The sequence below is a fragment of the Methyloceanibacter sp. genome (assembly GCF_041573655.1).
In the GTDB taxonomy this organism is placed as follows: domain Bacteria; phylum Pseudomonadota; class Alphaproteobacteria; order Rhizobiales; family Methyloligellaceae; genus Methyloceanibacter.
The window spans coordinates 1-56,967 of sequence record NZ_JBFFQD010000005.1 but is presented as its reverse complement, the minus strand read 5'-3'; the positions used below and the strand labels follow the sequence as shown (position 1 = coordinate 56,967).

Below are 56,967 nucleotides of genomic sequence, written 5' to 3'. Positions count from 1 at the left end.
AAGAATTTCATCGACGGCGCTTTTCAGCACGCAGCAGAGATCACGCCGAACAGCAAAGGCGTCGTGCGCGACGCAGTCGAGGAGGTCCTGAACCTGCTCGACAAGGGCGAGCTGCGCGTGGCCGAGAAGACGAACGGCGAGTGGGCCGTGAACCAATGGGTGAAGAAGGCGATTTTGCTGTCGTTCCGCTTGGAGGATCCGCACCGGATGGAGGGCGGGCCGGACGACTCGTCCTGGTGGGACAAAGTTCCGGTCAAGTTCGAGAAGTGGAAGGCGAAGGACTTTAAGGAAGCAGGCTTCCGCGCCGTGCCGGGCTGCATTGTGCGCCACTCGGCCTATATCTCGCCCGGGGTCGTGCTCATGCCTTGCTTCGTCAATCTCGGGGCGCGCGTGGATAGCGGCGCCATGATCGACACCTGGGCTACGGTCGGCTCTTGCGCGCAGATCGGCAAGAACGTGCACCTGTCGGGCGGCGCCGGCATTGGCGGCGTGCTGGAGCCCTTGCAGGCGAACCCCGTGATCATCGAGGACAATTGCTTCATCGGCGCGCGCGCCGAGGTGGCCGAAGGCGTGATCGTCGGCGAGGGCTCCGTGCTCTCCATGGGCGTCTATATCGGCCAGTCCACCAAGATCGTCGACCGCGCCACGGGCTTCGTGCACCAGGGCCGCGTGCCGCCCTACTCCGTGGTGGTGTCCGGCTCGATGCCGGGCAAACCACTGCCGGACGGCTCGCCTGGCCCCTCGCTCTACTGCGCCGTCATCGTCAAGACGGTGGACGAGCAGACCCGCTCCAAGACCTCCATCAACGAGCTGTTGCGCGACTGAGATATCCCGTTAACCCAGCGCGGGGTTTCACGGCGTTGGGTTCATATCCCTCTTCGCAAGACGGCCGTTCGGCCTTACAAACTCAGAGGCTGAGTCGCGAAAGGCCGTCCAGGGGGGAATGATGGACCTACAATATCTCTTCGCTTCGTTTGACGGACGCCTCAACCGGGCCAAATGGTGGGTCGGCGTGGTCATTCTCGCCATCATCAGCCTGGCTTTCGGGCTGATCATCGAGCTTATTTTCGGCGGGGGCTTTTTCGGCGGTTTTCTGGCAACCCTCGTCGCACTCGTCCTGTTCTTCCCGACCTATGCCTTGTGCGCGAAGCGCTTCCAGGACCGGGACAAGCCGGGCAAGACCGCGCTCTACGGCTTGGTGCCCTCGTTGCTGGCCGGCTTGTTCGACGCCTGGGGCATGACGGGCACACCTGCCGAACTCAATGGGCTTGGCTGGCTTTGCATGCTGGTCAATCTGGGCGTGGGCCTTTGGTTCCTCATCGATTTGGGCATTCTGAAGGGCACGCCGGGGCCGAACAATTATGGCGGCGACCCGCTGACGGCCCTCACCTAGTCCTCAAAAGCTTCGCTGATGCATAAGGCCGAGCAGGCCTCGCCGCTTGCCAGGGGGCCGGGGCCCCGTCATGTTCTCCGGGCGCGGCGCTCCGTCGCGCCGGAACCCAAGGGACCAATCCATGACCACGCCCGGCGAAAGGGCCGTAGCGCTCGCACAACTCTTGATCCGCTGCGCCAGCGTCACGCCAAAGGACGCGGGCGCCTTGGACGTTCTGATCGAGCCGCTGACGAAGGCGCGGTTCGCCTGCGAACGCCTCACCTTCAGCGAAGACGGCACGCCGCCGGTGGACAATCTCCTGGCGCGGATCGGCGAGGGCCCGCCGCATCTGTGCTTCGCCGGCCATACGGACGTGGTGCCGCCGGGGGACGAGGCCCTGTGGAGCCATCCGCCCTTCGCCGCGGAGATCGCCGACGGGGTGCTCTTCGGCCGCGGCGCGTCTGACATGAAGGGCGCAATCGCTTGCTTTGCGTCCGCGGCGCTCGACTACGCCAAGGCGAAGAACCGCGAGATCGACGGCACGATCAGCCTGCTCATCACCGGCGATGAAGAAGGCCCGTCCATCAACGGCACGCGGAAAGTGCTCAAGTGGATGGAGCATAAGGGCCTGAAGCCCGACCACTGCATCGTCGGCGAGCCCTCCAATACCGACAAGCTTGGCGAGACGATTAAGATCGGGCGCCGCGGCAGCCTCAACGGCCGGCTGAAGGTCGCGGGCCAGCAAGGGCACGTGGCGTATCCGCATCTTGCCGCCAATCCGGTGAAAGGCATCATCGCGGCGCTGACCAGGATTTACGACGAACCGCTCGACTACGGTAGCGCGCATTTCTCGCCGTCTAATCTTGAGGTCACCAGCATCGACGTGGATAACCCGGCGACGAACGTGATCCCGGCAAGCGCGGAAGCGAAGTTCAATATCCGCTTCAACGACCGGCATGGACCGGATTCGCTGGAGAAGATGCTGCGGGAGCAAGTGGGGGCGGCCCTCAACGACACCGAACTCACCTTCACGCTGGAGTTCGATCCGCCTGGCGATGTGTTTGTCACCGAGCCGGGTCCGCTCGACGCTCTCTTGAGCGAGTCAGTGCACGAGGTCACGGGACTCACGCCCGCGCTGTCAACGGCCGGCGGCACCTCGGACGCGCGCTTTATCAAGGACTACTGCCCCGTCGTGGAGTTCGGGCTTACTACCCAGACCATCCACAAGACGGACGAGAACGCCAAGGTCAGCGACCTCGAGCAACTGACCGCGATCTATCGGCGCTTCATCGAGCGCTATTTCGAGGCGTTTGCCGGGGGACCCGATGGGCGGTGACGGCCGGCCGATCGGGGTCTTCGACTCCGGCATGGGCGGCTTGACGGTGCTACGGGCCCTTGCCGCACGCCTCCCGCATGAGCGCTTCGTCTATCTCGGCGATACGGCGCGGCTGCCCTACGGCACCAAGAGCGCGGAAACCGTCCAGGCTTACGCGCTGCAAGCCACGCAGCTCCTCGTCGGCGAAGGCGTGAAGATGGTGGTGATCGCCTGCAACACCGCCTCTGCCGTGGCACTTGCCGTGCTGCAGGAGTCATGGGACCCGGTGCCCGTGATCGGGGTGATTGAGCCGGGCGCCGCGGCGGGAGTCGCTGCGACAAAGAACAAGCGCATTGCCGTACTCGCGACCGAAAGCACCGTGCAGGGACGCGCCTATGCGCGGGCCATTCAGCGGCTGATGGCGGACGCGGACGTCGTCCAGCAGCCGTGTCAGGTTTTTGTGGCGCTCGCCGAAGAAGGCTGGGCCGAAACGCCGGCGACACTCGCCACTGCTAAGCATTATCTCGAGCCGCTATTCGATGGGGACGACGCCCCCGACACGCTGGTGCTTGGCTGCACGCACTTTCCCGTGCTGGCGAACGCGATCCGCCGCACCGTGGGGACAAACATCGCGCTCGTGGATTCGGCGGAGACCACGGCGGCGGCCGTCGCAGACGCACTTGAGGACGCAGGTGCGGCTTCCGCAGGGCCCGCGAGCAACGCCTCGATCCGTTTCTTCGCGACGGATTCGCCGGAACGGTTTGCGCGCGTCGGCGCCATCTTCTTGGGCCGTGAGATCGCCGTGGACGATGTCGAGCTTGTGGACTTGCGAAAGGCTTAGCCTTTGGGCGGCGGCTCGGAGTCCGGCAGCGCGGCGGAATCGTCCGTGGGATCAGGCTCGTCGAGTTCGGCGGGCGCATCCGTGTCGGCGGCAGTCGACACATCCTTCAACAGCCCCATGAACCAATTCCGGCCAAGGACCACCGCGACGAGCGCGAAGTAGAGCACGCCGCCGCCGATCACGAGAATGGCCAGCGCCGTCTCGTCGCGGAAATGGGTCATCGAGGCAAGCGCCTGGTGAAGACCGTAAGCGCCGGCAAAGAGCGCGCCGGCAAACACGACGCCAACGATGAGCAACTTCGCGACAGGCCCGCCAATGGCCGTGCCCGAAACGGCGAAGCCTTGGCGCCGCGCGAAATACGCAAGCAAGCTCAAATTTATCCAGGCGCCGATACTGGTGGCGAGGGCAAGGCCGACTTGCGCCAGCGGGCCCATCAGCACCACCTTCAAGCCAATGTTGACGGTCGCGGCGAGCAGCGCCGCTTTCACCGGCGTCAGCGTATCGCGGCGCGCATAGAAGGGCGCGGTGAAACTCCGCAGCAGCACGAAGGGAATGAGTCCAATCGAGTAAGCGGCAAGGGTGTTGCCCGCGGCAAGCGCATCGGCCGCCGTGAACGCGCCGCGCGCAAACAGCGCCCGCATGATGAGGTCGGGAATGGCGACGGCTGCGGCTGCGCACGGCACGGTCAGAAGCAGCGCCAGTTGGATGCCGCGCGCTTGGGCCGACGCCGCGCCCGCCTCGTCCCCCGCCGCCAAGCGCCGCGACATCTCCGGCAACAGCACGACGCCGACGGCGATGCCCACGACGCCGATGGGCAGCTGATTGATGCGGTCGGCGTAGTAGAGCGCTGACAGCGCGCCGGTGGGCAGGAAGGTCGCGATCAGCGTATCGGCGAAGAGCGCGAGCTGCACACCGCCCGCGCCGAGAATGGCCGGGCCTAAGGCCTTAAGGAATTTGCGGGTGGGTTCGTCGAGTTTCGGCATGCGCAAGCGAATGCCGAAACCGTGGGCCTCGGCGTCAAAGCCCAACAGAATGGCTTGCGCCACACCGGCAATGAGGACACCCCAAGCCGCCGCATGGCCGGCATCGGGAAAATAGGGCGTCAGCAGCAGTGTGGCGATCACCGAGAGGTTCAGCAGCACGGGCGCGCTGGCCGCCGCGGCGAAGCGGTTATTGGCGTTGAGCACGCCGGCGAACAGGGTCTCCAACGAGACAAGCGCCAGATAGGGGAAGGTGATGCGCGTGAGCGCGACCGCGAGATCGTAGCGTTCCGGATCGCCGACAAGGCCGGGCGCGAGAAGCCCGACGACTTCCGGTGTGAACAGAAGCGCAATGGCGAGCAGCACCAGATTGATGGTGACCAGCGCCGCGGCGATCTGATCGGCGAAGAGCTTGGCCGCCGGCAGGCCCGCCTCCTCCAGCGTGCGCGCATAGGCCGGCACGAAGGCGGCGGCGAAGGCCCCTTCGGCGAAGATGGCGCGGAAATGGTTCGGCAGGCGGAAGGCGACGAAGAAAGCGTCGGCCATCGGTCCGGCGCCGAGAATGGCAGCCATGACCACATCGCGGATGAAGCCAGTGAGGCGTGAGACGAGCGTGAGCCCGCCGACAGTGGCGATGCGCCTGATCATGCGCTTGGCTGATCCCCCCTTGAAGGTCGCCTTGCTGAAGGTGGACTTGGCTTAATAGTCCACCTTCACCAGGTAAAGGCCTTGGGGCGGCGCCACCGGCCCGCAAGCCGCGCGATCCTTGGTTTCCAAGGCCTTTTTGAGGTCGCCGCTCGTCCAGCGCCCCTCGCCCACGAGCTTCAGCGACCCCACCATGGAGCGCACCTGATTGTGCAGGAAGGAGCGGGCAGACGCCTCGATCCGGACGATCTCGCCGTGGCGGGAGACCTCCAGCCGGTCCAGGGTCTTTTCCGGCGAAGCCGCTTGGCACTCGGTGGAACGGAATGTCGTGAAGTCGTGATGGCCGATGAGGCCTTGCGCGGCGTCGTGCATGGCCTTGGCGTTCAGAGGCTTAAACACGCCCCAGGCACGGCCCCGCTCCAGCGCCAGCGGGCTGCGCCGGTCGACGACGCGATAAAGATAGTGCCGTGCCTTTGCGGAGAAGCGCGCGTCGAAACCGTCCGGCACCTGCTCGCAATCCAGCACCGAGATCGGCTCGGGCCGCAATTGCGCATTGATTGCGTCGCGGATCTTGGCCGGCGCCCAGTCCCGTTCGAGATCGACATGGGCGACTTGGCCGATGGCGTGGACACCGGCGTCGGTGCGCCCGGCACCGCCCGGCATCGCATCCTCGCCGGAGAAATCCTTGATCGCTTGCGCGAGCCGCCCTTGCACCGACATCTGCCCGTCCTGACGCTGCCAGCCGACAAAGGGTGTGCCGTCATATTCCAGGGTGAGCTTGTAGCGGGGCATGGCTAATCGAAAACCGTGCGCGCGGGAAGGTCTATACCGCGCAGGAAGGAATCGGCCGACATCGGCTTTTTGCCGGCGCGCTGAACCTCGGTGAGACGCACCGCGCCTTCCCCGCACGCAACCGTCAGCGCATCATCGAGTAGCATACCTGCAGGCGCATTGCCGTCAGCGAGCTTGGAGTCGAGCACCTTCACACGCTCGCGCTTGCCGCCAAGGTTGATCTCGAACCAAGCGCTCGGGTACGGGCTAAGCCCGCGAATATGGTTGTGCACGACCTTGGCTGCCAACGACCAGTCGATCCGCGTATCCGCGTTCTTGATTTTGGCCGCGTAGGTGGCGTTCGCATCGTCTTGCGCAAGACATTGCAGCGTCCCGCTCTCAAGTGCCGCGAGGGCCTCCACGATCATGCTTGCACCAAGTTCCGAGAGCGCGTCGTGCAGCTGCCCCGCCGTCATGTCCGGCCCAATGGACTCGCGCTCCATGAGACAGACCGGCCCTTCGTCGAGCCCTTCGGTGATGCGCATGATGCACACGCCGGATTCGGCATCGCCCGCCATGATCGCGCGGTTGATGGGCGCGGCGCCCCGCCAGCGCGGCAGGAGCGAGGCGTGGATGTTGAACAGCCCGCGCCGCGTGGCATTGAGAATTGGTTTGGGCAGGATGAGCCCATAGGCGACAACGACGGCCGCCTCCGCATCGAGCGCGGCGAAACGCTTCTGCTCCGCAGGGCTCTTGAGATCGTTCGGCACGCGTATTTCTAGCCCGGCCGCCTCCGCCGCCTCGTGCACGGGCGACTTCCGCAAGGCCATGCCGCGCCCCGCCGCGCGGGGCGGCTGGGTATAGACGGCGACGACCTCGTGACCCCCTTTCAGAAGCGCTTGAAGCGCCGGCACGGCAAAATCGGGCGTGCCCATGAAGATGATGCGCATGGGTCCGGGTCTTAGGCTGGTTGAGGTGCGAAGTGAAGCCTTTGGCGGCTACATCGCCTCGGCGCGCTTCTGCTTGGTGAATTTCTTGACGATCATGTCGCGCTTGAGCCGCGACAAATAGTCGATGAACAGCACGCCGTCGAGATGATCGACCTCATGCTGGACAATGGTGGAGAGGAGGCCTTCGAGCACGCGCTCTTGGCGTTCGCCCTCTCGGTCGAGAAAGGCGACGCGGCTAACGGCCGGGCGCTCGACCTCCGCCGTCACTTCGGGGATGGACAGACAGCCCTCCTCGTGGACGCGCAATTCCTCGGAGCGGTCGAGGATCTTCGGATTGACCATGACGATGGGGTCCTTGGGCTCATCGTCGCCCGTCGCGTCCATGACGATCAGCCGGCGCGAGATTCCGATCTGCGGCGCCGCCAGCCCCACGCCGGGCGCGTCGTACATGGTGGCCAGCATGTCGTCCATGAGCCGGCGCAGATCGTCGTCCACGCGCTCGATGGGCTCTGCCACCTGGCGCAGCACCGGGTCCGGGATGATGATGATGGGGTAGAGATGCGTCATGGGTTCCCGGCTGACATAAGGACCGGGCGCAGCTCGGTCAACATGTTCCTGTTTTGGTCTGAACTCGCGAATCAGCCTATAGCTTGGTCTTATGGCTCTTGAGCCCCTTCAGGTGGGGAGCATCACGCTCGACCCGGTCCATGTGGCCCTCGCGCTCGCAGGGCTTGCTGTCCTTGCGCTGCTTGCGCTCGCGATCATTCTCATCGTGCTCATCGTGCGGCGAAAGCGCGAAGGCGCCGCCAACGACACCCAACTTGGCGAGATGCGCGTCCGGCTTCAGACGCTGGCCGAGGTCAGCGTGACCCGGCACGGGGAGCTGGCGCGCGCCGTGAACGAGCGGCTCGACCGCATGACCCACAAGGTGGGCAGCGACCTCAACGAGACGGCGCGCAAGACGCACGACTCCATCTCCAAGCTCAACGAGCGCCTGGCGGTGATCGACACGGCGCAGAAGAACCTCACGGACCTCTCCTCGAACATGGTGAGCTTGCAGGAGATCCTCGCCAACAAGCAGGCGCGTGGGGCCTTCGGCCAAATGCGCATGGAGACCATCGTCAAGGACGGGCTGCCGGCGGGCGCCTATACGTTCCAGGCGACGCTCTCCAACGGCAAGCGGCCGGACTGTCTCCTGCATATGCCGAACACGCCGGCGGGGATCGTGATCGACGCCAAGTTTCCGCTGGAGGGCTTCGAAGCGTTCCGCACGGCCAAGCGCGAACGGGAAAAGAAAGAGGCCGCACGCCGGGTGCGCACCGACGTCACCCGCCATATCGAGGCGATGGCGGAGCGCTATTTCATCGCCGGGGAAACCCAGGACACGGCCATCCTCTTCGTGCCGTCCGAAGCGATCTACGCGGACCTTGCCGAGCATTTCTCGGACATCATCCAAAAAGCGCACCGGGCGCGCATCGTCATCTGCGCCCCAAATATGATGATGCTCGCAGTGCAAACCATGCAAGCCATCATGAAGGACGTGCAGATGCGCGAGCAGGCCCATCTCATCCAAAAAGAAGTGGCGACGCTGATGACGGACATGGGCCGCTTCCGCGACCGGGTGCTCGACCTGCAACGGCATTTCGGCCAAGCCAACGACGACATCGATAAAATCCTCACCTCGTCGGAGAAGATCACCAAGCGCGGACGCAAGATCGAGACCCTCGACTTCGACGAGCCGGCACCGCAAAGCGAGATCGCCCCGCAGGCGAATGGCGGCCAGCCTCTCAGTCATGCGCCCGTTGCGCCACAGGGGCGGCAAAAGCCGGCGCCGCAGCCGCGCCGCGAGACGCCGCGTGCCCGCGTCATCCGGCAACCCGACTTACTCGCGGGGGAATGATGCTCTCAACGATGGACGGCTCGATGTTCGACCAGGTCATCGTGGGCGGCGGCGCAAGCCTTGCCAATCTCATCATCCACGCCCTTCTGGTGGGCGCCATCGTCGCCACCGTGCACCGGCTGCGGATGGACCAAGGCTCGATCCCGAGCTTCCTGCGCTACACGCTCGTCATCGTGGCCACCGGCACTCTGCTCGTCGCGGGGCATTTCAGCGAGGTGGTACTTTGGGCCTACACCTATGACTGGGTAGGGGCCGCACCCCCAGACACCGACCTGATCTATTTCGCCTTCGGCAACTACACGACGCTCGGCTACGGCGATGTGGTGCCCATACCGCAATGGCACCTACTGGGGCCTATGACGGCGCTGAACGGCGTCATGCTGATCGGCTGGTCGACGGCCTTGATCTTCGAGATTTTGCGGCGCTCGAACCCCCAGACCCAAACGCGCTGAGGCTTGCCCGCGGATTACCGAACAGGCCGTGCGGCGCCGGGGCGCCGCCGCCAGTGGGCGTGGGCGAAGGCAAACCTTTTGGCGCCAAGAGCCCACGTTTCGGCGCGAAGAGGAAGGCGGCGAAGAACGCCATCGCCTGGACCAGCACGATGCACGCGCCCGTCGCACCATCGATATGGAAGCTAATGAACGTGCCGAGGACGGCGGAGGTACACGCCACCACGACGGCGATCACAAGCATGCGCTCAAAACGGTCGGTCAAGAGATAGGCCGTGGCGCCTGGCGCGATCAGCATGGCGATCACCAGAATGATGCCGACGGCTTTGATCGAGCTCACAATGGTGAGCGAGAGCAGAACGAGCAATCCGTAGTGCAGCACCCGCACGGGCAGGCCGATGGCGCGCGCGTGATTCGGATCGAAGCAATAGAGCAACAGATCGCGGCGCTTGGCGAGCACGATCAGCAGCGTGCCGCCGGCGATGATCGCCGTCTCGATAAGATCGGCGGCGGTCACGCCCAACATGTTGCCGAATAGAATGTGGTTCAGGTGCTGGTCCGTCTCGACCTTGGTGAACAGGACGAGGCCAAAGCCGAACATGCCGGAGAACACGATGCCCATCACCGTGTCTTCTTTCACGCGACTGTTGTCCTTGAGGTAACCGGTTGCGAGCGCGCAAGCGAGACCGGCGACAAACGCACCGATCACCAGCGGTATCCCCAGTACAAAGGCGATGACGATGCCCGGCAGGACGGCGTGGCTGATGGCATCGCCCATCAGCGACCAGCCCTTCAGCACCAGATAGCAGGACAGCACGGCGCAGACGGCGGCCACAAGAAGCGATACTCCGACCGCACGTTGCATGAAATCGTAGGCGAAAGGTTCGGTGAAGAATGCGATAGGGTCGATCATGCGGCGGCCTCCGCGACGGCGCGGCGCTTGCGGCGCGCAGCAAGCACGCCATGCTTCGGCGCGAAGTAGAAAGCCGCCAGGAACAACAGCGTTTGCAGCGTCACGATCACGCCGCCTGTCGCGCCATTGACAAAGTAGGAGAGGTAGGCGCCGACGAAACTCGTGACCGCGCCAAACGCGACTGCGATGACAATGAGTCGGCTGAAGCGGTCGGTCAGGAGATAAGCCGTGGCGCCCGGCGTCACCACCATGGCGATGACGAGGCAAGCACCTACGGTCTGAAGCGCCGCTACGGTGCAAGCGCTAAGCACGGTGAAGAAGATCAGTTTCACGCGGCCCGTGTTGATGCCGATGCTCTTCGCGTGCGTCTCGTCGAAGAACGTCACCATCAAGTCCTTCCACATGAAAAGCAGAATGGCGAAGGACACGACGGCGATGATGACCACCTGCAAGGCGTCCTCATCGGCGATGGCAAGGATGTTGCCGAGCACGATGGTCTGGATCGACACCGAGGTCGGATAGAGCGAGGCCATGAGCAGGCCGAGCGCGAACATTGTCGTGAACACGAGGCCGATGATGGCGTCTTCGCGGAGCCTAGAATGCTGCTTGACGAAGGCCATGCCGAGCGCGGCGAGAATGCCGGCGAAGAATGCGCCGAGTGCAAAAGGCGCCCCGATGATATAGGCGGCGGCAACCCCGGGGACGATGGCGTGGCCCAACGCATCGCCCATCAGCGACCAGCCTTTCAGCATCAAATAACAGGACAGGAACGCGCAGACCGCACCGACCAGCGCGCTGACCCACATCGCCTTCCACATATAATCGTAGCCGAACGGAATCAGGAGCTCGGCGAGAACGAGGCTCATTTGCGCTTGTCCTCTTCGCCGCGCTTGCGGGGCTTGCCGCCATAGAACACCAGCGGGCGCTCGTCGTCGGTGAGGACGTTGAGCGTGCGCGAATCCTCGTCCTCGTGCAGGGCGTGGCCGCCCAGCTCGAAATTGCGCAACACGCCGCCGAAGGTGCGCTCCAGGTTCTCTTGCGTGAAGGTTTCCGCGGTCGGTCCCGCAGCGAGCACGGTGCGGTCGAGCAGCACCACCTGGTCGCAAAAGTCTGGCACGCTGCCGAGATTGTGTGTCGAGACCAGCATCAGATGGCCGGCCTCGCGCAACTCCCTCAGGAGATCAATGATCGCCGTCTCGGTGGTGACGTCGATGCCGGTGAAAGGCTCGTCGAGCAGAATGATGCGGCCCTCTTGGGCCAGCGCACGGGCGAGGAACACACGCTTCTTCTGGCCGCCGGACAGCTCGCCGATCTGGCGGTTTCGGTACTCGCTCATGCCGACCCGCTCGAGCGCCTCGTCGACTTTCCGGCGATCCTCCCGCGTCGGAACGCGAAGCATGTTCATGTGGCCATAGCGGCCCATCATCACGACGTCCTCGACCAGCACCGGGAAGTTCCAGTCGACGTCCTCGCTTTGCGGCACATAGGCGACCATGTTCTGCGCGACGGCCTCCTCCACGGGAAGGCCGCTTAGGCGCACCTCGCCGGCCGAGGGCGTCACGAAGCCCATGATGGCCTTGAAGATGGTCGACTTGCCGCTGCCGTTGACGCCGACCAGCGCGCAGATCGTGCCAGGGCAGAGTTCGAACGATGCGTCGTGCACCGCGGTGAAGCCGTTGGGATAGGTGACGCTGATGTCCCGCACCTCGATGCTGGCGGGGGGCGCGGGCGCAGGCTCTTGTTTCAGAAGATCAAGCGCGCTCATCGTCGAAGCCTTTGGCAATGGTCTCGACGGTCACACGTAACAGATCGAGATAGGTCGGTACCGGCCCGCCTTCGGTGCTCAACGAGTCCACGTAGAGCACGCCGCCATAGCGTGCCCCGGACTCCTTGGTGACTTGCCGTGCGGGGCGGTCGGACACCGTGCTCTCGGAGAACACGACGGGGAGATTGTTTTCGCGGACCAGTTCGATAACGTGACGCACCTGTTGGGGCGTGCCTTGCTGGTCGGCGTTGATCGGCCACAGATACGCCTCGCGCATGTCGTAGTCGCGGGCGAGATAGGAGAAGGCGCCTTCGGAGGTGACGAGCCAGCGCTTGTCCTCGGGGATCGCCGAAAGGCGCTTGCGCAAGGGCGCGTCCATTGCCTTGATCTTCTCCGCATAGGCGGCCGCGTTCTTGTTGTAGACGTCCGCGTTCTTCGGATCGTGCTCGACGAGCGCTTTGCGGATGTTCTCCACATAGATGAGCGCGCTCGTGGGCGACATCCAGGCATGCGGATTGGGCTTGCCGTTATACGGACCCTCGGTGATGCCCCTGGGCTCCACGCCGTCGCTCACGACAACGCTCGGCACGTCTTTGATGTTCTGGAAGAACTTCTCGAACCAGCGCTCGAGATTGAAGCCGTTCCACAGGACGAGGTCGGCGTCCTGCGTCTTGACGATGTCCCGCGGCGTCGGCTGGTAGTCGTGAATCTCCGCGCCGGGCTTGGTGATCGACTCCACGACCGCCGCGTCGCCCGCGACATTCTGGGCGATGTCCTGGATGACGGTGAAGGTGGTGACGACGTGGAACTTGCCGTCCGTGGACGTTGAACTCTCAGGCTCTCCGCAAGCCGCAAGCGCGCTCAGCCCAAGAATAGCCAATGCGGCGCCCAGTCCTTGGAGCCGCCGAACCCAATGCGCTTTCAAACAATGCCTCCAAATAGCTGAATTACGCCCTTTTCGCCTTGCAGCTTACCTGCAATTGCAAACTATTCGCAAGATAGATTTTGACGCTGCGCATTGGATGCTTTTCCCGGGACAGGCTCTTTTTCCGGGAGAGGCGCTTGGCGGACCATGACGGGGCCCCGAGCGGCTGATAAGAGGGGCCCATGACGGCTACGGGGGGAACCACCGAAACACCGGCCGCGCCTGAGCGGCGTCATTGGACCCAGATCCTCTTCACCAAGAAGATGCTGGCCTGCATCTTCTTGGGCTTCAGCTCGGGCATGCCGCTGTTTGTCCTGGTGTCGCTGGTGCCGGCCTGGCTCCGCGACAACGGAGTCGACCTTGCCACGATCGGCCTGTTTGCCCTGGTCGGGCTGCCTTATACGTGGAAGTTCCTGTGGTCCCCAATCATGGACCGCTTCAAGCTGCCGTTCTTGGGACGCCGGCGTGGGTGGGCGCTGCTGACCCAAGTGCTCCTGCTGTTGTCGATCGGCTTGCTTGGCCATTTCAATCCATCGACCTCGATCCAAACGATCGTGTGGATCGTGTTCGCCGTCGCCCTGTTCAGCGCCAGCCAAGACATCGTCATCGACGCCTATCGGCGCGAGTTGCTGGCCGACGACGAGCTGGGAACCGGCACGTCGTTCTGGATCAACGCCTACCGCTTGTCGGGCCTGGTGCCGGGCTCACTCGCCTTGATCCTGGCCGACCACCTGCCCTGGTCGACCGTATTTTGGATTACCGGCGCCTTCATGCTGATCGGCATTGTGACCACGCTGCTCGTCAAAGAAGTGAGCGACGACCAGCTGGCGCCGCACACGCTGCGCGAGGCGGTGATCGATCCGTTCGTCGAGTTCTTCAGCCGCGATGGCATCAAAGCCGGCCTCGCCATCCTCATCTTCCTGTTTCTCTATAAGCTCGGAGACAACATGGCGACGGCGCTGGCCACGCCCTTCTACCTGGACATGGGGTACAGCAAGACCGAGATCGGCAGCGTGGCCAAGTTCGCCGGCCTATGGGCCGTGCTTGCTGGCGCGACGATCGGCGGCGCTGCCATGCTCAAGCTGAGCATCAACAAGGCTTTGTGGATCTTCGGGCTCGTGCAGCTCCTCACCATCGTTCCCTTTATCTGGCTGAGCCAGGCGGGGCATACGCTTGCCGGGCTGTTCGTCGTCGTCTCAGGTGAGTATCTCGCCGTCGGGCTTGGCACGGTTGCCCTGACCGCCTTCATGGCGCGGGAAACCAGCAAGGCTTTTACCGCTACGCAGTTTGCTCTGTTCTCAAGCCTCATCGCCGTGCCGCGCACGGTGGCGAACTCCACGACGGGCTTCATCGTAGAGTCCGTGGGCTGGACGCAGTTCTTCATCATCTGCTCCCTCCTGGCGATTCCCGGCATGCTGATGCTGTTCATAGTGGCGCCTTGGCGGGGGAAGGACGACAAAGAGGATGAGGCTTCGTGAGCGGCGCTACGCTCTTGTGGATCGTCGGATTGTTCGCCGCCGCAACGGTCGGCCTTCTCGCCGGCGTTTGGATCGGCGGCGAGCTTGAAGCGGACGTCAATCAAGAGTTGCTGACGAATGCCGATCTGCCGGAAGTCTGCTGGGAGAAAATCGGCGCCGAGGCTGAGCGCATCATCCGCGACTACGAAGGCGACACACCCACGCCTTAAGCGGGGTAAGCTTCATTTCTGCGCCAGCCAGGCGGCGCAAGGATCACGTTCGAGAACGACTCAGATCTTGCGGCTGTCATAAGCCCAATGCAGGAGAGCCTGCCGCTGCCTCGGGCGGCAGAACGGATCGCCCGGCTCACAGTTCCTCTCAATCTGCCGCACGTGCCGGCGCATCGCTTTCCAGCGTTTGATTTGCCGCTGGTCTTCATACGGCATCCGGCGGCCCAAATAGTAGCGGCAATACCATTGGAACCAGCCGCGCGGATCGTCGGGATGAATCCACCCCTTCTCGCGCCATACGGACAGCGGCTGACTGGCGTCGACGCCAAAAAAGTTGAGCGAACAGTCGCGGCCCTCTGGGGCAATTTTGGCGCCGGCAAACCAGCTCTTGGGAAATTCCTTGCGGGAGTCGGTCATGTACTTGCCGCAAAATACGCCGAGCCGCAACATCTCACGCGGCGTCAAGTCGGGCGTGAATTCCGGATCGAAATTGCGGCCAACCCGGGCGCTCAACTCATAGCGATAGCCCTTCTGCATCCTGTCGGAAACAACAATGATCCGTTTGCGCATGGCGAGTTCGGCTGCCTAGTTCTGCGCTAGCCAGGCGGCGCAGGGCTCACCCAGCTCGCGGCGAGCGATCTTGTCGTAACGGCCAATCTCTTCTGGCGTCAGCACGTCACGCCAGCGACCATTCGTGCCCTTATGGATGAAAGTCTCGGCACCGCCAACCCAGGCGCGGCCGCCCATCGGTGCCGACTTCGCCGCGTTCTGCTTCATGTACTCGAATGAGCAGTGCTCGACGATAACAGGGAAGACGGCCTCGTCGATGGGCACGTTGAGGAAGGCCGCAATGCGCCGAATGGCGCTGGGGGGATTGCGCTTCAACTCAGCAAAATGGAGCAGCATCACGTTCGGCAGGTCGCGAATGTCCCACCAGCTCGCGATGCTCTCGAAGAAGGGCCAGAAGGGATAGCCGTCGCCCTCGAGCCATTCGTTGAAATATTGGCGGATGTCGTTGGGCGGCCGCGGGATCGGCGGCCCCACCAGACCTGGCGTATCATTGAGCGACTGGTACCAGCTCTCCTTGGCGTTGACGTGATGATTGTAGAGGCTCCACACCACGTCGCGCCCATCGCGGCCGATATAGATGTATTTGGCTTGCGGTGAGAACACGAGCGCATCTACCGGCAGGTGGGTCTTGACGAAGCGGCGATGGTCTTGCGTCTCGATGTCCTGCAGCTTCGCCTCCTTCGGCGGCACCCGCAGATCGATCCAAGGCGACATGGTGCCGACCTCGATGTCCTCATCGCCGTTGAAGATGAGCTGCCCGACGATTTGCTGCACCCAAGTGGTGCCCGACTTGGCGTAGGTGGCGATGACGATGTCGTCGTCGCGGAACTGAAATTCGTTCCACACCGTGGAGTCGAAATGGTGGTTGTGCAGCTCGCGAGTCTTCTTCGGCCAGGGATATTGCGTGTCACTCATGACGCAGCGCGCTACATCGCCTTGCGGGCTTTGACGGCCGCGGCGAGCGTACCTTCATCGAGATAGTCGAGCTCGCCGCCTATCGGCACACCATAGGCAAGCCGCGACACGGACACGTTGCAGCCCGCCAGTTGGTCGGTGAGGTAGTGCGCCGTTGACTGGCCCTCGACCGTGGCGTTGAGCGCGAGCAGCACCTCTTTGACCTCGCCTGAGCGCGCGCGCTCGATCAGCATCGGGATGGTGAGGTCGTCCGGGCCAACGCCGTCAAGCGGCGACAGCGTGCCGCCGAGCACGTGGTAGAGCCCGTTGATCACCGCGGCGCGCTCCAGCGCCCACAGGTCGCCGACTTCCTCCACGACGCAGATCATCGACCGGTCGCGCGTCTGGTCGCGGCAGAGCGTGCAAGGGCTTTGCGTGTCGATGTTCCCACAGGTCTCGCAAGTGAGGATGGTATCGCGCGTCTCGGCGAGCGATGCCGCCAGCGGGTCCAGCAGCTGCTCCTTCTTCTTGACGAGATGCAGCGCCGCGCGCCGTGCCGAGCGAGGTCCAAGCCCCGGCAACCGCGCCAGGAGCTGAATCAGCCGTTCGATCTCGGGGCCAGCTGCCGCGCGCGCCATCGGCCGTCAGAAGAGCTTGAGGCCGGGCGGCAGGGGAAGACCGCCAGTCAGGGACGCCATCTTATCCTTCATGGCCTCTTCGACCTTGGTCTTGGCGTCGGCATGCGCGGCCGCAATGAGGTCCTCCAGGATCTCGCCCTCCTCCGGCTTGAGCAGGGAGGCGTCGATCTTGACGCCCGCCATCTCGCCCTTGCCGTTGAGGGTCACCACCACCAGGCCGCCGCCGGCACGCCCCTCGCAGGTCATGTGCTCCATCTCGGCCTGCATCTCCGTCATGCGGCCTTGCAGCTCCTGCGCCTGCTTCATCATCTGCGTGAAATTCTTCATCTCGTGGTCCTAGTTCGTCCCGTCGTTTTTGAATTCGTCCTCGGGCGCTTCCCCGTTCTCTTCGTCGTCTGTGCCTTGCGCGGTCGACCGCACCTCGGCAATGCGCGCGTCCGGGAAATGCTGCAAGACCTCTTGCACCGCCGGGTGAGCCTGAAGCTGCTCGATCTCGCGGGCCTCCTGGTCGCGGCGCTGCGCACCCAAAGGCTCCGAGCCATCCTGTTCGCTCGTCGACACGATCCAGACGCGTCCGGTCCAACCCTTCAGCTTGCGCATCAGTTCCTGCAGCAGATCGGGTTTGGCGGTCGGCAACGGATTGAGCTCGATTTGGCCCGGCTTGAAATGGACCAGCCGCACGTGTTCCAGCAGCGCGTTCTTAAGCTTGAGGTCGCGCTTTGCGTCCGCCAGCGCCACGACATCCTCGAAGCTCTGCAAGTTCGGCGCCTCAGGTTCAGGCTCAGCCTCGGGCTCTGGTGCCGGGTTTTCGCTCTCCCTTGGCGGCGGATCCTCAGAAGCGGCGGGCGCTTGTGCAGTGGCGGGGCTGGACTCCGATCGGGCAGGCGGTTGGGAACGCCCTGCGCCGTTTTCTTTCGCGCCTCCACCCTCCTTCAGCTGGCGGGCGAGTTCGCCGGGGGGCGGCAGGTCGGCGGCATAGGCAAGCCGCACCAGGACCATGTCCGCCGCGGCCAGCGGGCGCGGCGCGTTGCGCACCTCGTCATGTCCTTTCAGCAGCATCTGCCAGGCGCGGGCGAGCACCGGCATGGTGAGGCGCCCCGCGAGGTCCTCGACGCGTGCGCGCTCCGCCTCGCTGATGGCCGGATCTGCGCTTCGAGCCCCGGCCGCCTTCACGACGGTGACGGCGTGGACCGCGTCCGCCAAGTCTGTAACCACCTGACCCGGCTCAGCGCCGTCGCGATTGAGCGCATCGAGAGCGACCAGCGCACCGCCCGCGTCGCCTTTCAGCACGATCTCCAAGAGATCGAAAATGCGGCTCCGGTCGGCGAGCCCGAGCAGCTCGCGTAAGCTTTCCGCGTTGATCGTGCCATCGCTGAAGGCTATGGCGCGGTCGAGGATGGACAGGGCATCGCGCACGGAGCCCTCGCTTGCGCGCGCAATAAGCGCCAGCGCCGCCGGCTCGGCCTTCACCCCTTCGGCTTTGGCAATGCCACCCAGATGCGCAATCAACGCCTCGATCTCGATGCGCCTCAGATCGAAGCGCTGACAACGGGACAGGACCGTGACGGGGACTTTGCGTACCTCGGTGGTGGCGAAGATGAACTTCACGTGTTCGGGTGGCTCTTCCAGCGTCTTAAGCAGACCGTTGAAGGCCTGCTTCGACAGCATGTGCACCTCGTCGATGATGTAGACCTTGTACCGGGCCGTGTTCGGCTTGTAGTGCGCGCTGTCGATGAGATCGCGCACATCGTCGATGCCCGTATGGGATGCGGCGTCCATTTCCACGACGTCGAGATGGCGGCTCTCCAAGATGGCGCGGCAATGCGCGCCCTCTTCGGTGATGTCGAGCGTGGCGCCTTCCCCGTTCGGCCCTTCATAGTTCAGCGCCCGGGCGATGAGCCGCGCGGTCGTGGTCTTGCCGACCCCGCGCACGCCGGTGAGCATGTAGGCCTGAGCGATGCGGCCGGTGGCAAATGCGTTGCGCAGCGTCCGCACCACCGCCTCTTGACCGATCAGTTCGGCGAAGACCTGCGGACGGTATTTCCGCGCCAGCGCCGCGTGGCTCGCCGGTGCGTTCTTCGGTTGATCTTGGGCTTCAGCCATCGAGGGTCCAGCACTCACGCCACGGCTTCAGACATCGGGGCAGTCCCGCCACCTGTACGACACGATGGAGGCAAGGTGGGAGGCTGGACGAACAACCCGCGAAACGCTCGTTGGGGCTGCTTCCTTCCGGACCTGACCCGGTTGGCGAGGCACGCGCCTGCTGCCAACCTCCCTGGCCCAGTATATCGGGGAATGAGGCCCTCCTGGCAACCCGGTCACGACTTCCGTTCGAATCCGCCGCAGCGCCAATAGAGGAAGAGCAGGACGAGGAGCCAAATCCCAATGAACCCGTCGGAAAAGATCATCAGGAAGTTGTAGGGCGCGTAGTCGTCGGTCTTCAGGGTCTGGTCGATATGCCCATAGGTCGCGCCGAGCAGGAAGAGTGCCCAGCCAAGCCCGGCGGCCAGCCAGAACGTGCCGCCGATCCAGATGCAGCGGAAGCTCAGCACCCCCCAGGCGCCATCATGGACGCCGACCTCGAACTGGAATGGGCTCACAGGCCAGCCGATTATCTTCGCCGTTTCGTCGGGGACAAAGACGTGAGAGATTAAGCCGATTCGGGAGCCTCTCCTATCTCTGTCATGCTCAATGGTGTGCTAGCTTCGCGCGGTGGCCCTCCTCATCGCACTCCACATCCTCGCCGCCGTAGTTTGGGTCGGCGGCATGTTCTTCGCCTATATGGCCTTACGTCCCAGCGCGGGCGCGCTTCCGCCCGAGACGCGGCTTGGGCTCTGGCGCGGCGTCCTTGGCCGCTTCTTCCCCTGGGTGTGGGCGTGCATCACGGTGCTGCTAGCGTCCGGCTATGGAATGATCTTTCTTTATCTCGGCGGCTTCGCGGGCGTGCGACCGTCCGTCCATATCATGCAAGGCATTGGCATCGTAATGATGATGCTGTTCGCGCATCTGTTCTTTGCACCGTGGCGACGATTCAGCGCCGCTGTGGATGCAAGCGAATTTTCGCAGGCGGCTAAATATTTGGCTCAAATTCGTTACATCGTCGCGGCCAACCTCACGCTCGGCCTGATCACAATAATTGTGGGTGCGGGCGGCCGCTTCTGGTAAAGGCACCCCAGTTTGACCACATCAGTGCAGTGGATTCCTCGCATTCCAATCGGAGACAAACAATGAGCACAGACAAAAAGACGAAGCCTCAGTTCTCACGCAGGCCCGCTAAGCGTGTATTGACAGGCGAAACGCGCGAGGAAGAAGAGGCCCGGCTTGCAGCAGAGATCGCCGCTCATCCGGTGACGAAGTGCGAGCCCGGCGAGTACACGTCCACCTCATCGCGGCCGGGCTGGAACAACAAGCCGATCATTCCGCAAGCGGACGTCGCGACCGCGGAGCGAATCGCCAAGAAAATGCGCAAGTCGTGACGGCGAATTTCCAGCCAAGGGAGTTTCCATGCGGCTGATGATGCGATTTACGATTCCTGTCGAGCGCGGCAACCAGGCCTTCGCCGACCACACGATCGGCGAGGCGATCGAGGCGCTGGTCAAAGCCACCAACGCCGAGGCGGCCTATTTCGCGACGATCAACGGCAAACGCGCCGGCTTTATCTTTTTTGAGGAGACCGACCAAGCGCAGATGGCGAAATTGAATGAGCCAATGTTTGCCGCTCTCAACGCCTCCATCGACACGACGCCCGCGCTGACCCTCGAGGACCTGAAGCGCGGCCTGGCGCAGGACTAGGACACGACCATGCAGAGCAGCCAACTCGAAGTCTTCAATGCCATGCCCTTCTTCTTCTGGGCCAAGGATGAGGAAGGCCGCTACGTTTGGGGCAACCGATCCATCAACACGTTTGCCAAGGAGGACGTCGCCGGCAAGACCGATTACGAACTCCCATGGTCAGCAAACGCCGACCGGCTGAGAACCGACGACAAAGAAGTCTTGCGCACTCGTGAGCCCATTTTCCGACGCGAGTATGTCGGCAAGTCCGGGAAGGGCCGGACAACCCTGAGCGTATGCAAGTTCTTGGGAGAGCTAGACGGCACGAGATGCGTCATGGGTGTCTCGTTCGTGATCGAATAGCCCGCAGCTCAGGCCTTAAGCTTGGCGCGGAAGGGGCTCGCCGGATAGGTGCCGAGCACGGTCACTTGGCTGGTGAAGAAACCGAGCTCCTCCATGGCGAGCTTGACGGGACGCTCGCTCGGATGACCCTCGATGTCGGCATAGAACATGGTCGCGTTGAACGAGCCTTCGAGCTGGTAGGATTCCAGCTTCGTCATATTCACGCCGTTGGTGGCGAAACCGCCCATCGCCTTGTAGAGCGCGGCCGGCACGTTGCGCACCCGGAACACGAATGTGGTGAGCACCGGACCGTCGGACGCCTTGGGCCTGACGGGCTTGGCCGCCAGCACGACGAAGCGCGTCGTGTTGTGGGCGGCGTCCTCGATGTTCTTCTTAGCGATGCGAAGCCCGTAGATTTCAGCAGCAAGCTTCGAGGCGATAGCACCTTGCGTCGGATCGCCCGCCTCGCGCACATGACGCGCCGCCCCTGCCGTGTCGGCCTCGGTGACTGGCTTCAGCTTGAGCGCGGCAATGGCCTTCCGGCACTGGCCTAGAGCCATGATGTGACTGTGCACGGTCTTGAGACCGGTCAGCTTGGCGCGCGGAAGCGCCAGCAATTGATGGCGGATGGGCTCGAAGTGCTCGGCGACGATGTAGAGGCCCGAGTGCGGCAGAAGATGATGAATATCGGCAACCCGCCCCGCCACCGAATTCTCGATGGGGATCATGGCGAACCTCGCCTTGCCGGTCTTCACGGCGGCCAGCGCGTCCTCGAAGGTCGCGCAAGCCATCGCCTCCATGTTCGGATAGGCGTCGCGCGCGGCCAAATGCGAATTGGCGCCAGGCTCGCCCTGGAAGGCGATTCTATTCAAGCGCTTTCTGGCCATAGGTCTTGCTTGGAAATGCTTTGAAAAACGTTGGGACTTCAGGCGGATGTTAGAATTTCACGCGCCCGCGCAAGGTCGGCCGGAGTATCGACACCGAGCGGAACCGTGTCAACGAGCCCGACATGAATCCGTAAGCCCGCTTCCAGCGCACGGAGCTGCTCCAGCTTCTCCCGGGTCTCCAGCGGCGAAGGCGGCAGCGCAACGAAACGCTCGAGCGCCGCGCGCCGATAGGCGTATATGCCGATGTGATGGTAGAGCGGGCCGTTGCCGTGCGGCGCCGTGGCGCGGGTGAAATAGAGCGCATTCAAGATGCCCCCGCGCGGAAGCGGCGAGCCCACGACCTTCACCACGTTCGGATTGGTGCGCTCTTCGTCGCGCACGATCTCCGCCGCGATGGTCCCGATATCGGCGTTGCCCTCCTCCAGCGCCGCGACGCAAGTGTGCACGAGGCCGGGATCGAGCGTTGGCAAATCCCCTTGCAGGTTGACGATGGTATCGACCCGCCGGTCGGGATCGACCTGCTGGAGGGCCTCATGAATTCGGTCGGAACCGGAGGCGTGGTCGGGCCGCGTCATCACCGCTTCGCCGCCGGCCTTGGCCACCGCATCGAACACCGAATCGGCATCCGTTGCGACCAGGACCGGGCCGCAATTTGCCTCGATGGCCCGCCGCCACACATGCACAATCATGGCCTCTCCGGCGATCTCGGCCATTGGCTTGTCCGGCAAGCGGGTCGCGGCGAGGCGCGCGGGGATGACGATGAGGGATTTTGCCATGATTTTCCGCTAGTTGGTTTGGGAAGAGTTCCACACCACAGGTTGAGTGTGCGGCAATTCTCTGAGTTGCAACAGCTGGCGACCCCTTATAGTCTCGGCCCGCGTCGCAAGAGCCACGAAGAAGTGGACTTTGCCTGCCGGGGGGACATCGACCATGAAGTATTACTACCTCAATAGAATTGCCATGGCGGTGCTTGTTGCACTGCTGCTGTTTTTCGGCACACGAACTCTCATCGATATTGTTTATCAGGAGCATCCGCCTGAGAAGCCCGGCTATGAGGTGGCTGGCACCAAGGATTCGGACGGCGAAAAAAAGAAGGAGCCAGCTGACGAAGGCGCGGCCTTCATCGCGGCCCTCAACAAGGCCGATCCCGCCAAGGGTGAACAGGATGTCGGCCTCTGCAAGGTTTGCCACAGCTTCGAGAAGGGCGGCCCGACGATGATCGGCCCGAACCTCTATGGCATCGTCGGCATGAAGATCGCGAGCCACGAGGGCGTCAACTATTCGCCGGCCCTCAAGGGCCATGGTGGCGACTGGACCTTCGAGAATATGGATCAATGGCTGACGAACCCGCAAGCCTTCGCGGCCGGCACGACGATGGCCTTTCCCGGCATCCCTGACCTTGCGAAGCGTGCGAACATCGTCGCCTATCTGAACAAGAATAGCGACGACCCGCTGCCGATCCCCGAGCCTAAGGCGGCCCCCGAGGCCGCTGACGAAGGCGCGGCGGAGGACGCGGCACCGGCCAAGCCGGAGGTCTTCGCGCTGCTCGCCACGGCGGACGCCGCCAAGGGCGAGCAAGCCGCGGCACTCTGCAAAGTGTGCCACACCTTCGAAAAGGGCGGGGCGGCCATGGTCGGCCCGAACCTGCACAACGTCGTCGGCGCGGACGTCGCTCACGTCGAGGGCTTCAACTACTCCGCGGCCTTGAAGGGCCATGGCGGTAAGTGGACCTACGAAGCGCTCGATGCGTGGCTGAAGAATCCGCAAGAGTTTGCCGCCGGCACCACCATGGCTTTCCCCGGCGTCCCGGACGCCAAGAAGCGCGCCGACATCATCGCCTTCCTGATGAGCCATACGGACAATCCGCCACCAGTTCCGTCGGGCGAGGCTGAGCCGGCTGCGCCTGCCGAGGAGGCCAAACCTGCCGAAGACGAGGCGAAGCCCGCCGAGGAACCTGCCGCGGAAGAGGAGCCCCCGTTCGCGGCAGAGCCCGAGGAGCCGTCCGTCACGGACGAGCCTGCGGCCGACGAGGTGATGGAAAAAGGCCGGGAAGAGATCATCATCAACCCGCCGACGGTCTCTGAGGACGCACCCTCCGAGCCGCATAAGGGCGAGGCGCCTTCGCCGAACCAGCCGCAACCGGTCGTTCCGGAAGATAGCGGGGACGATGCGGCGGCCAGCGATGGCGATGCCGCCATGGAAGAGGCCAGCGAAGTCATGTCGGCACCGCCGACGGTCTCTCCAGACGCACCGTCCGAGCCGCATATGGGCGAGGCACCGTCGCCGAACCAGCCGCAGCCGGTCGTTCCCGACGATAGCGCCAGCAGCCACTCGATGGCTCCGGCCAGTGATGACGGGATGTCGTCGCAGCCGCAGCCCGTCTACCCGGATGGCGAACCGGGCAGCGCCTCCATGGCGCCGGCCGGGGGCGATGGTCCGTCGAACCAGCCGCAGCCGGTTTATCCCGACGGAGCGCCGGACGGGCTCTAGACCAAAGCAAACTGGATTTGAGAAAGGGCCTCTATTGAAGGGGCCCTTTTTCTTTGGGCGCTTCGACATGACCGATAATTCATTTGGTCGCACCGCCCGCCATGCTAGCTTTTGCCGAGTTTTTCGCGCCTTTGGTCCTTCTTCGCGCCCGCGCGTTCTTGGGGGCCAATCCCTCAAACATGAAGCTTTCTTCTGCGCCCATGATCGTACGACGCCTAACCTTTGCCGCCCTCCTCACCGCTCTTGTGCTCAGCTCGGCCACCGCCGAAGAGAGCGCAAAACATCACGCGCTGTCCTTGATCGGCGAGCCGAAGTACAAGGCCGGCTTCACGCATTTCGACTTTGTGAATCCCGACGCCCCCAAAGGCGGCACGGTGCGCTTGCCCTCGATCGGGGGCTTCGACAGCTTGAACCCAGTGCTTTATCGCGGCGAGAAAGCAGCTGGATTGCAGCTCGTTTACGAGAGCCTGATGCATGACAGCATCGACGAGCCGTCGACCTCCTACGGGCTCATCGCCGAATGGGCGAGCTACCCTGAAGACTACTCTTCGGTGACCTTCAAGCTGCGCGATGACGCGCGCTGGCACGACGGAGAGCCGATCACGCCGGACGACGTCATCTACAGCCTGGAGATCAACAAGACCGCCAATCCGCGGATGGGCCTCTACTACAAGAACGTGTCCCGCGCGGAGAAGACCGGCGACAACGAGGTGACGTTCTACTTCGACACCAAAGGCAACCGCGAGCTGCCGATGATCATGGGGCAGCTCACCATCCTGCCGAAGCACTGGTGGACGGGCAAAGATGGAAGCGGCGCAGCGCGCGATCCGATGAAGACGACGATGGAGCCGCCGCTCGGCTCAGGCCCTTACCGCATCGGGACCGTGAGTCCGGGACGCTCCATTTCGTACGAACGCGTGGACGACTATTGGGGCAAGGACCTGCCCGTGAACAAAGGGCAGTGGAACTACGACGAGGTGCGCTTTGAGTCCTATCGCGATCAGACGGTCGCGTTTGAAAGCTTCAAGGCCGGCAATCTCGACTACTGGACGGAGTCGAGCGCCAAGAACTGGGCGACGGCCTACGACTTTCCCGCGCTTCGCGACGGAGAGGTCAAGCGCGAAGAGGTCAAGATCAAGCGCACGATGCCAATGCAGGCCTTCGTGATGAATTTGCGCCGGCCGCAATTCCAGGACCGGCGCGTGCGGCAGGCGCTGAACCTCGCCTTCGATTTCGAGTGGGCCAACAAGAACCTCTTTTACGACCAGTACGAGCGCGTCGGCAGTTACTTCCAAAACTCCGAACTCGCGGCGCCTTCCGAACTCCCGGCCGGCCGGGAACTGGAGATCCTCGAAGAGGTGAAAGGCGAAGTCCCGGAGGAAGTCTTCACCAAGGTTCACAAGAACCCGGTGAACGAGGACCGCAACAGCATGCGCAAAAATTTGCGCCAGGCGGTGATGCTCCTGAAGGATGCCGGCTGGCAGGTGAAGGACGGCGTCCTTGTCAACACCGAGACAGGCGAGAAGATGACGATCGAATTTCTGCTGGTGTCGCCCCTGTTCCAACGGATCGTGCAGCCCTACATGCGCAACCTCGAACGGCTCGGCATTAAGAGCACGCTTCGCCTCGTGGACTCCGCGCAGTACACACGCCGGCTCAACGGCTACGACTACGACATCGTCGTCGGTAACTTTGCTCAATCGGACTCGCCTGGAAACGAGCAGCGCGATTTCTGGGGCTCGGAGGCCGCGGACCGCGACGGCAGCCGGAACCTGATCGGCATCAAGGACCCGGCTATCGACAAGCTCATCGACCGCGTCATCTTCGCTAAGGACCGGGCGGAGCTGGTCGCGGCAACGCGCGCACTCGACCGCGTGCTGTTGTGGCACGACTTCGTGGTGCCGCAGTGGTTCTCGCCCAATGTGCGTATCGCCTATTGGAACCGTTACGACCAACCTAAAAAACTTCCCGGGCTGACGCCGGGCTTCCTGCAGGTGTGGTGGTACGACAAGACCAAGGCCGAGGAACTCGCGGAGCCATCGAAGTCCTGATGGCGATGGCGCACGCCAAGTCCTCTCTTATCGTCGCCGCTCTCGCGCTGGCGCTCGGGACCAGCGCCGTCACCGCAGCCCAACGCAACCACGGCCTTTCGGCCTTCGGCGATCTCGCGCTACCGCAAGACTTCAAGCACCTCGCCTACGCCGATCCAGAGGCGCCGAAAGGCGGCATGCTCGTTCTGATCGGTTGGGGCGGCGTGACCACGTTCAACAATCTGAACAACTACATTCTCAAGGGCGACGCGGCGCAGGGCCTGGACCTGTTGTTCGATTCGCTCATGACCCGTGCGATGGACGAGCCCGACGCGGTTTACGGGCTCGTCGCAGAAAGTGCCGAGGTCGCCGATGACGGCATGTCGGTCACGTTCTACTTGCGGCCTGAAGCGCGCTTCGCCGACGGCAGTCCGCTGACCGCCGACGACGTGGCGTTCTCGTTCGAAACCTTAAAGACCAAGGGTCATCCTCTGTTTCGTCAGACACTGCGCGACGTGGAGAATGTGGAGGCCGTTGATCCGCACACCGTGCGCTATACCTTAAAGGGCAATCAGGTGCGCGACCTGCCGCTGACCGTCGCCGCCCTGCCGGTGCTCTCCAAGGCCTACTACACGAAACGGAAATTCGATGAGACGACCATGGAGCCGCCCGTCGGCTCCGGGCCTTATGTGATCGACGACTTCGCCCAAGGGCGCACCATCACCTACAAACGCAACCCCGACTACTGGGCCAAGGACCTGCCGGTGAATGCGGGGCGGTGGAATTTCGACAGGATCCGCTTCGAGTATTTCCGTGACCGCACCGCCGGCATGGAGGCCTTCAAGGCAGGCACGTATGACTTCCGCGAAGAGTTCACCTCAAAAGTGTGGGCGACGGAGTACGACTTCCCGGCCGTTCGCGACGGGCGGGTGAAGAAAGAGACGCTGCCGGACGAAACGCCGTCGGGCACGCAAGGCTTCTTCATCAACACGCGGCGTGACAAGTTCAAGGACCCGCGCGTGCGTGAAGCGCTGGCACTCGCCTTCGACTTCGAGTGGACCAACCGCAATTTGTTCTATGGCCTCTACGACCGCACGGAGAGCTATTTCGAGAACTCGCCGATGAAGGCGGAAGGAGAGCCGTCAGCAGAGGAGCACACGCTGTTCGAAAGCTTGGAGGTGGAGGTGCCGGAGGCCGCGCTTCGTTCTGCTGCGATACCGCCAAAGAGCGATGGCTCCGGCCAGGACCGCAGGCTTCTGCTCAAGGCGGGCGGTTTGCTCGATGACGCGGGCTGGCGCATCGAAAACAAGAAGCGCGTGAACGACAAGGGCGAACAGCTCACGGTCGAATTCCTGACATTCGAGCCGACCTTCGAGCGGATTGTCGCCCCCTACGTCAAGAATCTGAAACTACTCGGTATCGACTCGCGCATCCGCAGGGTCGATCCCGCGCAATATCAGCAGCGCCTCAAGAATTTCGATTTCGACATCACCACGCAGCGCTATGTGATGCGCAACACGCCGGGCGTCGAGCTGCGAAGCTATTTCGGCTCGCAGGCGGCGGACCTCGACGGCTCGCTCAATCTTGCCGGGGTCAAGGACCCGGCGGTCGATGCGCTGATCGAGAAAGTCGTGACCGCGAAGACGCGCGAGGACATGACCATTGCGGCCCGCGCGCTCGACCGGACATTGCGCGCTGGGCACTACTGGGTGCCCCATTGGTACAAAGGCTCACACACGGTCGCCTATTGGGACAAGTTCGGCCGCCCCGAGACGAAACCGAAATTCGACCGCGGTCTCCTCGACACCTGGTGGTTCGATGAGGCCAAGGCGTCTGAGGTGCCCACCAACGGGCATTCGCGGCCGTCTCAAGACGGCAATGGGACGGAAGGAGAAAGTTCGCGCCTCTGGCTGATCCTGGGCGGGCTGGCGCTCGCCGTTCTCGCCGCTGCCCTGTTCTTCCGCGGGCGGCGCAAAGCACGCGGCTAAGCCAAACGATCGAAGCGCTCGATCTTGCGAAATACAGGGGCCGGATTCATACAGATCGGCGACCTCGGCATCGGGGAAGCTGGCTTCCAGGCCTTCCATCGGCGATGATCGGGGTCTGCCGGATCTCTAGGGCTCGGGGACCTCGATCATCCATGAATTCACTTGGCTTTGCCGCGATTGCCGCGGGCATCATCCTCTACGCGCTGTTTGCAAAGCGGCTCGAAACGACCGTCATCACGCCGCCGCTAGTCTTCGCGGTCTTCGGCCTGGTCGTTGGCGAGTCTGTTCTCGGATGGGCCGATCTGTCATTCGAGAACCATTTCATCCATGGGCTTGCCGAGATCACGCTGATCCTTGTGCTGTTCTCCGATGCCGCGCGGATCGATCTCAGCCTCTTGCGCAAGGACCACAATCTGCCCTTGCGCATGCTGGTGATCGGTATGCCGCTGATCATCATCTTCGGCACGGTTGCCGCTCTTGCCCTTCCGCTTGGCTTCAATCTTTGGGAAGCGGCGCTGTTAGCGGCCATTCTCGCGCCGACCGACGCGGCCCTCGGACAATCGGTGGTCCTCAGCCGGTTTGTCCCGGCGCGCATCCGCCAGACGTTGAACGTGGAGAGCGGCCTCAACGACGGCATAGCGCTCCCCTTCGTCTTGATCTTCGCCTTCCTTGCCGGCCCCATGCAGACGGAAAGTGGTCACAATTGGCTCATCTTCGGCGCCAAGCAGATCATTTTCGGCCCCTTGGCGGGCGTCGTTGTCGGCATGGCCGGCGCGTGGCTTCTGGACCTGGCCGCCAAAAAAGAATGGACGACGGCGAGCTACGAAGGTGCCGCAATCCTCGGTCTAGCCTTTCTGGCCTACTCGGCTGCGGAGTTGATTGGCGGGAACGGTTTTATTGCCGCCTTCGTCAGTGGGCTGGTCTTCGGCAATTTCGTACGCGGGCGTTGCGGCTTTCTGTTCGAGTTCGCCGAAGCGGAGGGAAACTTCCTCGTGCTGCTGACTTTCCTGATCTTCGGCGCGGCGATCCTGCCCTCGGCATTCGGGTCGTTCGATTTGGTCATGCTGGTCTATGCGGTCCTCAGCCTTACGGTGATCAGGATGATCCCGATCGCCATCGCTCTTGCCGGCTCAGGGGTGAGCAGCCCGACCGTCCTGTTCCTGGGTTGGTTCGGACCGCGCGGGCTTGCCTCGATCCTGTTTGCCCTCTTCGTCTTAGAAGAGGTGGCGATCCCGGGAGGCGAGGACATCGCGGTGACGACGATCTTGACAGTCGCCCTCAGTATCGTTCTGCACGGGCTCACCGCGGCCCCGCTATCGCGCATCTACGCGGACTGTATCGAGTGCGCCGGTCCGTCTGAGGAAACCGAGCCGGTGAGCGAGATGCCGCTGCGCGGGCGGGCCCAGCCCACAGCCTGAAGGGCGCGAAGGCCTTAAATCTTACCAAATTGCAATGACTCCAGACCCTTCCATCGGGTTTCCATGCCGCCCAGAATCCAGTAAGCATCAGACTTCCGATGAGGTTCCCGGGCCGCCACGGCGGGGCGGCGACCGTCAGGTTTAGCGACAGGAAACCCAGCGACATTGGCCGCCTATATCCTTCGCAGGCTTCTTCTGATCGTTCCCACGATGCTCGGCATCATGCTGGTGACGTTCGTCATCGTGCAGTTTGCGCCGGGCGGCCCCGTGGAGCGGCTGATCGCCCAGCTGGCCGGCACCGATCCCGGCGCCACGGCTAAATTCAGCGGGGGCGGCGGCGACTTTTCCGGTAGCGGCGCGCAGCCGGGCGCCGTGCCGGGCGACGTCGCGGCGGCACCGTCCAAATATCGCGGCGCGCAAGGCCTGGACCCGGAGTTCATCGCCAGCCTGGAGAAGCAGTTCGGCTTCGACAAGCCGGCGCATGAGCGCTTCGGCAAGATGATCTGGGACTATTTGCGCTTCGATTTCGGCGAGAGCTATTTCCGCGACACGAGCGTCTTGAAGTTGATCGCCGAGCGCATGCCGGTCTCGATCTCACTCGGGCTCTGGATGACGTTGATCTCGTACTCCATCTCCATCCCACTCGGCATCCGCAAGGCCGTCAAGGACGGCTCACGCTTCGACGTATGGACCTCGAGCGTCATCGTTATCGGCTACGCCATTCCCGGCTTTCTTATTGCCGTGTTCTTGATCGTGCTGTTCGCCGGCGGTTCGTTCCTGCAGATCTTTCCGTTGCGGGGTCTCATCTCGGAGGATTTCTGGACGCTGCCTTGGTACGAGAAGATCCTCGACTATTTCTGGCACCTCGTGCTGCCGCTGACCGCCATGGCGCTGGCAGCGTTCGCCACCACGACCTTCCTGACCAAGAACTCGTTCCTGGAGGAGATCGGCAAGCAATATGTCATCACGGCGCGCGCCAAAGGTCTGAACGAGCGGCAAGTGCTCTATGGCCACGTGTTCCGCAACGCCATGCTGATCGTCATCGCCGGGTTCCCCGGCGCGTTTATCGGGGCGTTCTTCGCAGGCTCACTTCTGATCGAGACGATCTTCACGCTTGATGGCTTAGGGCTGCTCGGCTTCGAGTCGATCGTGAACCGCGACTACCCGGTCGTGTTCGCCACGGTCTATATCTTTTCGCTGCTCGGCCTCCTCATCAATCTCATCTCCGACCTCACCTATACCTGGGTCGATCCGCGCATCGACTTCGAGACGCGGGAGGTCTGATGGACGCACCAACAGATGTCGCCGTCACAGAGGAGATCGCCGCGGAAGGCATTCCCCGGCCGCGCGCGTGGGCCTCCCCGCTCAACAAGCGCCGCTGGCAAACCTTCAAGGCGAACCGGCGCGGCTATTGGTCGTTGTGGATCTTTCTTGTGCTGTTCGGTCTCAGCCTGTGCGCGGAGTTCATCGCCAATGACAAGCCGATCCTGGTCGAGTATGAGGGCGAATTATACTTCCCGATCTTCCAGGCCTATCCGGAGACGGATTTCGGCGGCGTGTTCGAGACGGAGGCCGACTACCGCGACCCCGTGGTGCAGGAGCTGATCACCGAGAAAGGCGGCTGGATGCTGTGGCCGCCGATCCGCTTCTCCTACAACACCCAGAACAAGAACCCGCCCATGGCCTTCCCGGTGAAGCCCACATGGCTGCTAACCGATAAGGATTGCGAGGCAGCCGTGGAGCGCGGCTTCCACCCGTGCAACAGCTCGCTGGAGTGGAACTGGCTCGGCACGGACGACCAGGGCCGCGATGTGGTCGCACGCATTATCTACGGCTTCCGCATCTCGGTGCTGTTCGGGCTCGTGCTTACGCTGGTCTCTTCGGTCGTTGGCGTGGCGGCCGGCGCCTTCCAAGGCTATTTTGGCGGCTGGACCGATCTTATTTTTCAGCGCTTCATCGAGATCTGGACCAGCGTGCCGCAGCTTTATCTCTTGATCATCGTCGCAGCCGTGATCGAGCCAAACTTCTGGATCCTGCTCGGCATTCTGCTTGCGTTCTCCTGGGTGGCGCTGGTGGGCGTGGTGCGCGCGGAGTTCTTACGCGCGCGGAACTTCGAATACGTCACCGCCGCGCGCGCATTGGGGCTGCCCAACATCAGGATCATCTTCAAGCATCTGTTGCCGAACGCCATGGTGGCAACGCTGACCTTCATGCCGTTTATTTTGAACGGGTCCATCACCACACTAACCTCGCTCGACTTTTTGGGCTTCGGCCTGCCGCCCGGCTCGCCGTCGCTCGGTGAGCTTCTCGCGCAAGGCAAAGATAATTTGCAGGCGCCGTGGCTCGGCCTCACCGCGTTCTTTGTCATCGCCCTCATGCTCAGCCTGTTGATCTTCGTCGGCGAGGCGGTGCGTGACGCGCTCGACCCGCGCAAGACGCTGACCTAAAGGGCGCCCCGATGCACGGCTCGCACGACCACAGTCAGATGCAAGTTCACGCCAACAACGAATGGCGTATGGGCGTGGCGGCGCTGCTGACCGGCAGCTTTATGTTCGTCGAGTTAGCTGGCGGCATTATTGCCAACTCGCTGGCGCTGATTGCCGATGCCGGCCACATGCTGACGGACTTCGCCTCGCTGACGCTGGCCTGGTTCGCCTTCCGGCTGGCGCGCCGGCCGGCGGACTGGAAGCGCACCTACGGCTTCGACCGCTTTCAAGTGCTCGTCGCGTTCTCCAACGGTCTTGCGCTGTTCGCCATCGCCGGCTGGATCATCTACGAGGCCATTCACCGGCTGTCCGAGGGCGAGGCGCATGTCGCCGGCGGCATTATGGTCGTCGTCGGGATCGCGGGCCTTCTGGTCAATATCGCCTCGTTCTGGATGTTGCGCGGCGCGGACCGCGAGAACCTGAACGTGCGGAGCGCCGCAATCCATGTGCTCGGCGATTTGCTCGGCTCCGTCGCCGCGCTCATCGCCGGTGCCGTCATCATGCTGACCGGCTGGACCCCGATTGATCCTCTGCTGTCCGTCCTTGTGGCGTTCATCATCCTGCGCAGCGGCTGGTTCGTCGTTGCGGAGTCGGCGCATATTCTGCTCGAAGGCGCACCGGCGGAGCTCGACACACGCGATATCGCGCCGGACCTGACGAAGAACATCCCGGGCGTGGATGACGTGCATCACGTCCATGTCTGGTCCATCACCCAATCGCGGCGCATGGTGACCCTGCACGCGGTAATCGGAGACGCCGCCGATATCGATACGGTGGTGCAGGCCATCAAAGCGCGGCTGAAAGAGAAGTTTCACCTCGACCACGCCACGGTGGAGGTCGAGCGGTCGGCTTGCGCCGACGAGACCAAACGAGCGAGCGCATGACAGGCAAGAACAATCTTATCTCCGTCAAGGACCTCTCTGTCGACTTCCGCGCCGGAGACAGAGTGACCCACGCGGTGAAGAACATTTCGTTCGATATCGCCGAAGGCGAGACGATCGCGCTCGTGGGTGAGTCCGGCTCCGGCAAGACCGTGACGGCGCTGTCGATCCTGCAGCTGCTCCCCTACCCTGCCGCCTCGCATCCCTCCGGCGAGATCTACTTCAAGGGCGAGAACCTGCTGGCCTTGCCGCCGGACGGTTTGCGTCATGTGCGCGGCAATCAGATCTCTATGATCTTCCAGGAGCCGATGACCTCGCTCAATCCGCTGCACACGGTCGAGCAGCAGATCGCCGAGGTGTTGTGCATCCATAAGGGGATGACAGGCGATAAGGCGCGCGAGCGGGTGATTGATCTTCTTACCCGGGTCGGCATCGAAGACCCGAAGAGCCGCCTCGGCTCCTACCCCCATCAGCTTTCCGGCGGCCAGCGCCAGCGCGTGATGATCGCCATGTCGCTCGCCAACGAGCCTGATCTCCTCATCGCCGACGAACCGACCACGGCGCTCGACGTCACCATCCAGGCGCAGATCCTGGAATTGCTGCTGGAGCTGAAGGACGAGTTCAACATGGCCATGCTGCTCATCACCCACGATCTCGGCATCGTGCGGAAGATGGCCGACCATGTTTGCGTGATGCATGACGGCAAGATCGTCGAGAAAGGCGCAACGCGCCGCATATTCGAGAAACCAAAGGACGACTACACGAAGCACCTCCTCGGCTCCGAGCCCAAAGGATCGCCGCCGCCGGAGGACCCGACGGCCAAGACCATTCTCAAGGCGGACGACCTCAAGGTGTGGTTCCCGATCAAGCGCGGGTTCTTGCGCCGCGTGGTGGGACACATCAAGGCGGTCGACGGCATCGACCTCGACGTGAAGGAGGGCCAGACGCTTGGCGTCGTGGGCGAGTCGGGCTCCGGCAAGACAACGCTCGGTCTTGCGGTGCTTAGGCTAATCTCCAGCGAAGGACCGATCGTCTATCTCGGCGACCGCATTGACGGCTACGACTCCAAGGAAATGCGCCCGTTGCGCAAGGATCTCCAGATCGTGTTCCAGGATCCTTACGGCTCGCTATCCCCACGCATGTCGATCGGGCAGATCATCGAGGAGGGTCTGAACATTCAGGACCCGAACCTGTCAAACGAGGAGCGCGGCGAGCGAGTCTCCCGCGCGCTGAAAGAAGTCGGGCTCGACCCGGGTGTGCGCGACCGCTATCCGCACGAATTCTCCGGCGGGCAGCGCCAGCGCATCGCCATCGCCCGTGCGCTGGTGCTGGAGCCGAAGTTCCTCATTCTCGACGAGCCGACCTCGGCGCTCGACGTGTCGGTGCAGGCGCAGATCGTCGATCTGCTGCGCGAGCTGCAGAAACGCCACAAGCTGGCTTACCTCTTCATCAGTCACGATCTTAAAGTCGTGCGCGCGCTCGCCAACTCGATCATCGTGCTGCGTCACGGCAAGGTGGTGGAGCAAGGCCCGGCGCAAGACGTGTTCTCCGACCCGAAGACCGACTACACCAAGGCGTTGCTCGCGGCGGCCTTCGAGCTGGAAACAACGCGCGCCGACGCGGTATCGACTTAAAGTCTTCGACTTAAGGGTTCTTCGGAAAACGCCGGATCGCGCTGATCTCGAAGCCTGTTGCCGCTTTGATGCGGTCCGCAGCGTCGCGCAGCGGTTCCTTCTCCACGGCCATGTGGTGCGCGTTGGCGTGCAGAAACTCGTCCGGGCTGGTCATGATGCCGACATGGCCGTCCCAGAATACGAGATCGCCACGGGCGAGCGTCTCACCTTGGCCTCCCGCGATTTCTTCGCCGGCTTCCGCCTCCTGCATGTCCGCATCGCGCGGTACCTCATACCCAGAGGCAGAGGCAGCGAGCTGCACGAGCCCCGAGCAGTCGAGACCGACGCTGGTGCGCCCGCCCCAAAGATAGGGCGTGCCGAGGAAGGTTTCGGCAACCGCGACGAAGTCGTCCGCGACCTCGCCTAATGGCGCGACGTGGCTGGCATAGATGAAGCCGCCATTGGCCAATGGAAGGTAGCGTCCAGAGTCTTCTGTGACAGCGACGCGCGCGTTGAGGCTCAGCATGGCGAGCGGAGGCACTTTTGAGTCAGGCTCAGGAAAGATGTAGGTGCGCAAAGCGGAGACACGGTGCGTCGGGCTGTGCGTTGGCGCGATCAACCCCTCGGTCGGCATATAGCCGACATACCCATCATGATCGAGCTGCACCCAAGCCCAGCCTTCATCCTCGTCGTAAACGGTGAGCGTCTCGCCATGCAGTGCTTCGGTATCAAGCGTTGCGTCGAAGCGTGGCGCGCGGCGCAGAGGCAGCGCGCTTGAGGCCACTTGGCGGCGCTCGCCGCTCACATAGCGCTCGGCTTCTACGGTTCCGCGCAAGTGCTCGGCGGCAAGATCCGCGCGGTAGACATGGCGGCGCGGATCGAGCGGCTTCGTCATGAGCCGAGCTCACGGCGGAAGACCTCGAACAGCGCCCGCGCGCCTTGCGGCTCACCCCCTTGCGGGCGGCCCGGCCGCGCCCGTGGCACCCAGCCATAGATGTCGAGATGAGCAAAGCGCTTGGCCTTCTTCACGAAGCGCTTGAGGAAGAGTGCCGCCGTCACCGAGCCCGCAAACGGCCCGTCTGAGATGTGACTGACGTCGGCGACATTGCTTTTGAGCAGCTTGTCGTAAGGCGCCCAGAAGGGCATGCGCCAGACAGGATCGCCGACGCCATGAGCGGCATCAAGCACCTGGCCGGCGAACGCCTCGTCGTCGGCATAGAAGGCCGGCAGCTCGGGGCCGAGCGCGACGCGCGCGGCGCCGGTCAAGGTGGCGAAGGTGACGAGATAGTCCGGCTCTTCTTCATCGGCGAGACTCAAGGCATCGGCAAGCACGAGCCGGCCTTCGGCGTCCGTGTTGCCGATCTCCACTGTCAGACCGCTCCGGCTGGTCAGCACGTCGCCGGGACGGAAGGCGTTGCCCGCGACGGAGTTGTCGGCCGCCGGGATCAGCACGCGCAAACGGACCGGCAGCTTGGTGCGCATCACAAGGAGCGCGAAGGCGAGCGCCGCCGCCGACCCGCCCATGTCCTTCTTCATCAGCCCCATGGCACCGCCGGGCTTGAGATTGAGCCCGCCAGTGTCGAAGCAAATACCTTTGCCGACGATCGTCACCTTCGGCGCGCTGTCCGCGCCCCAGTGCATGTCGATAAGGCGCGGGCTACGGTCGCTGGCGCGGCCCACGGCGTGGATCATCGGGAAATTGTCGGAGAGAAGACTGGAGCCTTCCGTGACTTTGACGGTGGCGCCGAACGTATTGGCAAGATCGCGCGCGGCGGCCTCCAGCTCGGCGGGGCCGAAATCGCTCGCCGGCGTGTTGATTAGGTCGCGGCCGAGATAGAGCCCCTCCGCAAGCGCCAGGACCATGTCGCGGTTCGCACCTTCTGGGCGTACCAGGCGCGGCAGCGCCTGGTCGTTGGCAGACTTGTAGCGGGTGAAGCGATAGCAGCCGGCAAGGAAGCCAAGCGCGGCAAGCTCGGGATCGGGCAGTGGGCTATCGAAGCGATAGTCGCCTGCTTGCAGCCCTGCCGGCAGCGAGCCGGTGAGCAGCGGTGTCTCCGCCCAGTCGGCGCCGCCAGTGCCAAGCAGAACGCGGCCCACAGCGCCGGTCTCGTCGGGGACGGCCAGCACCGCGCCTTGGGTGGTCTTCCAGCCGCGGGCCTCGGCCCAGCGGCGCTCGACGTCCGTGAGGCATTCGAGATCGTCGTCCGAGGAAATCAGCGTGATCGGCGTGGCGTCGGCACTGTCGACAAGCAACAGGTCTTCGAGGTGGTGGCGCGTGGTGTCGAGCGTCGTCGCTTTTGTTGGCATGAAATGTCCGCATCTGTCTTGAAGGCGCCGCGCATTAATGGCAGGGGAGCAGAACCATGACAATGGTGGAAGACGGTTAGGCGGAAGGCGGTTTCATGACGGGCACGGACTACACACTGGTAATCGGAGACAAGAACTACTCGTCGTGGAGCTTGCGCCCGTGGCTTGCCTTGAAGGCCTGCGGAGTTCCCTTCAAGGAGGAGCGGGTGCAGCTGCGCCAGGCGGACAGCAAGGCCGAGATTTTCCGCCACTCGCCGTCCGGCAAGGTGCCGGCGCTCAAGACCGATATCGGCATCATTTGCGACAGCCTGGCCATCGTCGAATATCTCGCCGAGCAGCACCCTGAGGCAAAGCTGTGGCCTACAGACCGGGAGGCACGCGCGGCGGCCCGCTCGGTGTCAGCGGAGATGCATGCGGGGTTTCAGGCGCTGCGCAACGACATGCCCATGGACCTGCTCTCAGAGCTTCCCATGCCGGAATTGAGCGAGGCGCTGGAGAACAACATCAGGCGCGTGGTCGCGATCTGGCAGGATACGCGGGCGCGCTTCGGCAAGATCGGGCCGTTTCTCTTGGGCGATTTTACCAATGCGGACGCGATGTACGCGCCCGTGGCGACGCGCTTCCGCACCTATGGCGTGAAGCTGGAGCGGTACGGCGACGACGGCACGGCCGGCGCCTATGTCGGCGCTATTTATGCCATGCCGGCGATGGCCGAATGGACCGATGGCGCGCGGACCGAGATGCGCGAAAGAGCTGGCGTCTAAGGGTTTTTCGCCTTCGCATCCGCCCTAGGACCATGGGGGAAATGGCTCATGGTTAATACTATTTATACGCCTGTCCCAGATCATGACGGCAGTGAAACCAGCAGCCCGGGTGCGTCCGCGCCCGTTAAGGATTGCTTAAGCAATGCCACACGTTTCCTGCCCTCGACGCTCCATGGTCCTCGCGCTTCTGGCGACGACCGCCGCGGCCTCTCTTCTGGGCGCCTGCGGCCAGACCGGGGGCCTCTTCAGCCGCAACAGCGCGCCAATTTGGCCGAGGACGCCGCGGACTATCCAAAATCTCATGAAGGCCATTTGCCGCCCCTTTAGGGTCACGCGGCACAAGCGCCGTATGACTACTTAGGAGCTAGCCACCGAACGCCGCCATAATGGGGGTACCGGGGTAGACCAGCAGGCCCGCGGCTGCGAGCGCGATCCCGTATGGCACACCTTCCTTCGGGCTGTGCAGGCGCAAGAGCCAACCTTGGGAATCGAGCGCGGCAGGCATGGGTAGTGACCGGATTGCAATGATAAGAAGCGTCAAAAGGCCGCCAAGAAGAGAGGCATAGACCGCATAAAAAAGTAAGCCCTCCGGGCCTAACCACAAGCAAGTGCTCGCGAACAACTTGGCATCGCCCCCGCCAATCCAGCCAAAGGAGAACATTGTGAACGTCACAACAAGCGCAGCGACGGCCAAGGCGACATGAAAACCAACCTCCGCCAAGCCTAGCCCAGCCAGCGGTGCGAGCACAGCAAAGCCTGCAATCAGCAGAAGCGAGATCCAGTTCGGCACCGTCATGGAAAAAAGATCACTGGCGGCCGCGAATGCCATGGCCATCGGAAAAATCGTAATAATAAGAAGGTCGGTGATCATAGGGCCCTCTACTGTCCTTCGCTGCCTGCGCCTCGATGCCGCGAGGCTCTTTCAGAGTGTGGTCCCACAGGTTTAAAAAGGTCGTAAAGCGGTTCGTCTATGAACTGATTTCTCTGCTAAATCAGAAATCTCAGATTTTTATAGGAACGCACTGGAACCCGCGTAAGCTCTCGCAGGCGCGTGTTGCCAGGTGAACCAATTGACGTTTGGATCAAGGAGTAGTGTGTTGGCGAAAGGAGGGGCGGCGAGACTGAAGACCCTTGGGCTGACATTGACGTTCGCTGCGATCACCTGCTTCGCTGCGGCAGATTTGGCACTCGCACAAAACAAGACTGGCGGCTCAAGCGCTGCCAAGAAGACGGCCATGCCGGCCGCCAGAAAACCTACGGCAGAGACCAAAGTGGCCGGCAGTTACGGTAATTGGACGCTGCTTTGCGGCAAGGAGGGTGGGGACAAAAGCGCCAAGGAGCGATGCTCGCTGGTGCTTCCGCTGGTCGAAAAGGAAACGCAGAAACTGGTGTTCCGCGTAATCGTGACCTACGGATCCAAGGGCAAACTGGTTTTGCGCGTGGACGGCCCGACGGGTGTTGCACTTCAGAGTGGCGTCGAGTTTTCGCCGGACACGCGGAAGATCTACCGCATGCCATTTCAAACTTGTCTGCCCATGGGCTGTAAGGCCCTGCTCTTGGTGCAGGACGATATGCGCAAGGAAATGGCGGCTTCGAAGCAAGGCAGCCTCACGGTCTACGCGCTCAACGGAAAGGCGATCAAGACCGTCGCCGCGCTCGACGGCTTCACCAAGGGGATGGCCGCGCTCGACAAGCGTCTCGGCAAGCAAGTCAGCAAGAAGAGCAAGAAGAAAGAGTGAGCCCGCGTTAGCGCGGGATTTCCTGCATTTCCGTGCCGCCCGTATTGCCCTGATGGGATTCCGCCGCTTGGGGACCGGCGAGAGCCTGAGCCGGCGCCTGCTGGCCACTGCCGATCTGGACACCGCCCAGGAGCCGCCCAATGGCTTCGCCCACGGGCTTGCCCTTGAACTTCCTTTGCAGCATCTCGCCGATCTTATTGACGGTCTTCGATGCACTCTCGGTGTCGGCGAAGAGACTGCCGATCTGCGGCTGGATGCGCGGCTTGTCGAGCGGGCCTTCGATGCGGACCGGCACGCCCAGGCCGGCGAATTCGTTGGCGCCGCCGCTGCCCTCAGGCCCCGCAACAATCTCAGGGCGGGCCAGGATGTCGATATTGCTCCGGGCAAGGTCGACCGTCCCGTCCGCGCTGACCTTCAGAAGCGGGCTGATCATCTTGAGATTCTGCGTCTCGGCGATGCCGTCCGCAATGGTGAAGCTGCCGCCGAGATCGCTAAACGCCGTTTTTGCGCCCGCGCCTTGGCGAAGATCGAAGTCGCCTTTGCCAAGGCCACGGATCAAAGCGGTGAGGTCGATGCCGTCAATCGCGCCGTCGCTGACGAGGATGCTGCCGTCGCCCTTCAGCGAGGATTTGATCGTGTCGGCGTCGCCGCCCGCGCCGGACATCTTCAGTTTGAGCTTGGCCCGGCCGGACACCATGCCGAACTGCGCGGCATCTTTCAGGAGCGGCTCGGTTTCAACGTCATCCAAGTGAAACTCGCCGTCGAAGGCCGGGACCTGCTTTGTCGCATCGACCGCCAGCGTGCCGCGCACATGGCCGCCATAAAGCTCCACGCCGAGCCCGGTGGTCGCCACGCCGTTGCGGAAGGCGATTACGAACGCGCTCGGCCCGATCGTGATCCGGCCGGCGCGGGTCTTGCGAATATTGAGGTTCACATCGGCGTCGAAGACGGCGGGGGCCGCTGCACTTGGCTGGGGCACAGCTTCAAGCGCCGCATTTGACTGGGGCACGATCGGACCTGCCATTTGTGCCGCGGGGGCTTCGGTCACCGGCGCTTGATTAACTGGCGCTTGGGCCACAGGCAGCACGGCCACAGCGTTCGTGATTGCATCCTTGGGAGCCGTGGCATCCTCAGTCTTGCCGCTTTGAAGAAACGGATCGAGGTCCAGATGTTCGAGCGCGATAGCGGCGCGCACATGCGGACGCGGACGCTTCAGCGTGATGACGGCCTCGCCGTCGCCGCGCGCATGCTCAAGCGCGAAGCGCGCATTGCTAAAACTGATCTTGTTCTTGGTCCAAGAGACGTCGCTGGCAAGCTCCCCATCGCCGAGCGCGCTCGAAACATCCGGACTCTCGCGTACCCAAGCCAGGATCGACGGGATCGAGTGGGCCTTGGCCGAGAGCGTGCCCGCGCCAGCAATCTCAGGCGCTGTGACGAACTTACCGTCGAACCGCGCGGCGATCGCTTGTGAGTCGAGGGCGAGCTGAAGGCGCGCTTGCCGCTTGGCCCTCAGGTCGGCGGGCGTCGTCACCTCGAAACTAAAGTCGACGGTCTGGCGCTTCCAGTCGAACGTACCTTTGCCGACCAAAGGGTCCGTCGGCGCCGGCATGGTCATTTGCGCGTTGATGTGTTCGATGCGCCGCTCACGCTTTGCATCGTCGCGGACGATGATGATGGTCCCGTCCTCGATGCGCACGTCCTTGAGATGAAGTTGGCGATCGCCACCCCATGAGAGATTTGAGGCTTGGGCCTTGGCGAAACGACTCTTCCAAGGCATTGCGCCTTTGGCGTCCGGATCGACGCCGGTCCATTGCGGAGGCTTATCCTCCTCGCCGAGGCGCACCGTGAGAACGGGCCGCACGAAAACGATCTGCTCGGCCTCGACGTTGCGGCTAAACAGATCGGCGAAGTCGAGATTGATCTTGAGCCTGCCGACGGAAAGATCGGCACCGGCGCTTGCGTCCGGATCTGTGATCTTCGCGTCCGAAATGATGACATAGGGCCCGGGCGTGAACAGTAGCAGCGTCGAGCCGTTCACCGTGAGATCGCGGCCCGTCTTCTCTTTGATATGCGAGGCAACCCGCGTTTCGATCCAATCAGTCGACAGGGCGAAGTTCACAATCCCTAAGAACAACACCAGCGCGCCGACGACCGCCGCCCCGATCTTCGCGCTGCGGCTCCAGGGGCCCATCAGCGCGGCCAGGTGCAAGCGGTCGGGCCGCCACCATTTGGACAGCTTGGCGGACGCTTGCGGCTTGTTGGGAACGCGCGCGGGAACTTGCGGCTTTTGGATGTGCTTGCGGTTCATGAAGGATCTTGGTGCTGACGCTTGCGACTTAGACCGGGAATTGCGGTGAGAATAGGAAATGCGCAAGACGGACTCGCCGTTTTCCACGCCTGAGACCAATGTTGCAATTGTATTGCTGGCTGAGACTGAAGATCCAAAAAGAACACTTCATAATTTCTCTTGCTTGCTGATCGCGTTCTGCCAGCGTGGTACTTCCATCGGATTAAACGCGAACAGATCCCGTCATCAGCGGGCCGGCCAGTCTAGCCTAATGTCGCTATGGAATTGTTTGGACGCCGGCAGTGTAGGCGCCTCTTTCGGATCAACGGTACGAAATACATTATCCATTGGGGATAGGTTGGCATCTCGCCCTCGGATGAAACTCTGCTCACGCACGATCGTCCAATAGGACTTGTTTAGGGCTAAAGCCCTGCTGCGTGACGGGCTAGTCAGCTCGTAGACATCTTTCGAACGGACCCTATTTTCACGTATGCTGCCACTCTTTCGAAAGAAGCGCTTTAGTAGCTCCTTGTTCTCCCGGAACTCATCGCCCCCACCGACTCGGCGGAAGTACTGTAAAATCTCACCGACGTTTTGCCCCACAACCGGCGCGTCGGGCATCCCCCGCAAATCGATATAGCCCCAGCCCCGTGCTCCGGTAACTTTCCTGGCGAATGCGAAAGTGCTGTCTACTGTGGCCCCTATGCTGGCGTGACACCCCATACAGAACAGGCCCTCTTCGCTCCCTTGCGGCCGAAGCTCCCCCTTGGAGTCTTCAATGAACCCTTGGACATACCAACCGAAACCGTTGTCATAGCCGTATTCGCCCGCTGGCTTGACGCCAGCCTGATGATCCACGGATTCAGATTCATTGCTTGTGTTCTCTTTTTGCCTAAGGGCCTCGTAGCGGGCGCGAACCTCTGCGGCGGACAGAAACGTGTGCTTCCGCATATAGCGCAGTTCCTTAAGCCGGCGGGCATGTTCTATTGTTCCTTTTTCCCCAATTCCTAAGTAACGAACAGTGTGCAGAAACTCTGTACCCGCCGGGTACAGAAAGCTAACGACGGGGAGATTGGCTGCAGAACCTATGTAACTCTCCGGCCTTCTCAGTCGACTCACGCTGGCCCTCAAAGTTCCGTCGCCATCGAGATCTAAACCAATCTGTTGCTCGTCGGTTTCTGGAATAGAGACCTCGTCCAAATTTTTGATTGCTGCCTCGGCAATACTGAGATTTATCAGATAGATCTCTGGACTGTAGTTGCCGTCAGCGTCTTTACGAAATTTGTCCGGCAACCGAACCATTACGTCGTCAGTCGAGCCATTCGTTGGCCAGAAAGTACTTGGCAGCGGCTTGTAATTGAAGGCGACCCAGCCACTTCCGTCGCGGGCAAAACCTCTGACGTCAAAAGCAGCAGCCGCCTCATGAAGGCGGTCGATTCTTGGAATGAAGCCTCGCCAACCCGAGAGCTCTAATCGACTAGCTAACCCCGAGTAGTTGTCGTCATCGACGTACTCCAAGATCTCCCGGTCATCGATCTTTGCGATAAGCGGTCGCCTATCAACAAACAGATTTGTCCAGTGGTTCTTGAGCGCCACTTCAGCAAAGTCATACTCCGATTGTAGGCGCTGATCATTCATGGCGTTCAGCCGTTCGCCACCTTTATGATCTTGGTGACAGACGTAACAGGCGTTAAACCGCCCTTCGTGCTTGGTGTAACACTGGGGAGGAACTATGGCCTCCGGGTTATAAATTTCAACTTCTGCACGCGATGGCATACTTGACGCTAACGCGAATAAAGCTATACCGCAGCCGGATGCAAGGTAATTGGTCCTATATATCATGCCACGCACATGCCCCACGCTTTGGCGTTTCCACTAAGTGTGATCTGATTGTCAGAATCTAAGTGTGGAGCGGCCTCCCAAAACCAATGCGTCATCAATCCCTGCAACATTACCACCTGGGTTCCAGAAGTATTGAAAGTCAGGCTGCAGAATCCAGCCTTGGGTAAACTCGAATGTATATGTTACCTCCAACAGCGCTTCATAGTTGCGTGCTATGGGTTTGCCTGAGTCGATATCGAAAGCAGAAACCTCATGAGAAATGCCGGTATAGGCTAAGCCAACGGCTAGTGCATCGTTCGGCCGACTCGGAATCATGCCCGTGAATGTGAAGCCGCCGTCGAAATACAAGTCGATTAGGTTACGATCGCTCGGTGCGCCAGCGGCTCGCGCGAAAACGCTGATACCGTGAGGGTCCTCGCTTCCCGGGACACGCCACAGTAACTGGTCGACGACTGCATACAGCGCCCAATTGTGCTTCAAAGGCTTTGCAGCATTACCGGTAACGCCGATGAGTTCACCGCCGACATCGATGCGCCGGTGCTCGAAGGTGCCGAAGTGATACCAGGTGCCGAACTTGATGACCCCCGGTAGGGTCCCGCCAGCAAGGTCGTAGCTGTAATCGCCTTCGCCCATGAGCAGTGGAGGATCGTCGAGCTCGAACTCCAAGCCGTGAGGGTTGCAGCGCTGAGGATCGCCCCCGCCTTTGTTGCATTCTGGCGCGGCATTGCCATTGAAGACCGCGAGCATCAATTTGTGCTTATCGGTCGGCGCAACGGCGACGCGCACGCCCGGTGTGGCGAGAGGATAGGCCGGCCCGCCGCCTGGGTTGTTCTCTGCAGCTTTGGACGCCCATCCCCAGGTGGCGTTCAGTAAGTAGCCGGCACTCTCACTTAGAAAAAACTCCGCGTCGGCGGCAAGTTGGCCAAATCTTATAGACACAGTCTCACTAAATATATGCTGCTCGAGCCACATTTCGAATAGCCGAGTCGTCGGTACCGCCTCGATGCCGGAGACCGGCGCCAGAGCGCCCACATACCCAGCGGTAATTTGACGCCCATGGATCTGGTAGCCATTTGCGAAAAAGCAAAGGCCTTCCCAGAAACCCAATTTGTGCATATCGGCATTGGCGTAGAGTTCAAGCACGCCCTCATAGGCTCCGCCATCCTGAAGGCCGCCCCAATTGTGAAAGGCCTCGGCGGTGTAAAGACCGCCGACAGCGATCCCATACTTTGAAAGGGCGCGGCGAACGCCGCCTGGGTCGATTGCTGCAACTGCTTCGTCGGGAATGTGCCTCGAACCATCTGCGATGTCGGGTTCGGGGAGGTCACACCGAGCACTTGCTGGCACCGACACGGCAAGTGCGATCGCGGCTCCAAAAGCAATCCCGAGACAAGAATTTCGGGCTGCCCCATACCATCCCGCGAGCGGCAGACCGTGAATAGAGAGATTTGATCTCCGCATACTTCCCTCTGAAGTCGCTTGACCATAATCAGCTGTGTCAAGGCTTCGGAGCGACCTGAAAAGGCTTTCCGGCGACGTCCGAGCATCCCCGCTCAGGCATCAGCCCTGGCACAGGTAAGGGCAGGTCTCCTGGCTTGTGGGTTTTCGCCTCCTGCCTGACCTTCCCGTCTTCCCAGTGGTCCATGTCGGCAGCAGGCTCGCCACTTACAGTCGCGCGGACAGCCACAGCTTCCTCGTTTTCAGGGCTAATACTATGTTCCCATTTGTTCCCCTCCGAAACAACATGGGGGGAGCCCTCTCAACAAAAGCGTGCGTAGATGGGACCCCCTGTCAAACATGCAAAGAGCTGGAGAGCCTATGGTTCAGCAGGCACCAAACCCGGGCGAAGGCTGACTAAGGTGCGCGCCGACCAACATCATCTAGAATACAGCCTCAATATCGAACTTGAAGGTGACGTCCGAAGTTGCGTCGGATACGCCGAACAGCGTGCCTGCGGCGAACTCCCACTCCGGCATGCCTTCGAGTTCAAGATAGGCAACCGGACCGACCCGGTGCAACTGCTCGTCCCACGTGCCCGCGTGTGAGAGATCCCCGATCTTGCTATAACCTTCCACGCCAACCCCCCAGGCTTCGTTGAACTCGTGCTTCAGGCGCCAATTTACTAGGAGCTCCAGGCTGTCGATGTCGACGTGATTGCCGACTTGGCCGATGAAGAACGTGTTGATGGTGAAGGAGTCATGCCCTCGCACATATTTGGCGAGCGGACCGAACAGGATTTCGTCAGGATCGCCGTCCTGTAACGCCCACTCATAGAGGGAGCGGAAGGCAAGACCCCAGCCGTCACCGTGACGTTCCACGAGTTCATATTGACCTCCGAGTTCGAACCGGTGCGCCTTCAGGCTTTCGCCAATGTTCTGGCGGGCAGTTAACTCGACGATGCCCTCGAACCTGTCGGTGAAGCCATACTTCCCCTCAAGCTCATGGGACTGCCGGCGACGCTCGTCCTCGCCCGGGCCCGAATAGATCTGGCCGTGCCCTTCGAGTGTCAGCTCGCCCTTCTCGACGTCTGGCGAGCGGACATAGAACTGTGCGCTGGCAGGCACGCTGGCGAGGCACAACAATAGACCCGCGAGAAAGGAGAAGATTGTCAGGCGTGAGCAGGTGGTAAGAGCATCACCCCGCGTCATTAGAGAGCTCCTCAGAAAATTGGTTCTTGCCCAAACCGGACTTTACACCAACCAGTCTAGTTCGCGATCTAGTTCGCGGTTTCGATCCGATCTAGGTGGCGAAGAATGCGGCGGCCCTTCGGCCGGGACCTCCAGGCCGCCGCAAGGTTGAGATGAGGAAGCGTCCAGGCTCGGGCAAGAACGCTCCAGACATTCGGGCTGGGCGGCCGAATATCTTGTCAAAACCCTAGCCCAGCCGCTAACATGAACGTACTGAACTCTTTTCAGCCGAATAGTTGAATGAAATGCATCTTAAAGAGGTCGACGCCAATCTGCTCGTGACCCTCGACGCGCTCTTGGTCGATGCAAGCGTCACGCGGGCCGCTGAAAGATTGGGCCGGAGCGCATCCGCGATCAGCCACGCATTGGCTAAACTGCGGGAAATCTTCGACGATGAGCTGTTTGTGCGGGCCGGTCAGCGGCTGGTGCCGACAGCCAAGGCGCTGGAGCTGGCTCCCACTGTTCACGTCATCCTGGCTGGTATGGAGAGCCTGCTGCGGCCCAGCAACCCGTTCGATCCGTCGCTTTCCGTGCGCGAGTTTGCCGCAGCGTCGAGTGAGGCCGGCGAACTCATTCTGGTCGAGCCCCTCAGAAAACGGCTCGAATCGGCCGCACCGAACGTCCACGTGAACTGGGCGCCGTCGCATCGAGACGAGACGGTCGATGCGCTACGCACCGCCCGGAGGCACTTCGTGATCGATATCGAGGGTGCTCTGGTGAATGCCCCAGACGTTCGTGTCGCGAAGCTGTTCGACGATACGCTCGCCACCCTGGCGCGGCCGGGGCACGCCTTCACCAAGCGAAAGCCGGACGCCGCCACGTTCGTGGCCGCCGACCATGTGGCGATCAATTCGCTCCCCGCGCTCAGTCTCCTAAACGAGGCCCTGGCCGCTCAAGCGCTGAGCTGCAACGTCTCGTCTTACGTCTCCTCGGCCCTTGTTGGCGTTCTCGTTGTGCTGAACAGCGACGCTCTGCTGACATTGCCCTCCTCGCTGGCGTCGATCCTTGAGAAGCAATTCGGCCTCGCGCGCGTGGCCCAGCCGGTACCGCCGGTCGACTTTCCCTTACGGCTCATGTGGCACTCGAGCTACGACCGGGATGAATGCCACCAATGGCTACGCGGCGAGCTTACCCAGATTGCCCAGGACATCGCTGCCTCTGCGTAGTGGACTGCACCCTCGACCTCCCCGTGCATCCCTCTGGTGTCTGTCACACGGCTCCATTACGATAGGTTCCACGCTCCGCTTTTTGCCGAGAGCCGGGCGCTTGGAGGACATCCATGGTCGCATGGTTTCGCGCTGGCCTTGCCGCCGCGCTGCTCGTTTTCGTCTCGACCCCCGCACTCGCCGCCGACAAGACCTACCAGGACGACGCTCTCGACGAGGCCGCCATTACGCTGGCCGCCGACCTAAAGAACGAGTCCGGCACCGTCGAACTGCCCGTGGGCAAGCTGAAAGAATTAGCCGCCGTCGAGCTCCGCAAGCAGAACCTCGGAGCCGCTGCCTTCATCTATGGGCAGATCGTCTCCGTGGCGCCGGACGATGCGGAGGCCTGGCGCCGATTGGCCGATATCTGGCTCGCCATCCCGCCTGACGAGAACGATGACGGCACCGCCCGCTATCAGAATGCACGCACCGCGGCCTACATCGCCTATCGGCTGGCCAAGACGCCCGCGGGCGAAGCCGCCGCGCTGGCGACACTCGCCACCGCCTTCGGCAAAGGCGGCGATTGGCGCCCGGCGCTGAACGCGCTGAGCCTGGCGCTCAAGCTCGACACCAACCCCGGCTTGAAGGCGACCTACGATCAACTACGCGAGAAATACGGCTTCCGCGTTGCCGACTTCAGCGTGGACTCCGATGCGGCCTCCCCACGCGCCTGCTTCCAGTTCACCGAACCCTTGAGGAAGCGCGCTGACTTCTCGCCCTTCGTCGCCGTCGCAGGTGATGACAAGCCGGCGCTGTCCGGGGACGACAAGCAGCTTTGCGTCGAGGGGCTGAAGCACGGCGAGACCTACGACGTCACTTTGCGGGAAGGCCTGCCATCGGCCGTCAACGAGGACCTGGTGAAGAACGCCGACTTCACCATCTATGTGCGCGACCGCAAGCCATCGGTGCGGCTCGCTGGCAAAGCCTATGTATTGCCGAGCACAGGGCAGCAGGGCATTCCGCTGGTCAGCGTCAATACGGGCCGTCTGGACGTGACGATCTACCGGATCGGCGACCGCAATCTGCTGGACAACGTGCTTGGCTATAATTTTGAGCGCAATCTCTACCCGTACGATCTCAGCACCGTCGCAGATGAAAAGGGCGAGCGCATCTGGACCGGCGAACTCGAGGTCGAAAAGACGCTCAATAAAGAAGTCACCACCGGCTTCCCCATCAGCGAGGCGGTGAAGCGGATGGAGCCGGGCGTCTATCTTCTGGCTGCGCGTCCGGCCGACGTCCCGGGTGAGGAATACTCGGAGCGGACCACGCAGTGGTTCATCGTGTCCGACTACGGGCTCACCGCCTATTCCGGATCGGACGGCATCCACGCCTTCGTCAATTCGTTGGCGAGCACGGCGCCGCTGTCCGGCGTCGAAGTCCGGCTGATCGCGCGCAACAATGAAGTGCTCGCGAAGACGAAGACGAACGACAAAGGCGCAGTCACCTTCGCAGCCGGACTGGCGCGCGGCGATGGCGGTCTTGCGCCGGCCATGCTTGTCGCCTCCGGCGCAAGCAGCGACTATGCCTTTCTCAATCTCAAATCGCCGGCCTTCGATCTAACAGACCGCGGCGTCGCGGGACGGGCGGCGCCCAAAGGCCTCGATGCGTTCGTGTTCACCGAGCGCGGCGTCTACCGCACCGGCGAGACCGTGCACATCACCTCGCTCCTGCGCAACGCGGCGGGCATCGCAGTGCCTGATATCGCCCTGACGCTCATCGTCGATCGCCCAGACGGCATCGAGTACCGGCGCGAGGTCGTGTCTGACGAAGGCTCGGGCGGCAGGTCGCTCGACGTGCCGATCATTACCTCCGCACCGACGGGCACCTATCGCGTGAAAGTCTACGCAGACCCGAAGGGATCGCCGATCGGCGACACCAGCTTCCTGGTGGAGGACTACGTTCCCGAGCGGCTTGAGTTCGACATCTCGACCGGGGCCAAGAGCCTCTCTCCGTCGGCACCCGCCGAGATCACGCTGGATGGCCGGTTCCTATACGGCGCGCCCGCGTCGAGCCTTCCCGTCGATGGCGAACTGAAGATCGCGCCCGCGACTGAGCGGCCCGGCTTCCCCGGCTATTCGTTCGGTCTGAACGGGCCGGACTCTGGCGACAACTTCACGTCCGAGAGTTTCCCGCTTGCGGACTTGCCGGAGACGAACACCAAAGGGCGGGCGAAATTCGAGGTGGCGCTCGATAAGGTGCCAGCGTCGACGCGGCCCCTGGCGGCAACCGTCGTGCTGCGGCTCGCCGAGCCGGGCGGCCGCGCGATCGAACATCAGATTTCGCTGCCCGTCACACCGAAGACCGACATGATCGGCGTCAAGCCGCTGTTCAAAGGCTCCGCGCTGGGCGACCAGGACATCGCCAAGTTCGACGTGGTGATGGTTGCGCCGGACGGCAGCCAAGTGGGCACCAAGGACCTAAAATGGCAGCTGCTGCGCATCGAGTCCAAGTATCAATGGTACCGGCAATACGGAAACTGGCGGTATGAGCCGATCAAGGTCACGCGCCGCGTGGCCAACGGAACGATTGGCGTGGAGGCCGGCGAGCCTGGCCATATCGAAGTCCCCGTCTCTTGGGGCCGCTACCGCCTGGAGGTCGAGAGCGCCGACCCGTCGGGCCCGCTCACCACGTATGGCTTTGACTCCGGCTGGTACGCGGAGGCCTCCGCCGACACGCCGGACTTCTTAGAGATCGCGCTCGACAAGTCCGGCTATCGCGCCGGCGACGCGATGACGGTCGCGGTGACCGCGCGCAGCGCCGGTACGGTCACGCTGTCGGTGATCGGCGACCGGCTGCTCGCCCAGACCACGACGGATGTCGAGCCGGGGCTGGCGAAGATCCCCCTTGCCGTGGGCGACGATTGGGGCACCGGCGCCTATGTGCTCGCGACCCTGCGGCGGCCGCTCGATACGGCGGAGAAACGCATGCCGGGCCGCGCCATCGGCGTACAGTGGTTCAGTGTCGACAGGCCGCAACACACGATTGGTGTCGATCTCACTTTGCCCGAGCTGATCCGGCCCGAGACCAAGCTTCGCGTGCCCGTGCGGCTGGCCAATCTCGCAAGTGGCGAGCAGGCGCGTATCGTCGTTTCGGCTGTGGACGTGGGCATCCTCAATCTCACCGGCTACGAAACGCCGAACCCGGATGAATACTATCTCGGCCAACGCAAGCTCTCCGCCGAGGTTCGCGATCTTTACGGCCAGCTGATCGACGGCATGCAAGGCACGCGCGGGTCGATCCGCACTGGCGGCGATGCCAGCGCCGGCGCGCTGCAAGGCAACCCGCCCACCGGTCCGCCGCTCGCGCTCTATTCCGGCATCGTCACGGTGGGGCCCGACGGCAGAGCGGAGGTCGAATTCAACATTCCAGCGTTCACCGGCACGGTGCGCGTCATGGCGGTTGCCTGGAGCGATACCCAAGTCGGACATGGGTCGGGCGACGTGGTGGTGCGTGATCGCGTGGTGTTGACCTCTACGCTGCCGCGCTTCCTGCTCACCGGCGATAAATCCACATTGCGCGTGGATCTTGACAATGTGGAAGGGGCAAGCGGGACGTACAACATCGCTGTCACCACCGACGGTCCGCTCAGCGTCGGACGCCCGGACAGTGCGATAAAGCTCGCTGCCAAGAAACGTGGCGCGGCGACCTTCCCGATCTCCGCGCGCGGCGTCGGCGAGAGCACGATCGATATCGCGGTAACCGGGCCGGAGGACTTCTCGGTCGCACGGCGGCTCACGCTCAACGTCAATCCGGCAACGCAGATCCTGGCACGGCGCACGGTCACGCCGCTGGAGCCTGGCCAGAGCATCACGGTCACCAACGACGTGTTTGCCGATCTCGTGCCGGGCACTGCCAGCGTGCAGCTATCGGTGACGCCAACGGCGGCGCTCGACGTGGCGAGCCTTGTTGCCGCGCTCGACCGCTATCCGCTCGGCTGCACGGAGCAGGTGGTGAGCCAGGCGATCGCCCTGCTCTATGTCGACGAGCTGGGCTTGGAGTCGAAGTTTGCCGGGGCGCCCGATGTCAAGAAACGCGTCGACAAGGCGATCGAGACCGTGCTGGCGCGCCAAGGCTATGAGGGCGGGTTCGGCCTGTGGTCGCCGGGCGGTGCGGATGCGTGGCTCGATTCATATGTCACCGATTTTCTGACGCGGGCGCGCGCCAATGGGCACAAGGTGCCGGACGAACGCTTCAAGCTCGCGCTGAACCGTTTGCGGAACTATGTCAGCACCGCACCCGACGTTTCCAATGACGGCGGCTTGGCGCTGTCCTATGCGCTCTACGTGCTGGCCCGCAACGGCATGGCGCCGGTGGGCGACCTGCGCTACATCGCCGACGTGAAGCTCAGCCAACTTGGCACGCCGACGGCGCAGGCCGAGATCGGCGCGGCGCTGGCGATGCTCGGCGACAAAGTGCGCGCACAGAAGGCGTTCCGCACGGCGGCAAGCGCACTGCCGATCGAGACGATCACCACGCATGGGCGTATCGATTTCGGCTCGCGCCTACGCGATGCAGCCGCCGTGGTCACGCTCGCGGCCGAAGGCAATGCGGCTAAACCGATCCTCGTGAACGCCACGAAGCAGATCGGCGAGGCGCGCAACCGCGTGAGATATACATCGACGCAAGACGATGCGTGGCTGGTGCTGGCGGCGCGTGCGCTGGGTCAGCAGAACGTCAGCCTCGACGTGGTGAAGGGCAGCAGCGACGAAGGCACGCTGACCGGCCCGCTCTACCGTTCGTTCAGCGAGGAGGATATCGGCATCAACCCGGTGACGGTGACTAATAGCGGCGACACACCGCTCGACGCGGTGATCTCGGTGAGCGGCGCGCCGACGACGCCGGAGCCGGCCGCCGATCATGGCTTTGCCCTGGAGCGGACGTTCCACCGGCTCGACGGCGATGCGGTCGACATCGCCACCGCCAAACAGAACGAGCGCTACGTGGTGCTGTTGACGGTTACCGAGGCCAAGCCGCAGTTCGGCCGCGTCGCGCTGACCGACTATGTGCCGGCGGGTTTCGAGATCGACAATCCGCGCCTCGTCTCCTCGGCGAACACGGGCGGGCTGTCCTGGATCACGCAAGGCGCCGCCCCCGTCCATACCGGCTTCCGGGACAACCGCTTCGTGGCGGCATTCGACCGCAAGGCCGACAGCCCTGTCGTGTTCCGTGTCGCCTATATGGTCCGTGCCGTGTCGCCCGGTAACTATGTGCTGCCGCAGGCCTTCGTCGAGGACATGTACCGGCCCGACCGCTTCGGCCGTACGGACACCGGCGCCGTTAAAGTGACGCCGCGCAAATGAGCACGCTGAGGAGTCGCGCAAGCTATGCCGCGATTGGCGCGGTGTGGATCGCCGCGGCATTTGCGGGCGCGGCCGCCGGGCTCGTCGAGACGTTTGGCCCGGCGCCGCTCGGCGACAAGCTCGAATACTCCAAGACCGTGGTCGACCGCGACGGCGACCTGTTGCGCGGCTATCTCACCAAGCAAGGCCGCTGGCGGCTTCCGGCAACGCGCGGCGACGTGGACCCGCGCTTCGTGGACGCGCTTCTTGCTTACGAAGACAAACGCTTCTCCGATCATCACGGCGTCGACCCGCGCGCCATGATGCGGGCGGCCTATCAGTTCGGCACTGAGGGACACATTATATCCGGCGGCTCGACGCTCTCCATGCAAGTGGCGCGACTGTTGGAGCCACGGCGCAAGCGCTCGCTCTATGCCAAGTTCCGCCAGGCCGTGCGGGGGCTACAACTCGAAGCGGCGCTCGACAAGGAGCAGATCCTTTCGCTCTATCTGTCGCTCGCGCCTTATGGCGGCAATCTCGAAGGCATCCGCGCTGCATCGCTCGCCTATTTCGGCAAGGAGCCGCGCCGGCTGACCCTTGGCGAGACCGCGCTGCTGGTCGCCCTACCGCAATCGCCGGAGTACCGGCGCCCCGACCGGCACCCGGAGCGGGCGCACGCTGCACGGAACCGCGTGCTCGACCGCATCGCCGGCAGCGGCCTGTTCAGTCCGGCGGAGATCGCACGCGCCAAGTTGGAGCCCGTCCCCACCACGCGCAGGCCCATGCCGCTCTCCGCGCCCCATGCCGCGGACGAAGCGAGAGCGGTGGCGCAGTCGGGTTCGATCATTCGTCTCACCATCGACGGACACTTGCAGCGCCGGCTCGAACGCCTTGCCCGGGAGCGCGCAGGCCAACTCGGCGAGGCTATGTCGGCGGCCATCGTGGTGGTGGAGCACGAGACCGGCGATATCCTGGCGCGCGTCGCCTCGCCCGATTATTTCGACGAAGCCCGCGCCGGTCAGGTAGATCTGACGCGCGCGCTGCGCTCGCCGGGCTCGGCGCTCAAGCCATTTATATATGGGCTTGGGTTCGAGGACGGGCTGGTTCACCCGGAAACGCTGATCGAGGACCGGCCAATTCGTTACGGGGATTATGCGCCGGAGAATTTCGACCTCACCTTCCAAGGCACCGTCACGGTGCGCAAAGCGCTGCAATTGTCGCTCAACGTGCCGGCCGTCGCGGTACTGGATCAGGTGGGCCCGAGCCGGCTGCTGGCGCGTCTCGGCGAGGCGGGCGCGTCACTCCAGCTGCCGAAGCACGAGACGGCCGGCCTGGCGCTCGGGCTTGGCGGCATCGGCGTCAGGCTGATCGACCTCACGGCTCTTTATTCGGGTCTTGCCCGGCACGGCACGGTTCGCCCCCTCCAAGAGCGGCTGGCGGAGCCGGCACGCCCGGCAATGCGCCTGATGGAGCCCGCCGCGGCCTGGCATGTGGGCGACGTGCTGCGGGGAGCGCCGCCGCCACCCAACGCGGCCGGCGGGCGCATCGCCTTCAAGACGGGCACATCTTATGGATACCGCGACGCCTGGGCCGTGGGCTTCGACGGCAGATACACGATCGGTGTGTGGGTGGGCCGGCCCGACGGGGCGCCGGTCACCGGCCTTTTGGGCCGCACCGCCGCTGCGCCGATCCTGTTCGACGCCTTCGCGCGGGCAACGCAGACACCGAAGGCGCTGCCGCCGGCACCGGACGGCGTCCTTGCCGCCCGCACCTCGCAACTGCCGCCGCCTTTGCGGCGTTTCGCATCGCGCGGAAACCAAGGCGAAGCGATGACGCAAGCCGTCCGAATTGTGTTTCCGCCGCACGGCGCGAGCTTGGCACTTGATGGCGATGGCGAGACGCTCAATCCCATCGCGGTCAAGATCGCAGGCGGCACGCCACCGCTCAACGTCATGGTGAACGGCCTACCATTCGAGACCACCAACGCACCGCGCACCGTGTTTTTCGCCCCCGATGGGCCCGGCTTCGTGCGGCTCAGCGTGACGGACGCGACCGGCGCGGCGGACAGCGTGACCGTGCGCCTCCAGCAATAGCGGGAACCCCTTGACGAATGCGCTCGCGAGCCCAACAAACAGCCCATGACGACAAGCGCTAAGAAGCTCCATATCAAGACCTTCGGCTGCCAGATGAATGCGTACGATTCCGAACGCATGGCCGAGGCGCTTCAGCCTGCCGGTTACGCACTGACCGACGAGATGAGCGATGCGGACCTGGTGATCTTGAACACCTGCCACATCCGCGAGAAGGCGGCCGAGAAGGTTTATTCCGCGCTTGGCCGGATACGGAAGAGCAAGAACGCGCGCAAGTCACAAGGCCGCAACACGGTGGTGGCAGTCGCCGGGTGCGTTGCCCAAGCCGAAGGCGAGGAGATCATTGCGCGCGCGCCCGTGGTCGACATCGTTGTCGGACCGCAAAGCCTCCACCGCCTCGCCGATCTCGTGGCCGATGCTTCGTCTTCGGGAAAGCGCGCCGTCGAGACCGAGTTCCCCGCGGAGGACAAGTTCGCGGCGCTACCGCCGCGCACCACAGCAAGGCGGCAAGTGTCCGCGTTCGTGACCGTACAGGAGGGCTGCGACAAGTTCTGCACGTTCTGCGTGGTGCCGTATACGCGCGGCTCGGAATATTCGCGCGCACCGGATGAGATCGTCGCCGAAGTGAAACGGCTTGCCGCGCGCGGCGTGCGTGAAGTGACGCTGCTCGGGCAGAACGTCAACGCCTATCACGGCGAAGCGGCGGACGGCGCGACGTGGTCGCTGGCGCGGCTGCTGAAACGGCTGGCAGAAGTCCCGGCCGTCGAGCGCTTGCGTTTCACCACCAGCCATCCGCACGACATGGATGACGATCTTATCGCCCTGTACGGCGATGAACCGGCGCTCATGCCCTATCTCCATTTGCCCTATCAATCAGGCTCGGACCGAATCCTCGCCGCGATGAACCGCAAGCACACGGCCGAGGAGTACGAGGCGCTGATCGCGCGCATTCGCGCCGCGCGGCCCGACCTCGCGCTGTCCACAGACGTTATTGTCGGTTTCCCCGGCGAGACGGATCAGGACTTCGAGGACACGCTGGCATTGGCGCGGCGCGTGGGCTTCGCGCAGGCCTTTTCATTTAAGTATAGCGCGCGGCCCGGCACGCCCGCAGCGAGCCTTGAGGGTCAAGTGCCCGAGGCCGTCAAGAAAGAGCGCCTTGCTGTGCTTCAAGCCCTGATCGAGGACAGCCGCCGCGACTTCGACCGGGCCATTGTGGGCCGCACACTGCCCGTCCTTTTTGAAGGAAAAGGGCGGAAACCGGGGCAGATCGCCGGGCGTTCACCCTATCTCCAAGCCGTGCATGTGGACGGCCCGGAATCGTTGATAGGTCACATTGCCGAGGTTGACATCTCGGCGGCTGGGCCGAACAGTCTTAGCGGTGTCATGAAATCGAGATTTGAATGGCGCGAGCCAGCTCAGGCAGCCGTTTGACCAACAAGGCGAGTGTTCGGAAGACATCATTGACGCGCGGGCGTGGATCAGCGGTAAGGCGCTTCGAAGCGCAGACCAATGGAGGCGCAGAGCCCCTGGTCGTCTACTTCGACGATATCCAGCTCGTGCGTGACCTCCTTGGAGACTATGACGCAAACCTCGCCGTGTTGGAGGATCGCCTTGGCGTCGAAGCGACGGTCAACGGCAACGCCGTGGCGTTACGCGGCCCGGACGCGGCGTGCGCGGCAGCAAAATCGGTGCTCGAGCAGCTCTACGCCCGGTTGGCTGAAGGAGAGATGATCAGCGCCGGAGACGTGGCCGGCGCCATACGACATGCGATCCAAACCGACAACGAGGCGAACGTGAAGGCTCCCGCCGCGCAGATCCGTACGCGCAAGCGGCTCATCACCGCGCGCACGCCGGCACAGAGCGCCTACCTCGAATCGCTCCAGCGCAACGACCTGGTGTTCGCCACCGGCCCTGCCGGTACCGGCAAGACATATCTTGCGGTGGCGTTTGCGGCCGCGTGCCTGGAAGCGGGGCGCTGCGATAGGTTGATCCTGTCGCGGCCCGCGGTCGAGGCCGGCGAGCGGCTCGGGTTCCTGCCCGGCGACATGCGCGAGAAGGTCGATCCTTATTTGCGTCCGCTTTACGATGCGCTCTATGACGTGCTCGCGCCGGAGCGGGTCGAGCGCGGGCTCGAGACCGGCGTCATCGAAATTGCGCCGCTTGCCTTCATGCGCGGGCGCACTCTCTCCCATGCCATGGTCATTCTCGATGAGGCGCAGAACTGCACGCCCATGCAGCTCAAGATG

General features: G+C 63.0%; 50 protein-coding genes, 1 other RNA gene and 1 riboswitch (1 of these 52 only partly in view). Of the genes, 27 read left to right on the top strand and 24 right to left on the bottom strand.

Annotated features, from left to right (window positions below):
- The 4 genes from dapD to murI form a co-directional block, all read left to right on the top strand.
- Window positions 1–825, top strand: partial view of a 2,3,4,5-tetrahydropyridine-2,6-dicarboxylate N-succinyltransferase gene (gene dapD, locus ABY454_RS02385; RefSeq protein ID WP_372928572.1) — the 3' portion only. It extends 18 nt beyond the left edge of the window; the window shows 825 of its 843 coding nt (coding positions 19–843); its start codon lies off the left edge, out of view; it ends in the stop codon at window positions 823–825.
- Between the two features lie 118 nt (window positions 826–943).
- The gene (locus tag ABY454_RS02380) at window positions 944–1,393 is read left to right on the top strand and encodes a DUF805 domain-containing protein (RefSeq protein WP_372928571.1); all 450 of its coding nucleotides are present in this window, start codon (window positions 944–946) and stop codon (window positions 1,391–1,393) included.
- 121 nt (window positions 1,394–1,514) lie between these two features.
- Complete coding sequence (gene dapE / locus ABY454_RS02375) at window positions 1,515–2,708, top strand: succinyl-diaminopimelate desuccinylase (RefSeq protein ID WP_372928570.1); 1,194 nt, start codon at window positions 1,515–1,517, stop codon at window positions 2,706–2,708.
- Window positions 2,698–3,528: a glutamate racemase gene (gene murI, locus ABY454_RS02370; RefSeq protein WP_372928569.1), complete on the top strand. Its 831-nt coding sequence runs from the start codon at window positions 2,698–2,700 to the stop codon at window positions 3,526–3,528. Before dapE ends, murI begins: the two co-directional genes overlap by 11 nt.
- Here murI and murJ read toward each other — a convergent pair.
- Genes murJ through def form a run of 4 tightly spaced genes read right to left on the bottom strand, consistent with a single transcriptional unit; the run spans window position 3,525 to window position 7,441 of the window.
- Window positions 3,525–5,156, bottom strand: a complete 1,632-nt coding sequence (murJ, locus tag ABY454_RS02365) for a murein biosynthesis integral membrane protein MurJ (protein WP_372928568.1) — start codon at window positions 5,154–5,156, stop codon at window positions 3,525–3,527. The two genes, murI and murJ, sit on opposite strands and share 4 nt — an antisense overlap.
- Window positions 5,157–5,207: 51 nt before the next feature.
- Window positions 5,208–5,945, bottom strand: coding sequence for a tRNA pseudouridine(38-40) synthase TruA (gene truA / locus ABY454_RS02360; protein ID WP_372928567.1), 738 nt, complete (start codon window positions 5,943–5,945; stop codon window positions 5,208–5,210).
- Between the two features lie 2 nt (window positions 5,946–5,947).
- Complete coding sequence (fmt, locus tag ABY454_RS02355) at window positions 5,948–6,874, bottom strand: methionyl-tRNA formyltransferase (RefSeq protein WP_372928566.1); 927 nt, start codon at window positions 6,872–6,874, stop codon at window positions 5,948–5,950.
- Window positions 6,875–6,922: 48 nt separating this feature from the next.
- Complete coding sequence (def, locus tag ABY454_RS02350) at window positions 6,923–7,441, bottom strand: peptide deformylase (RefSeq protein WP_372928565.1); 519 nt, start codon at window positions 7,439–7,441, stop codon at window positions 6,923–6,925.
- A 91-nt stretch (window positions 7,442–7,532) separates the two neighbouring features.
- Here def and ABY454_RS02345 point away from each other — a divergent pair, with 91 nt between their 5' ends.
- Both ABY454_RS02345 and ABY454_RS02340 read left to right on the top strand, forming a co-directional pair.
- On the top strand, window positions 7,533–8,774 hold the full coding sequence (locus tag ABY454_RS02345; RefSeq protein ID WP_372928564.1) for a DNA recombination protein RmuC: 1,242 nt from the start codon (window positions 7,533–7,535) through the stop codon (window positions 8,772–8,774).
- Window positions 8,771–9,226: a potassium channel family protein gene (locus tag ABY454_RS02340; protein ID WP_372928563.1), complete on the top strand. Its 456-nt coding sequence runs from the start codon at window positions 8,771–8,773 to the stop codon at window positions 9,224–9,226. Before ABY454_RS02345 ends, ABY454_RS02340 begins: the two co-directional genes overlap by 4 nt.
- On the opposite strand, the gene ABY454_RS02335 is transcribed toward ABY454_RS02340, so the two are convergent.
- The 4 genes from ABY454_RS02335 to ABY454_RS02320 are packed head-to-tail and all read right to left on the bottom strand — an operon-like array spanning window position 9,150 to window position 12,781.
- Window positions 9,150–10,136, bottom strand: coding sequence for a metal ABC transporter permease (locus ABY454_RS02335; RefSeq protein WP_372928562.1), 987 nt, complete (start codon window positions 10,134–10,136; stop codon window positions 9,150–9,152). The two genes, ABY454_RS02340 and ABY454_RS02335, sit on opposite strands and share 77 nt — an antisense overlap.
- Entirely contained in the window at window positions 10,133–11,002 is an 870-nt protein-coding gene (locus ABY454_RS02330) for a metal ABC transporter permease (protein WP_372928561.1), read from the bottom strand. Before ABY454_RS02330 ends, ABY454_RS02335 begins: the two co-directional genes overlap by 4 nt.
- The gene (locus ABY454_RS02325; protein ID WP_372928560.1) at window positions 10,999–11,901 is read right to left on the bottom strand and encodes a manganese/iron ABC transporter ATP-binding protein; all 903 of its coding nucleotides are present in this window, start codon (window positions 11,899–11,901) and stop codon (window positions 10,999–11,001) included. The genes ABY454_RS02330 and ABY454_RS02325 overlap by 4 nt, the downstream gene beginning before the upstream one ends.
- Complete coding sequence (locus ABY454_RS02320) at window positions 11,888–12,781, bottom strand: metal ABC transporter substrate-binding protein (RefSeq protein ID WP_372928559.1); 894 nt, start codon at window positions 12,779–12,781, stop codon at window positions 11,888–11,890. The genes ABY454_RS02325 and ABY454_RS02320 overlap by 14 nt, the downstream gene beginning before the upstream one ends.
- 227 nt (window positions 12,782–13,008) lie before the next feature.
- Between ABY454_RS02320 and ABY454_RS02315 the strand changes: the two genes are divergently transcribed.
- A complete protein-coding gene (locus tag ABY454_RS02315) occupies window positions 13,009–14,304 on the top strand; it encodes an AmpG family muropeptide MFS transporter (RefSeq protein ID WP_372928558.1) in 1,296 nt (431 codons plus the stop codon).
- Complete coding sequence (locus tag ABY454_RS02310; RefSeq protein WP_372928557.1) at window positions 14,301–14,513, top strand: hypothetical protein; 213 nt, start codon at window positions 14,301–14,303, stop codon at window positions 14,511–14,513. Before ABY454_RS02315 ends, ABY454_RS02310 begins: the two co-directional genes overlap by 4 nt.
- 60 nt (window positions 14,514–14,573) lie before the next feature.
- Here the strand turns inward: ABY454_RS02310 and ABY454_RS02305 are convergent, their stop codons facing one another.
- The 7 genes from ABY454_RS02305 to ABY454_RS02275 all read right to left on the bottom strand — a co-directional run bounded on the left by ABY454_RS02305 (window position 14,574) and on the right by ABY454_RS02275 (window position 19,266).
- A complete protein-coding gene (locus ABY454_RS02305; RefSeq protein ID WP_372928556.1) occupies window positions 14,574–15,083 on the bottom strand; it encodes a hypothetical protein in 510 nt (169 codons plus the stop codon).
- Between the two features lie 15 nt (window positions 15,084–15,098).
- Window positions 15,099–15,998, bottom strand: coding sequence for a sulfotransferase domain-containing protein (locus ABY454_RS02300; RefSeq protein WP_372928555.1), 900 nt, complete (start codon window positions 15,996–15,998; stop codon window positions 15,099–15,101).
- A gap of 11 nt (window positions 15,999–16,009) precedes the next feature.
- Window positions 16,010–16,615: a recombination mediator RecR gene (gene recR / locus ABY454_RS02295; protein WP_372928554.1), complete on the bottom strand. Its 606-nt coding sequence runs from the start codon at window positions 16,613–16,615 to the stop codon at window positions 16,010–16,012.
- Between the two features lie 6 nt (window positions 16,616–16,621).
- Window positions 16,622–16,942 (bottom strand): YbaB/EbfC family nucleoid-associated protein, encoded by a 321-nt coding sequence (locus ABY454_RS02290; RefSeq protein ID WP_372928553.1) that lies wholly within the window; start codon window positions 16,940–16,942, stop codon window positions 16,622–16,624.
- Between the two features lie 9 nt (window positions 16,943–16,951).
- Complete coding sequence (locus tag ABY454_RS02285) at window positions 16,952–18,718, bottom strand: DNA polymerase III subunit gamma/tau (RefSeq protein WP_372928552.1); 1,767 nt, start codon at window positions 18,716–18,718, stop codon at window positions 16,952–16,954.
- Between the two features lie 76 nt (window positions 18,719–18,794).
- An RNA gene (gene ffs / locus ABY454_RS02280) (signal recognition particle sRNA small type) lies at window positions 18,795–18,889 on the bottom strand.
- A gap of 44 nt (window positions 18,890–18,933) precedes the next feature.
- A complete protein-coding gene (locus ABY454_RS02275; protein WP_372928593.1) occupies window positions 18,934–19,266 on the bottom strand; it encodes a DUF6790 family protein in 333 nt (110 codons plus the stop codon).
- Between the two features lie 61 nt (window positions 19,267–19,327).
- Between ABY454_RS02275 and ABY454_RS02270 the strand changes: the two genes are divergently transcribed.
- The 4 genes from ABY454_RS02270 (at window position 19,328) to ABY454_RS02255 (ending at window position 20,749) form a co-directional block, all read left to right on the top strand.
- A complete protein-coding gene (locus ABY454_RS02270; RefSeq protein WP_372928551.1) occupies window positions 19,328–19,780 on the top strand; it encodes a CopD family protein in 453 nt (150 codons plus the stop codon).
- A 62-nt stretch (window positions 19,781–19,842) separates the two neighbouring features.
- Window positions 19,843–20,091, top strand: coding sequence for a hypothetical protein (locus ABY454_RS02265; protein WP_372928550.1), 249 nt, complete (start codon window positions 19,843–19,845; stop codon window positions 20,089–20,091).
- A gap of 37 nt (window positions 20,092–20,128) precedes the next feature.
- On the top strand, window positions 20,129–20,407 hold the full coding sequence (locus ABY454_RS02260; RefSeq protein WP_372928549.1) for a hypothetical protein: 279 nt from the start codon (window positions 20,129–20,131) through the stop codon (window positions 20,405–20,407).
- A 9-nt stretch (window positions 20,408–20,416) separates the two neighbouring features.
- The gene (locus ABY454_RS02255; RefSeq protein WP_372928548.1) at window positions 20,417–20,749 is read left to right on the top strand and encodes a PAS domain-containing protein; all 333 of its coding nucleotides are present in this window, start codon (window positions 20,417–20,419) and stop codon (window positions 20,747–20,749) included.
- 8 nt (window positions 20,750–20,757) lie between these two features.
- Here ABY454_RS02255 and ABY454_RS02250 read toward each other — a convergent pair whose 3' ends face one another.
- Both ABY454_RS02250 and ABY454_RS02245 read right to left on the bottom strand, forming a co-directional pair.
- Complete coding sequence (locus ABY454_RS02250; protein WP_372928547.1) at window positions 20,758–21,615, bottom strand: prephenate dehydratase; 858 nt, start codon at window positions 21,613–21,615, stop codon at window positions 20,758–20,760.
- Window positions 21,616–21,653: 38 nt separating this feature from the next.
- Complete coding sequence (locus ABY454_RS02245; RefSeq protein WP_372928546.1) at window positions 21,654–22,391, bottom strand: 3-deoxy-manno-octulosonate cytidylyltransferase; 738 nt, start codon at window positions 22,389–22,391, stop codon at window positions 21,654–21,656.
- A gap of 154 nt (window positions 22,392–22,545) precedes the next feature.
- Here ABY454_RS02245 and ABY454_RS02240 point away from each other — a divergent pair, with 154 nt between their 5' ends.
- The 8 genes from ABY454_RS02240 to ABY454_RS02205 all read left to right on the top strand — a co-directional run bounded on the left by ABY454_RS02240 (window position 22,546) and on the right by ABY454_RS02205 (window position 34,542).
- A complete protein-coding gene (locus ABY454_RS02240; protein ID WP_372928545.1) occupies window positions 22,546–24,105 on the top strand; it encodes a cytochrome c family protein in 1,560 nt (519 codons plus the stop codon).
- Window positions 24,106–24,284: 179 nt separating this feature from the next.
- Entirely contained in the window at window positions 24,285–26,156 is a 1,872-nt protein-coding gene (locus tag ABY454_RS02235; protein WP_372928544.1) for an extracellular solute-binding protein, read from the top strand.
- 5 nt (window positions 26,157–26,161) lie between these two features.
- Window positions 26,162–28,123, top strand: a complete 1,962-nt coding sequence (locus tag ABY454_RS02230; protein ID WP_372928543.1) for an extracellular solute-binding protein — start codon at window positions 26,162–26,164, stop codon at window positions 28,121–28,123.
- 152 nt (window positions 28,124–28,275) lie between these two features.
- Window positions 28,276–29,541 carry a cation:proton antiporter gene (locus ABY454_RS02225; protein WP_372928542.1) on the top strand — a complete coding sequence of 422 codons (1,266 nt, stop codon included), beginning with the start codon at window positions 28,276–28,278 and terminating at the stop codon, window positions 29,539–29,541.
- A gap of 165 nt (window positions 29,542–29,706) precedes the next feature.
- Entirely contained in the window at window positions 29,707–30,825 is a 1,119-nt protein-coding gene (locus ABY454_RS02220; RefSeq protein ID WP_372928541.1) for a microcin C ABC transporter permease YejB, read from the top strand.
- Window positions 30,825–31,988 carry an ABC transporter permease gene (locus ABY454_RS02215; RefSeq protein WP_372928540.1) on the top strand — a complete coding sequence of 388 codons (1,164 nt, stop codon included), beginning with the start codon at window positions 30,825–30,827 and terminating at the stop codon, window positions 31,986–31,988. The genes ABY454_RS02220 and ABY454_RS02215 overlap by 1 nt, the downstream gene beginning before the upstream one ends.
- A gap of 11 nt (window positions 31,989–31,999) precedes the next feature.
- A complete protein-coding gene (locus ABY454_RS02210) occupies window positions 32,000–32,911 on the top strand; it encodes a cation diffusion facilitator family transporter (protein WP_372928539.1) in 912 nt (303 codons plus the stop codon).
- Window positions 32,908–34,542: an ABC transporter ATP-binding protein gene (locus ABY454_RS02205; RefSeq protein WP_372928538.1), complete on the top strand. Its 1,635-nt coding sequence runs from the start codon at window positions 32,908–32,910 to the stop codon at window positions 34,540–34,542. Before ABY454_RS02210 ends, ABY454_RS02205 begins: the two co-directional genes overlap by 4 nt.
- Before the next feature lie 10 nt (window positions 34,543–34,552).
- Here ABY454_RS02205 and ABY454_RS02200 read toward each other — a convergent pair whose 3' ends face one another.
- Together ABY454_RS02200 and ABY454_RS02195 are read right to left on the bottom strand one after the other, a co-directional pair.
- On the bottom strand, window positions 34,553–35,416 hold the full coding sequence (locus ABY454_RS02200; RefSeq protein ID WP_372928537.1) for a C40 family peptidase: 864 nt from the start codon (window positions 35,414–35,416) through the stop codon (window positions 34,553–34,555).
- Entirely contained in the window at window positions 35,413–36,828 is a 1,416-nt protein-coding gene (locus ABY454_RS02195) for a M17 family metallopeptidase (protein ID WP_372928536.1), read from the bottom strand. Before ABY454_RS02195 ends, ABY454_RS02200 begins: the two co-directional genes overlap by 4 nt.
- A gap of 95 nt (window positions 36,829–36,923) precedes the next feature.
- Between ABY454_RS02195 and ABY454_RS02190 the strand changes: the two genes are divergently transcribed.
- Window positions 36,924–37,592 carry a glutathione S-transferase family protein gene (locus tag ABY454_RS02190; protein ID WP_372928535.1) on the top strand — a complete coding sequence of 223 codons (669 nt, stop codon included), beginning with the start codon at window positions 36,924–36,926 and terminating at the stop codon, window positions 37,590–37,592.
- Window positions 37,593–37,956: 364 nt separating this feature from the next.
- Here ABY454_RS02190 and ABY454_RS02185 read toward each other — a convergent pair whose 3' ends face one another.
- Entirely contained in the window at window positions 37,957–38,463 is a 507-nt protein-coding gene (locus ABY454_RS02185; protein WP_372928534.1) for a prepilin peptidase, read from the bottom strand.
- Between the two features lie 226 nt (window positions 38,464–38,689).
- On the opposite strand from ABY454_RS02185, the gene ABY454_RS02180 reads away from it, so the two are divergent.
- Window positions 38,690–39,331, top strand: coding sequence for an invasion associated locus B family protein (locus ABY454_RS02180; protein WP_372928533.1), 642 nt, complete (start codon window positions 38,690–38,692; stop codon window positions 39,329–39,331).
- Between the two features lie 7 nt (window positions 39,332–39,338).
- On the opposite strand, the gene ABY454_RS02175 is transcribed toward ABY454_RS02180, so the two are convergent.
- From ABY454_RS02175 to ABY454_RS02160, 4 genes are all read right to left on the bottom strand, one after another.
- Window positions 39,339–41,639 (bottom strand): AsmA family protein, encoded by a 2,301-nt coding sequence (locus ABY454_RS02175; protein WP_372928532.1) that lies wholly within the window; start codon window positions 41,637–41,639, stop codon window positions 39,339–39,341.
- 225 nt (window positions 41,640–41,864) lie between these two features.
- On the bottom strand, window positions 41,865–43,256 hold the full coding sequence (locus ABY454_RS02170) for a hypothetical protein (RefSeq protein WP_372928531.1): 1,392 nt from the start codon (window positions 43,254–43,256) through the stop codon (window positions 41,865–41,867).
- Window positions 43,257–43,511: 255 nt separating this feature from the next.
- Window positions 43,512–44,921, bottom strand: a complete 1,410-nt coding sequence (locus ABY454_RS02165; protein WP_372928530.1) for a carbohydrate porin — start codon at window positions 44,919–44,921, stop codon at window positions 43,512–43,514.
- Window positions 44,922–45,022: 101 nt separating this feature from the next.
- A riboswitch (cobalamin riboswitch) is annotated at window positions 45,023–45,234 on the bottom strand.
- A gap of 106 nt (window positions 45,235–45,340) precedes the next feature.
- Window positions 45,341–46,108, bottom strand: a complete 768-nt coding sequence (locus ABY454_RS02160) for a hypothetical protein (RefSeq protein WP_372928529.1) — start codon at window positions 46,106–46,108, stop codon at window positions 45,341–45,343.
- Window positions 46,109–46,392: 284 nt separating this feature from the next.
- On the opposite strand from ABY454_RS02160, the gene ABY454_RS02155 reads away from it, so the two are divergent.
- From ABY454_RS02155 to ABY454_RS02135, 5 genes are all read left to right on the top strand, one after another.
- Window positions 46,393–47,313, top strand: coding sequence for a LysR family transcriptional regulator (locus ABY454_RS02155; protein ID WP_372928528.1), 921 nt, complete (start codon window positions 46,393–46,395; stop codon window positions 47,311–47,313).
- Between the two features lie 113 nt (window positions 47,314–47,426).
- On the top strand, window positions 47,427–52,652 hold the full coding sequence (locus ABY454_RS02150; RefSeq protein ID WP_372928527.1) for an alpha-2-macroglobulin: 5,226 nt from the start codon (window positions 47,427–47,429) through the stop codon (window positions 52,650–52,652).
- Complete coding sequence (gene pbpC / locus ABY454_RS02145; RefSeq protein ID WP_372928526.1) at window positions 52,649–54,724, top strand: penicillin-binding protein 1C; 2,076 nt, start codon at window positions 52,649–52,651, stop codon at window positions 54,722–54,724. The genes ABY454_RS02150 and pbpC overlap by 4 nt, the downstream gene beginning before the upstream one ends.
- A gap of 45 nt (window positions 54,725–54,769) precedes the next feature.
- A complete protein-coding gene (miaB, locus tag ABY454_RS02140) occupies window positions 54,770–56,152 on the top strand; it encodes a tRNA (N6-isopentenyl adenosine(37)-C2)-methylthiotransferase MiaB (RefSeq protein WP_372928525.1) in 1,383 nt (460 codons plus the stop codon).
- Between the two features lie 95 nt (window positions 56,153–56,247).
- Window positions 56,248–56,967 (top strand): PhoH family protein (locus tag ABY454_RS02135; protein WP_372928592.1); only part of this gene is annotated, 720 nt, incomplete at its 3' end.

What these genes read in the sequence shown, in the direction of transcription:
- ABY454_RS02380 (WP_372928571.1), top strand. Translation starts at nt 944, where the DNA reads ATGATGGACCTACAATATCTCTTCGCTTCGTTTGACGGACGCCTCAAC.
- dapE (WP_372928570.1), top strand. Translation starts at nt 1,515, where the DNA reads ATGACCACGCCCGGCGAAAGGGCCGTAGCGCTCGCACAACTCTTGATC.
- murI (WP_372928569.1), top strand. Translation starts at nt 2,698, where the DNA reads ATGGGCGGTGACGGCCGGCCGATCGGGGTCTTCGACTCCGGCATGGGC.
- murJ (WP_372928568.1), bottom strand. Translation starts at nt 5,156, where the DNA reads ATGATCAGGCGCATCGCCACTGTCGGCGGGCTCACGCTCGTCTCACGC.
- truA (WP_372928567.1), bottom strand. Translation starts at nt 5,945, where the DNA reads ATGCCCCGCTACAAGCTCACCCTGGAATATGACGGCACACCCTTTGTC.
- fmt (WP_372928566.1), bottom strand. Translation starts at nt 6,874, where the DNA reads ATGCGCATCATCTTCATGGGCACGCCCGATTTTGCCGTGCCGGCGCTT.
- def (WP_372928565.1), bottom strand. Translation starts at nt 7,441, where the DNA reads ATGACGCATCTCTACCCCATCATCATCATCCCGGACCCGGTGCTGCGC.
- ABY454_RS02345 (WP_372928564.1), top strand. Translation starts at nt 7,533, where the DNA reads ATGGCTCTTGAGCCCCTTCAGGTGGGGAGCATCACGCTCGACCCGGTC.
- ABY454_RS02340 (WP_372928563.1), top strand. Translation starts at nt 8,771, where the DNA reads ATGATGCTCTCAACGATGGACGGCTCGATGTTCGACCAGGTCATCGTG.
- ABY454_RS02335 (WP_372928562.1), bottom strand. Translation starts at nt 10,136, where the DNA reads ATGATCGACCCTATCGCATTCTTCACCGAACCTTTCGCCTACGATTTC.
- ABY454_RS02330 (WP_372928561.1), bottom strand. Translation starts at nt 11,002, where the DNA reads ATGAGCCTCGTTCTCGCCGAGCTCCTGATTCCGTTCGGCTACGATTAT.
- ABY454_RS02325 (WP_372928560.1), bottom strand. Translation starts at nt 11,901, where the DNA reads ATGAGCGCGCTTGATCTTCTGAAACAAGAGCCTGCGCCCGCGCCCCCC.
- ABY454_RS02315 (WP_372928558.1), top strand. Translation starts at nt 13,009, where the DNA reads ATGACGGCTACGGGGGGAACCACCGAAACACCGGCCGCGCCTGAGCGG.
- ABY454_RS02305 (WP_372928556.1), bottom strand. Translation starts at nt 15,083, where the DNA reads ATGCGCAAACGGATCATTGTTGTTTCCGACAGGATGCAGAAGGGCTAT.
- ABY454_RS02300 (WP_372928555.1), bottom strand. Translation starts at nt 15,998, where the DNA reads ATGAGTGACACGCAATATCCCTGGCCGAAGAAGACTCGCGAGCTGCAC.
- recR (WP_372928554.1), bottom strand. Translation starts at nt 16,615, where the DNA reads ATGGCGCGCGCGGCAGCTGGCCCCGAGATCGAACGGCTGATTCAGCTC.
- ABY454_RS02290 (WP_372928553.1), bottom strand. Translation starts at nt 16,942, where the DNA reads ATGAAGAATTTCACGCAGATGATGAAGCAGGCGCAGGAGCTGCAAGGC.
- ABY454_RS02285 (WP_372928552.1), bottom strand. Translation starts at nt 18,718, where the DNA reads ATGGCTGAAGCCCAAGATCAACCGAAGAACGCACCGGCGAGCCACGCG.
- ABY454_RS02265 (WP_372928550.1), top strand. Translation starts at nt 19,843, where the DNA reads ATGAGCACAGACAAAAAGACGAAGCCTCAGTTCTCACGCAGGCCCGCT.
- ABY454_RS02260 (WP_372928549.1), top strand. Translation starts at nt 20,129, where the DNA reads ATGATGCGATTTACGATTCCTGTCGAGCGCGGCAACCAGGCCTTCGCC.
- ABY454_RS02255 (WP_372928548.1), top strand. Translation starts at nt 20,417, where the DNA reads ATGCAGAGCAGCCAACTCGAAGTCTTCAATGCCATGCCCTTCTTCTTC.
- ABY454_RS02250 (WP_372928547.1), bottom strand. Translation starts at nt 21,615, where the DNA reads ATGGCCAGAAAGCGCTTGAATAGAATCGCCTTCCAGGGCGAGCCTGGC.
- ABY454_RS02245 (WP_372928546.1), bottom strand. Translation starts at nt 22,391, where the DNA reads ATGGCAAAATCCCTCATCGTCATCCCCGCGCGCCTCGCCGCGACCCGC.
- ABY454_RS02240 (WP_372928545.1), top strand. Translation starts at nt 22,546, where the DNA reads ATGAAGTATTACTACCTCAATAGAATTGCCATGGCGGTGCTTGTTGCA.
- ABY454_RS02235 (WP_372928544.1), top strand. Translation starts at nt 24,285, where the DNA reads ATGAAGCTTTCTTCTGCGCCCATGATCGTACGACGCCTAACCTTTGCC.
- ABY454_RS02230 (WP_372928543.1), top strand. Translation starts at nt 26,162, where the DNA reads ATGGCGCACGCCAAGTCCTCTCTTATCGTCGCCGCTCTCGCGCTGGCG.
- ABY454_RS02225 (WP_372928542.1), top strand. Translation starts at nt 28,276, where the DNA reads ATGAATTCACTTGGCTTTGCCGCGATTGCCGCGGGCATCATCCTCTAC.
- ABY454_RS02215 (WP_372928540.1), top strand. Translation starts at nt 30,825, where the DNA reads ATGGACGCACCAACAGATGTCGCCGTCACAGAGGAGATCGCCGCGGAA.
- ABY454_RS02210 (WP_372928539.1), top strand. Translation starts at nt 32,000, where the DNA reads ATGCACGGCTCGCACGACCACAGTCAGATGCAAGTTCACGCCAACAAC.
- ABY454_RS02205 (WP_372928538.1), top strand. Translation starts at nt 32,908, where the DNA reads ATGACAGGCAAGAACAATCTTATCTCCGTCAAGGACCTCTCTGTCGAC.
- ABY454_RS02200 (WP_372928537.1), bottom strand. Translation starts at nt 35,416, where the DNA reads ATGACGAAGCCGCTCGATCCGCGCCGCCATGTCTACCGCGCGGATCTT.
- ABY454_RS02195 (WP_372928536.1), bottom strand. Translation starts at nt 36,828, where the DNA reads ATGCCAACAAAAGCGACGACGCTCGACACCACGCGCCACCACCTCGAA.
- ABY454_RS02190 (WP_372928535.1), top strand. Translation starts at nt 36,924, where the DNA reads ATGACGGGCACGGACTACACACTGGTAATCGGAGACAAGAACTACTCG.
- ABY454_RS02185 (WP_372928534.1), bottom strand. Translation starts at nt 38,463, where the DNA reads ATGATCACCGACCTTCTTATTATTACGATTTTTCCGATGGCCATGGCA.
- ABY454_RS02175 (WP_372928532.1), bottom strand. Translation starts at nt 41,639, where the DNA reads ATGAACCGCAAGCACATCCAAAAGCCGCAAGTTCCCGCGCGCGTTCCC.
- ABY454_RS02170 (WP_372928531.1), bottom strand. Translation starts at nt 43,256, where the DNA reads ATGAATGATCAGCGCCTACAATCGGAGTATGACTTTGCTGAAGTGGCG.
- ABY454_RS02165 (WP_372928530.1), bottom strand. Translation starts at nt 44,921, where the DNA reads ATGCGGAGATCAAATCTCTCTATTCACGGTCTGCCGCTCGCGGGATGG.
- ABY454_RS02160 (WP_372928529.1), bottom strand. Translation starts at nt 46,108, where the DNA reads ATGACGCGGGGTGATGCTCTTACCACCTGCTCACGCCTGACAATCTTC.
- ABY454_RS02155 (WP_372928528.1), top strand. Translation starts at nt 46,393, where the DNA reads ATGCATCTTAAAGAGGTCGACGCCAATCTGCTCGTGACCCTCGACGCG.
- ABY454_RS02150 (WP_372928527.1), top strand. Translation starts at nt 47,427, where the DNA reads ATGGTCGCATGGTTTCGCGCTGGCCTTGCCGCCGCGCTGCTCGTTTTC.
- pbpC (WP_372928526.1), top strand. Translation starts at nt 52,649, where the DNA reads ATGAGCACGCTGAGGAGTCGCGCAAGCTATGCCGCGATTGGCGCGGTG.
- miaB (WP_372928525.1), top strand. Translation starts at nt 54,770, where the DNA reads ATGACGACAAGCGCTAAGAAGCTCCATATCAAGACCTTCGGCTGCCAG.